This window comes from Streptomyces sp. NBC_01306, assembly GCF_026340465.1.
Classification (GTDB): domain Bacteria; phylum Actinomycetota; class Actinomycetes; order Streptomycetales; family Streptomycetaceae; genus Streptomyces.
On record NZ_JAPEPC010000001.1, the window covers coordinates 7,098,788 to 7,156,163 of the forward strand.

Sequence of the window (57,376 nt, forward strand, 5' to 3'; positions counted from 1 at the left end):
CTCGCCCGGTGGTTCCCGGTCTGGGGTGCGCCCGGAATGGCATGAGCCAGTTGTAGGACGACCGGCTGACTCCATTCCGGAGGTGAGCCGGTCGTCCTACAACTGGCTCACCCTGTCGGCTCATGGCTGGGGGAGACCGGAGACCCCGTAGTCCCAACCCAGGGGGCCTGGCGTGGCCTGATTCCTGCATCTGCCCTGAGCGGGGGACCGCAGGCCCGCCATAATCGACCCATGGGAAAGAGCTACGAGCGGATAGACGGCAGGCTGCGTGACTTCATCGAGGCGCAGCACATCTTCTTCACCGCGACGGCGCCGCTGGACGGCGATGGCACCGTCAATCTTTCACCCAAGGGCCTGACAGGATCGTTCGCGGTGCTCGACGAAGTCACCGTGGCCTATCTCGATTTCGCCGGCAGCAATGCCGAGACGATTGCCCATCTGCGCGAGAACGGCCGCATCACCTTGATGTGGTGCGCCTTCGATGGCCCGCCCAACATCGTGCGTGTGCACGGCCGCGGAGAGCCTGTCTTCCGCGACGATCCACGGTGGCGCGAGCTGCTGGGGTACTTCCCGGACATCGACCCGACCCGGCACGGCCTGCGCGCGATCATCGTCGTGACCGCGGAGAAGATCCGCGACACCTGCGGGTACGCCGTCCCGTTCCTGACCTATGACGAGGACCGGCCGCTGCACGCGTCGCGCTTCGCACGTGAAACCGATGAGTCGCTCGACGCGTACTTCCATAAGAAGGAGCACATCGCGACCAGTATCGACGGCCTGCCGGGGTTGCCGTTGCCGCTGCCGGCGCTGTCGCGTGCCGACTAACACGGCGCGTACCGAATAGCATCCAGCCGCTGGAGCGGATGCCGCCGGTCCGGACCGCGCCTGTCAGCGGCGCCACCAGTGGCCCTTCGGCCTGCGGTGGTCAGGCGGACCGGCCGGCCGGTCCGCCGCCGGGGGCGGGGGAGCGGGAGCACCCGGGATGTCCGACGGAAGATCCGGCTCGCCCACGCCGCCCGCGTCGGTGCCTGTGCCTGTGCCCGCGCCTGCACTCGCAGCCGTCCCGGTGCTCGTACCTCTGCCGGTCTCGGTCTCGGTCCTGGTCGGTGGGCGGAGGCCCTCCGTCGAGTAGCTCGTGGTCGCAATGGCCTCGACGAGCTGCTCCTCGGTGAAGTCCTCCGAGCCTCCGATGTGGGGGACGAACCCCACCAGCATCCCGTCGCTGAGCACCTGCGCGTCGAGCCCCGCCGCCCCGTCCGTGTCCCAGAGCGCCTCGATGTTCCAGTCGATGACGACGCGGACCCCGAACTGGTAGACACCCACCTCGGCGACATGCGCCATCACCCCGCGGGCGCGCAGCGCGGTCACCAGCCGTTCGGCGCGTTCGGAGTTCATTGGTGGCACGACCTCCCTGGGCTGTAGTCCCGGGAACCGGGAGCAGCCTCAACAGGCAGACAAATCGGATAAATCATTACCTCGATTCCACTGTATTCCCCGCACGACGGCAACGGCAGCGCCGCGGACCTGGGCCTGGACCTGGACACAGGCCCGGACACGGATGTGGACCCGGACTCGGACGGATACGGGCTGGGACACGGACTCAGATGTGGAAGGGCACCGTCGTCACCACGATCTTCGGCAGGGGCCGCAGCGCACGCCGCAGTCGCCCGCCGAGCGGGCTGTGGAGCAGGCGGTGCCGCCAGTGGCGTACGACGATCTCCGGCAGGATCACCGTGATGGTCAGGTCCGGGCGCTGATGGTGCAGCGACTCGATGTAGCCGATGAGCGGAGCGACGGTCGCGCGGTACGGCGAGATGACGATCCGCAGCGGAAGGTGGTCGCCCCACAGGAGCCAGGCCTCGCGGAACCGTTCGGCGTCCTCGTCACCGGCGCTGACGTGCAGCGCGAGAACCGGCTGCTGCAGGGAGGCGGCATAGGCGAGCGCGCGCATGCTCGCCTGGTGCAGGGAGTCGAGCAGGACGACGGAGAGATGGCTGATCGACTCCGGTGAGTCCTCGGACTCCCGGTCCTCCTGCGCGGCCCCGGACGCCGGCTCCGTCGCACCCGGTGGGCTGAGGGGCCGTACGGCGGGCAGCGAACTCCCGGAGCGCGGCGTGATCGTCCGGCTGGGGACCTCGATCGTCTGCGGGTGCAGCCGCAGCGCCTCGCCCACCCTGTCGTAGTGGCGGCGGATCCGCGTGGTCACCAGCAGGAACAGCGCCACGGTGACCAGCGCCAGCCAGGCGCCCTCGGTGAACTTGGTGATTCCGGCCGTGATGAAGACGACGGCGGACAGCAGCGCGCCGGTGGCGTTGAAGCACAGGCTCTTGCGCCAGTGCCGGCTGCGGGCGCGCCACCAGTGCACCACCATGCCGCTCTGGGAGAGCGTGAAGGCGAGGAAGACCCCGACGGCGTACAGCGGAATCAGCGAATCGGTCTTGCCGTCGAAGGCCACATAGACCACCGCGGCGGCCACGGAGAGCAGGATGACTCCGTTGCTGAAGGCCAGCCGGTCGCCGAGCCGCAGGAAGACCCGGGGCGCGTGATGGTCGCGCGCGAGGAGGAAAAGCACCCGGGGGAAGTCGTTGTACGCGGTGTTCGCGGCGAGAAGGAGCACCAGCGCGGTCGCCACCTGGGTGAAGACGTACATACCGCCGGACCCGAAACTGCGGTGGGCCAGCTGAGAGAGCACGGTCTCCCCGGACTCCGGAACGACGCCCTCCAGATGGACCATGGCGACCGTCCCCGCGAAGAGGGCGACCAGCAGGCCGATCATCCAGGAGAGCGTGGTGCGTGCGTTGCGCCAGGGGACCGGCTGGAAGGCCGGTACGGCGTTGGAGATCGCCTCGATACCGGTCATGGCCGTCGAACCCGATGCGAAGGCCCGCATCACGAGCAGCAGGCCGACCCCCTCGACCGCGTGCTGCGGGGGGGTCGGCACCGGGGCGAAACCCCGGCCTGCCGCGTGGTACAGACCGAATGCGACCAGCGCGGCGATGGCGATGATGAAGGCGTACGTCGGCGCGGCGAAGAGCGCACCCGCCTGCCGGACACCGCGCAGGTTCCCGGCGAGCAGCAGGGCGACCACCAGGACACCGATCGGTACGGCATCGCCCGCGAGCCCCGGCAGCGCCGAGGTCACAGCGGCCACACCGGACGAGATGGAGACGGCGACGGTCAGGATGTAGTCGGTCATCAGACCGGCCGCCGCCACCAGTCCGGGCAGCCGGCCGAGATTGTCCGTGGCGACGATGTACGAACCGCCGCCCTGCGGATACGCGCGGATCGTCTGGCGGTACGAGACCCCGACGGCCAGCATCAGGAAGACGATCGCCAGCGCCACCGGAACCGAGTACCGGAGCCCCGGCGCGCCGGCCAGCACCAGCACCGCCAGCATCGCCTCCGGGCCGTACGCCACCGATGACAGCGCGTCCGCCGACAGCACCGGCAGCGCCACCAGCTTGCGCATCCGCTCGCGCGCGACCGCCGAACTCCGCAGCGGCGCACCCAGCACCGCGCGCCGGATCCGGGCGCGTGTCCTGCCCGTATCGCCGGCCCCCTCCCAGCCGACCTCGACCTCGCGGGCGCCCGAACCGGCCGGTCGGCCGACAAGGGGAGCCACCGGCACGAAGCGGCCGAAGCGGGCCGGCACGATCTGCGCGGGCTCCGGGAAACTGCCCACATCGGGATCGACGGGCAGAGCATGGCGCCAGGCCGCGGGCTCCGCGGACACCCGCCCCCACTCGTGCCCGACCAGCCGCAGCAGGGTCGACTGTTCCTCGCTGAGCTCGGGGACGGACACCGGCGAACTCGACGGGCTGTCCTGCTCCTGGTGGTCCGGCCGGGGCTCCCGGCGCCGCGCTCCGCTCACAGTGGCCCGCCCCCACCGCCCGCCGGGCAGGAACGCATCCGCCCAGCCCGGTCCGTGCCGCACCCGCCGATGCGCCCGGGGGCGGCGTACGCGGGCGGCCCGGGGGAGCGGACCGGCTGCGGGGCTGCGGCGGAGGGGGCCGAGGGCAGCGCGGCGGTGGTGATGGTCATCGGTTTGTCGCTCACCGCGATCAGATAGAACCGGGCGCCGTTGCGGGGCAGCCTGCGGAAACCGCCCGGCGGGCTGACGACATACGAGGCGGAGGCGTGCGGGGCGATGGTGGCCGGGCCCGAGCGGATGGTCCACCAGCCGGACGCCCCCTGACCGGTACGGCTGGCGAAGTGCGGCGAGATCGCTCGCCCCGTCGTGTTCACCGCGTGCACGAGCACCGATGTGATGCCCCGGTGCGGCCGGTCGGTGAGCCGTGGTGTCACGCTCATACGCAGCGGCGGAGAGCTCGCCGCTGCCACCGTCAGGCAGAGCATGGACGGTACGACCAGCACGGTGACCACCACGGCCTTGGCCCGGAGCGAGCACACGCGTGGGATTCGCGGCTGCCAGGCGGTCGCGAGCGCGGAGGCCGGGACGGTGGCGGCGGCCGCCAGCCACAGCGGGGTCATCAGCAGGAAGTAGCCGTCCTGGGAACGCGTGGCGAGGTAGAAGGACAGCCAGGGCAGCACGGTGAGGGCGGGACCCAGCCGCCGTACGAAGAGCAGGGTGGCGCCGAGCAGCCCCAGGAGCAGCAGCAGACTCGCGTAGGAGTAGAAGTCCAGGCGGCTGCTGCCGTTGGTGAAGTAGTAGGAGATGCCCATGGCGCCCTGGCCGTGCAGGATCGCGCCCTGCGTGATGGGCAGCAGCGATCCCTCCAGCCAGCCGTGGAAGTTGTCAACGGCGAAGTAGGCGTTCAGCACGGCCCAGGTGAGGACGGCCGTACCGGCGTAACGGGCGACCACACGGAGTGCGGCCCGCCCGCCCAGTTCGCCGCGGCGCACGGCGTGGATGCCGATCAGCAGGAACGGCAGGATGAACCACGCCAGTTGCTGTCCGGCGCAGGCCGCACCGAGGCAGATCGCCCGGAACACTCCGTACCGTCCCAGGTGTCCGCCCGCGCCGGTGTCGGGCCAGCGGACGACGACCGGGACGAGGAAGGCCAGCGCCACGACGGCCGGATAGCCCGAGCTCGCATAGCCGGGCAGCAGGCCGAAGCCCAGGCAGACAGCGGTGACCGCCGGACGCCACGGCGCGGGGAGCAGGGCCCAGAGGGTGACTGTGCCGACGAGCAGCGCCGCCGTGGTCACCAGGGTCGCCGCGGCCGTGGAGTGCACCACGGAGTGGACGGGAGCGGCGATCAGCGCGGTCAGCGGCGGATAGGCGTAGGTGTAGTCGGCGCCGCCCGACATGGTTTTGGTGACCCCGACCTTCGGCGTGCCGAAGAGCCACGGCCATGGCTGGCCGTAGACCGGCCGGCCGTGCAGGATCGCGTTCGCGGCCTGAGCGGTCAGCACACCCTCGTCCGAACCGGCGTGATTCAGCCAGTAGTGGCAGAGCACCAGGGCGATCGCCAGACCCAGTACCGCCAGGTCCACCTTCGCCAGGGCACGGCGCCCGCGTACGGCGAGGGCGAGGACGCCGCACGTCAGGATCCCCGCGTAACAGACCGTCACGATCGCCGCGACGACGGGGTGTGAGGTGGTGGCCTGGGTCCAGAGGGTGCGGGTGCCGATGAACAGGCTGGTGATCGCGACGACGGTCAGCCCGCGGTGCCACTGCGGGGGCGCCGCGTCCGGCAGCCGTTGCGCCCGCGGCACCCGGACAGGACGGCCCACCGGCCGGCGCGTTCCGGTGGCCGGGCCGGGGGTGGGCAGGCCGTCGTCCATGGCAGTTTCCTTCATGGTGAACCCGGACCGGAAAGCAGCGGCAGTTGTCGCGCGGACGTGGGTACCTCGTCGGCGTCCGCCGTGTGGCCTTGTCGTTCGAAGGCTAGAACGGGAGCCGGCGCCACGAGCTGTGACGTCTGGTGGCCGGCACTGATTCCGGGGCGCAAAGTCCAGGTGGGAGGGGGGGAAAGCCGTCCAGCACCGCATTGCGCCGAACGGCTGTCCTCGGGTGCCAGGACCCGAACTGCCCAGTTGTTATGACTGCTTGATAAGCCTATTGTTATTACTTCGGCCGGCATGACGTGGGCCGGCATGACGTGGACCGGCAGGAGCCGGAACGACAACGGGGGTGATGGCGTGACCGGGACCATGGGTGACAGCGCGGAACCGGCGGACGCCGCCGCGGCGGCGGCGTCCATACGGCTGGCGGTGGCCCGGATCGCCCGCCGGCTCCGGCAGGCCCACCGGGTCGGCGACGTGACACTCTCCGAGGCGTCCGTGCTCTCCCGGCTGAGCCGGGACGGCGCGGATTCCCCCGGATCGCTCGCCGAGCTGGAGCGGGTGCGCCCACAGGCGATGGCATCGACGCTGGGGGCACTGGAGGAGCGCGGACTGGTGAGCCGCGAGCCGGACAGCCGTGACGGACGGCGCGCGGTGATAGCGGTGACCGACGCCGGCCGCAAGGTGCTGATCGATCGCAGGTCGGAGTCCGTCCAGCGGCTCACCGATGTCCTCGACGGGGAGTTCACGCCCGCCGAGCGGCAGCGGCTGCTCGCGGTCGTGCCGCTGCTCGACCGGCTCGCGGAGCGGCTGTAATGCCCGCGAGCCGGAGCGGCAGCCCGAGCCGCAGCCGGAGCGCCGAGGCGGCAGGGGAGCGCTACAAATGGATCGCGCTCTCCAACACCACGCTCGGCGTACTGATCGCGACCATGGACGCCTCGATCGTGATCATCTCGCTGCCCGCCATCTTCCGGGGTATCGGGCTCGACCCGCTCGCCCCGGGGAACATCGGCTATCTGCTCTGGATGATCCTCGGCTATCTGCTGGTCTCCGCGGTGCTGGTGGTCGCGCTCGGCAGGCTCGGCGACATGTTCGGCCGGGTCCGGATGTACAACATGGGCTTCGCGATCTTCGCGTGCGCCTCGCTCGCCCTCTCGCTCGATCCGCTGAAGGGCGGGCCGGGCGCCCTGTGGCTGATCGGATTCCGTGTCGTGCAGGCGGTCGGCGGCTCGATGCTGACCGCGAACTCGGCAGCCATCCTCACCGACGCGTTCCCCGCCCGGCAGCGCGGCATGGCCCTGGGTGTCAACCAGATCACCGCCCTGGCCGGGCAGTTCCTCGGCCTGCTGGCGGGCGGCCTGCTGGCCACCATCGACTGGCGCGCGGTGTTCTGGGTCAGTGTGCCCATCGGGGTGTTCGGCACGATCTGGTCGTACCGCAGCCTGCGTGAGACCGGGGCCCGCACGGCGGGCCGCATCGACTGGGCGGGCAACCTCACCTTCACGGGCGGCGCCGGCCTGCTGCTCGCCGCCATCACCTACGGAATCCAGCCCTACGGCGGCCATCCGACCGGCTGGACCAACCCCATGGTGCTGGGCGGGCTCGGCGCCGGAGTGCTGCTGCTCGTGGCCTTCTGCCTCATCGAGACCCGGGTCGCCGAACCGATGTTCCGGCTCGGCCTGTTCCGGGTGCGTGCCTTCGCCGCCGGGAACCTCGCCGCCCTGCTCACCGCCATCGCCCGTGGCGGGCTCCAGTTCATGCTGATCATCTGGCTGCAGGGCATCTGGCTTCCGCTGCACGGATACGAATTCGAAAGCACCCCGCTCTGGGCAGGCATCTTCATGCTGCCGCTGACCGTCGGATTCCTCATCGCGGGGCCGCTCTCCGGCTTCCTCTCCGACCGCTACGGCGCCCGGCTGTTCTCGACCACCGGACTCCTTCTCGTGGCCGGCGGATTCGTCGGCCTGCTGTTCCTGCCGGTGAACTTCTCGTACCCCGGATTCGCCGCTCTGCTGCTGCTCAGCGGCCTCGGCCAGGGGATGTTCTCCGCCCCGAACACCTCGGCGATCATGGGCAGTGTGCCGCCGGAGCAGCGCGGAGTCGCGTCGGGGATGCGCTCCACGTTCCAGAACTCGGGCACCGCCCTGTCGATCGGCCTCTCGTTCTCCCTGATGATCTCCGGCCTCGCGGGGACACTGCCGCACGCGCTGAGCAGCGGTCTGCAGGGGCAGGGCGTCCCCGCGGGGACGGCACAGCAGGTGGCCGGACTGCCACCGGTGAGCACGCTGTTCGCCACCTTCCTCGGCAAGAACCCGATCAGCCACCTCCTTGAACCCAGCGGGGTGCTGGACAAGCTGCCCACGCACAACGTCATGACGCTGACCGGCAAGGAGTTCTTCCCCGAACTCGTCTCCGGCCCGTTCCACCACGGGCTCGTCACCGTCTTCGGCGTCGCCACCGTGATGGCGCTGGTGGCCGCGCTCGCCTCGCTGCTGCGCGGCCGTCACTACAAGGCCGGACCGGGTGGCCGGCCCGCAGGCGCCGGGAGCCCGGCCGGCTCCGGCGCGGCCGACCACACCGTGCGCACCTCCGGCGGAGCCCCTGACGCCCCGAAGCATGAATCCCCCGGGTCCCCGGAACCCGGCAACACCGCGAAAGGTAAAGAGACATGACGAACAGCGCACTCCTGGTGATGGATGTCCAGCAGGGCATCGTCGAGCGGCTCGGCCAGGACCCCGGGTATCTGCCACGGCTGGGCCGGGCGATCGATGCCGCGCGTGCGGCAGACATGCCGGTGATCTACGTGGTCATCGGATTCCGTACCGGACATCCCGAAATCAGCCCGCGCAACAAGACGTTCAGCGCGCTCGCGGGCGCGGGCGGTCCCGCCTTCGCCGAGGGTGATCCCGCCGCCCGGATCCACCCCGGTGCGGCGCCCCGGGACGGCGACGTCGTGGTCACCAAGAAGCGGGTCAGCGCTTTCGCCGGGAGCGACCTCGACATGGTGCTCAGGGCCCGCGGGACGGACAACCTCGTCCTCACCGGGATCGCCACCAGCGGCGTCGTGCTCTCGACCCTGAGGCAGGCCGCGGACCTGGACTTCGGTCTGACCGTGCTGGAGGACTGCTGCCTCGACGGAGATCCGGAGGTGCACCGGGTACTGACCGAAAAGGTGTTCCCCCGTCAGGCGGACGTGGTCGGCACGGACAAGTGGGTCGCGGACCTCGGTCAGTGAGCCGCCCCCGGCGCGACAGCGGCTGAAGAGGTGGTTCGGCGGCCGGATCGCGCCTCCTCAGCCGCTGTCGCGCCGGGTGTCCGACGACGGCCATCCGCGCCGCTGCTCCGCGGGCGCGAGCTGGTCGACCACGTCGGCCAGTTCCTCGCAGGCCCGCTCGATCCGGCGGCGGACGTTGTTGTGCTCGGTGACGATCGCGGCGAGCAGCAGGCCGGTCAGCGCCACTGACCCGTTGAGCGCGGTGAGGTCGATCATCGCTTCGAACAGCGTGAGGCCGGTGAAGGACCCCGCGCGCCCGGTGGCCGCGACGACCGCCAGCACGGCCACCAGGAGCGCACAGGGCGCGCTGCCCGCCAGCTCGAAACGGAGTGCCGCCCAGATCAGCAGCGGGAAGACCAGGAAGAGCAGGGCGTAGTGGCTCCCGGTCGCCACCGGGACCACCACGGCGGCGGTCACCACCAGCGCACCGCCCTCCACCCATCGGTCCGTACGCCGGGGCATCCGGGCCCGCCGCAGGAGCAGCAGCATCGGGGTCACCATCAGCACACCCATCGCGTCCCCGGCCCACCACGCGAACCAGACCGGCCAGAAACCGCTCTTGGGGAGTTTGTCGTCAAGGAGCAGCATGGTGCTGCCCATGGTCGCGCTGATGAGCATGGAGCCGAGCGCCCCGAGGAAGATCAGGGCGATGCCGTCCCGCAGCCGGGACAGGTCCATCCGGAAGTCCGCCCGGCGGAGCATCAGCAGGGCGCACACGGGGGCGAGCGTGTTGCCCGCGATGATGCCGATGTCGGCGAGGTCGATCGAGGGGCCGGTGGACGCGACGGCGAGCAGGGCACCGACCGCGATGCCGGGCCAGACCCGCAGGCCCCAGTAGAGCAGGCAGCCCAGCGCGACGCCCGTCGGTGGCCACAGCGGTGTGACCACCGCGCCGTGGACGGTCACCTGCCGCAGCAGTCCGATCCGGCCGGACACGTAGTACGCGATGGCGACACCGAGAATCCGCAGGGCGGTTACCGTCGCGCCTCTGGCTGTCTCACTGCGGATCACGGCGCCTATCAGACACCGTGTCCCGAGCCCCGGCCGGGCAAGACACGCCTGGCCCGGCTGTCACGCGGTCCTGCCGGGTCCGCTGTCGTGGCACAGCACGAGCACGGCGGCGTCGTCCTGGTGTCCCGTGAGCGCGGCGGCCTTGATGATCTCGTCAGCCAGTACGTCGGCGTCGGCACCCGCATGGGCGCCCGCCCGGTGCATGACGGCCTCAAGGCCCTTCTCGATAGGGAAGGACGGTCCCTCGATCACCCCGTCGGTGATCAGTACGAACGCACCCACCTCGGTCAGCCGCCGCCGGGTGACCGGATAGTGCTCCTTCTCCTGGACGCCCAGCGGCAGGCCCCCTTCGTCATCGATGATGCCCGTGCGCCCGTCCGCCGAGGCCCAGACCGCCGGGACATGTCCGGCGCGGGCACTGTCGATCTCCCAGGTGACGGGGTCGAAGCGCAGGAAGGTGCAGGTCGCGAAGAGCGTGGAGTTCACCGAGAGCAGCAGGTCGTTGGTCCGGCCGATGATCTCGCCGGGGTCTGCCGCGGTCCTGGCGATGGCCCGCATTCCGATCCGGATCTGGCCCATGAAGGCGGCTGCCTCGACGTCGTGTCCCTGTACGTCGCCGATGGCGAACCCGAGCGAACCGTCCGGGAGCGGAAACCCGTCGTACCAGTCGCCCCCGATGTCCAGCCCGCTGCGGGCAGGGGTGTAGCGGGCCGTGGTACGGAGGCCGGGCAGGCCGGGGAGGCTGGCCGGGAGCATCTCGCGCTGCAGTGCCTCGGCCAGTTCGACGCGCGCCTGATGGAGCTCCACTTCCCGCCGGGCCCGGGCAGTGAGCTGGTGGAGCGTGGTGAGGAGCTCGTCGGCGCTTGCGGAACGAGGAGGACGACGCCGGTTCATGAGCGGCTCCGCGGTGCGTTTGTTCCCGGACCGCGACCGGGGCCCGTGGTCGCGGATCAGGCCGTGTACCGGCCCGTCGGGCCTCTCCTCTCCGACGGTCACGGTTCGTGGGTCCGGAGACCGTTATCTGCATTTTATTTCCGAAGCCGGGATCCCGCAGCCTCCGGCGGCGGAGCGTAGCTGCCGATCAGGTCCATGCCAATGATGAGGGCTTACCCGGGCACGTCGTGGAGCGCGACGCGACGGTGCGTGAATTTCTTCTGTACTGATCTTCATTCGCACTTTCGAGTGCCCGGAGGCGGGGGCGAGTGGGACATTGATCGTCATATCGAACGCAATGAAACGGCCGGATGTGTGCCAGGAGGGGCTCAACGGATGAGCCGACGGGGTCACCGCGCGTTCGGCCGTGTAGCGTCTCACCCAGCTGTCGTGGTTCCGAAGTACCTCTCGCCCGTGCGTACATGCACGGGCGGGTCTGCTGTTCGGCGTCTCCGAGGACCAGGGCGATCACCTCACGGCTCCCGCGAAGTGCGGGAGCCGACTTCGAGTCCCCTTGGAGGGCAATCATGGCCAGTGGCACCGTTAAGTGGTTCAACGCGGAAAAGGGTTTCGGCTTCATTGAGCAGGATGGTGGGGGCCCGGACGTCTTCGCCCACTACTCCAACATCAACGCTCAGGGCTTCCGCGAGCTGCAGGAGGGCCAGAAGGTGAACTTCGACATCACGCAGGGCCAGAAGGGCCCGCAGGCGGAGAACATCGTCCCCGCCTGATCCGGCGGTGTGCCCGCCTCCGGCCTGTGCCGGAGGCGGGCACTGTCGTTTCCGGATCTTCACGGTGTGTTCGCCCCTGACGGGGCCGTCACACCGGGGCGTGCGCCGGTGCGCACTGGGCCGTACGGGCGTGTTCCGAAGGCGTGCTCCCCTGTTTGTGTGGATGATCTCCTGGGCAGCGAATGAACCCCGGCTGTCCCGGAGCCGCCGCACGCAGGAGGAATCTGATGAGCAGCGCCGGAGGCCCCGCCATCGGCACCATCACCACCGAGGTGCCCGCGCGGCTCGACCGGCTGCCCTGGTCCCGCTGGCACTGGATGATCGTGATCGGGCTCGGAACGGTCTGGATCCTCGACGGTCTCGAAGTCACCGTCGTGGGCAACATCGCCAGCCGGCTCTCGGAGAGCGGCAGCGGACTGTCCATCAGCGACTCCCAGGTCACCGGGCTCGGAGCCGCACTCTATGTGGCGGGTGCCTGCTCGGGTGCGCTGGTCTTCGGCTGGCTCACCGACCGCTTCGGCCGCAAGAAGCTCTTCCTCATCACCCTCGCCGTCTATCTGGCGGCGACCGCGATGACCGCGCTCTCCTTCTCGGCCTGGTGGTTCTTCCTCTTCCGGTTCCTCACCGGCTTCGGCATCGGCGGCGAGTACGCCGCCATCAACTCGGCCATCGACGAACTGATTCCCAGCAAGTACCGCGGCCGGGTCGACCTGATCATCAACGGCAGCTACTGGCTCGGCGCGATGGCCGGCGCCCTGCTCTCGGTGCTGGCCCTCGACACCGGCATCTTCCCCGAGAACATCGGCTGGCGCCTCACGTTCGCGCTCGGCGTCGTACTCGGTCTGGTGATCCTCCTGGTGCGCAGGCACGTACCGGAGAGTCCGCGCTGGATGTTCATCCACGGACAGTCCGACGGCGCGAACGCGATCGTCGACGGCGTCGAGAAGGAGATCGAGAAGGAGACGGGCGCGCCACTGCCGGAAGCGGGCCGGGCCATCACCATCGAGCAGCGCAGAAGCATCAGTTTCGTCGAGATCGGCCGGACGCTCTTCCGCGCCTACCCCAAGCGCGCGACGCTCGGTTTCTCGCTCTTCATCGGCCAGGCGTTCCTGTACAACGCCATCACCTTCGGGTTCAGCTCCATCCTGGTGAAGTTCTTCGGCGTCTCCAGCGGTACGACGGGGTACTTCTTCGCGGTCATCGCGTTCGGGAACTTCCTCGGCCCGCTGCTGCTCGGCAGGCTCTTCGACACCGTCGGGCGCAAGAAGATGATCTCGGGTACGTACATCCTCTCGGGGCTGCTGCTGTTCGTGACCGCCTGGCTCTTCGACCAGGGGTGGCTCAACGCGGCGACGATGACGGTGTGCTGGTGCGTGGTGCTGTTCTTCGCGTCGGCCGGGGCCAGTTCGGCCTACCTGACAGTGAGCGAGATCTTCCCGATGGAGACCCGGGCTCTGGCGATCGCCCTGTTCTACGCGCTCGGCACGGCGGCAGGCGGTATTTCCGGGCCGCTCGTCTTCTCCGGTCTCACATCGAGCGGTGTGGTCTCGGACGCCGTCATCGCGTTCTGTATCGGTGCCGCGCTGATGGTCGCCGCCGGGGTGGTGGCCCTGTTCTTCGCGGTGGACGCGGAGGGCAGGTCACTGGAGGACATCGCGCGCCCGCTCTCCCAACGGGGCCCGGCCACAAGCGGACCGGCCGCGCCGTCGGGCACCCCCGCCGTATGAACGCGAGGAAGGCACCGGACATGAGCGGCGACGAACCTCTGGAAAGGTACCGCGGCAAGCGGGACTTCGGGACGACGTCGGAGCCTCGCGGCGGGACGCCGGGGCAGGGTGACGCACCCTGCTTCGTGGTGCAGATCCACGACGCGCGCCGGATGCACTTCGACTTCAGGCTCGAAGTGGACGGCGTACTCAAGTCCTGGGCCGTGCCGAAGGGGCCGTCCGCCGAGCCGAAGGACAAGCGGCTCGCCGTACCCACCGAGGACCACCCGCTGGAGTACCGGGAGTTCGAGGGGGTCATCCCGAAGGGCGAGTACGGCGGCGGCACCGTCATCGTCTGGGACGAGGGCACCTACCGGCCGCTCAGCCACGACCGCCGGGGCCACACCGTTCCGTTCGCGGAGTCCATCGAGCGCGGGCACGCGACCTTCTGGCTGGACGGGACCAAGCTGCACGGCGAGTACGCGCTGACGCGTTTCCACGGAGGCGGTGACAGCACCGACCCCGAGGCCTGGCTGCTCATCAAGGCGAGGGAGAAGACCGGCACGGCGCGGGACAGGACCGGCGGGCGGCCCCGGACGGCGGCCCCGGAGAGCCACGGCCCGACGGATCCCCGCCGGGCGCGCTCGGTCCGTACCGGAAGAACGCTCCAGCAGGTCGCCGAGAGCGCGGAGGACGACGACAGCGGGAAGTCCTGAGCGCAAGCCCCGTACGGGGTGCGCTGAAGGCCTTGGACCAGGCCGGGGCCACGGGCCCGCTGCCGTCGTCGGCGTACCGCGCGGTCAGTGCGGAAGGCTGCCGGGAGCAGTGGCCCAGGTGGTGTCGGGGCGGTCCGACAGCCGGTAGGCCAGGCTCCCGCCCGAGGTGACGAGATGCGCGTCCGTCCAGGAACGGTCACTGCCACGGCCGTTGACCGAGAGCCCGCTGACATACGGATGAGACGCGTCCGCCGCCGGCGCGTCGAGGGTGATGTCGCCCCGGCCCGCACGGCTGACGACCGCCTTCGGGAACAGCGGTGCGCCCACCAGCATCACGGCGCTGCCCGGCGTCTGCGGATACAGACCCAGCGCGGAGAACACGTACCAGGCGGACATGGTGCCCAGGTCGTCGTTGCCCGGAAGTCCGGCCGGACCCGTGCCGTACACGGTGTCGAGGATCTGCCGGACGGTGGCCTGCGTCTTCCAGGGCTGTCCGAGCGCGTTGTAGAGCCACGGGGCGTGGATGCCGGGCTCGTTGGTCGGGTCGTAGCGCAGCGCGTCGCCGCCCTTGACCGACCATGCGCCGTCCGCCGTGTGGAAGAAGCCGTCGAGCCGCTCGGCCGCGGCCGGCCGGCCGCCCATCGCGGCGGCCAGTCCCTGGACGTCCTGCGGCACCATCCAGCTGTAGGTCGCACTGGTGCCCTGGGCGAACCCGAGGTCGCTGCCCGCGCTGAACGGCGTCACCCATGAACCGTCCGCGTTGCGTGCCTGGATGTAGCCGGCGTCCGCGGTGGCCTGCGGGTTGAAGACGTTGCGCCACCACGCACCGCGTGCGGTGAACCGGGCGGCCTCGTCCGTCCGGCCGAGCAGCTTCGCCCACTTCGCCAGTGCCGAGTCCGCGACCGCGTCCTCCAGCGTCTCGGCGGCGCCGCCCCAGCAGTGGCAGACGTCCTGGGGCGCATAGTGCGAGACCAGATACTGGGCGAGGTTGGGGCGCTGGCCCGTGCACTGTCCGGGGCACCCGGCGTCCGACAGGTCGTCCGGCCGGGGAACGGTGGCCTGGCGCACCAGGGAGTCGAAGGCGCCCCGGTAGTCGAAGTTCCGTACGCCCATGGGGTAGAAGGTCGCCAGGGTCGCCGCGGTCGGGTCGCCGGTCATCACATGGGTGGCCCCGCTGATGTGCACCCAGCGGTCCCACACACCGTCGTTCTGCCGGGAGAAGTTGTACAGCGACTGCGCGAAGTCACCGGCCACCTCGGGTTTGAGGACGGCGAGCAACTGTATCTGCGCGCGGTACTGGTCCCAGCCGGAGAAGTTGCTGTACTGCGCCCGCTGGCCCCGTTCGATCCGGTGCGGGGCGCCGTCCATGCCGGGGTAGCGGCCGTCGGTGTCGCTGATCAGGTTCGGCTGCATCAGCGAGTGGTAGAGCGCCGTGTAGAACGTGGTGCGCTGCGCGGTGCTGCCGCCGCCGGTCCGTACCGCACGCAGCTCGCGGTCCCAGGCGCGGCTGGTGCTCCGCGCCACGTCCGCGACGCTCGCACGGGGCGCGATCTCCTCACGCAGGTTGGTCTCGGCGCCCCCGAGGCTGACGTACGAGATCCCGAGACGCATCCTGACATCGTTGTCGGACGAGGTGTCGAAGCCGACCCAGCCGCCCGAACCGCGGCCCGCGCGGTCCGCTCCCGTCGCGTAGCCCTCGCCGCCCGAACCGGAGACGGACCCCGGCGAGAGCGTCCCGTCCCGCCAGGTCCCGTGCGTGGAGAAGGCCCGGTCGAAGGAGGCGCTGAAGTACAGCTTGTAATAGCTCTTGCGGTTGTTGGTGCCGCCGTTGGCGCGGCGGCCGCAGAAGGCGCCGGTGAGCACCCAGCCGGTCACCTTGCGGTGGGCGGTGTCGATGTCGACGTGGGCGTCCTCGCTGCCGTTGAGCGAGTTGGAGACGCGGAAGAGCAGACTGGCGGGTTTCCCTGCCGGGAAGGCGAAGTCGGCCACGCCGGCCCGCGGGCTGACGGCGAGGTCCGCCGACGCGCCGGAGTCGAGCCCCACCCGGTAGCGGCCGGGAGTGGCGCTCTCGTTCTCGTGCTTGAAGCCGGAGGCGTAGACCGCGTCCTTCGTGTCGGCCGAGGGGGAGGACGTGACGTCACCGACGAACGGCATGATCGGTACGTCGCCCGCGGCGCCCGGAGCGCAGCCGGCGCCGTTGACATGGGTGAGGCTCAGCCCCCGCATCCGCGTCGTGTTGTAGTCGTAGCCGTTGGCGGCCGCGGTGTCGGTCTGGTCGCCCTTGGTGCTGGTCGGGGACCAGCCGATCATTCCGTACGGGGCGGTGGCTCCGGGATAGGTGTTGCCGCCGTTGGCCGAGCCGATCAGCGGGTCGACGTAGGCGGTCGGCCGCTGCACCATCGGCGCGGCCCCGGCCGGCGGCGCGAGCAGGGCCGCTGCCAGGGCGGTTGCGACTCCCACGGCTGCGGCCGACGCGCGGGTCCGGCGGGAGGGGGGCGGTCTGAAAAGCATCGAACGGGCCTTCCTTCGGCGGGTGGGTGGACGGTGCCCGTGCGCCGGCCGGTCCTCCTGCCGCCACGCGGGGGCGTCGCGATCATAAGTCGCCCGAGCGGTACGGGACATGACACGGACGGCCCGTTCGGTGAACGGCGGGTGAAGGGGCCCGGACGGGTTGTGCGCCGCGGTGCGTGTCGAACACTCTGCCGGGACCGGAGACCCGCGAAGGTGGAGGGCAGGCAGGCAGACAGGCAAGACCGTTCCGGCACGGCCGGCCGGCGCGGTCCCACTCGTACGGCCGAGGAGCAGCGGATGAAGACCGCAGAGGTGCTGGCAGACGCGTTCGACCGTATCCAGGAGTCCGTGCACGAGGCCGTCGACGGCCTCCCGGCCGAGGATCTCGGCGTGCAGCTGGACAGCGGGGCGAACTCGATCGCCTGGCTGGTCTGGCATCTGGCCCGGGTGCAGGACGACCATGTGGCCGACGCGGCCGGTCTTGAGCAGGTGTGGCTGGCGCAGGACTGGGCCGCCCGCTTCGGGCTGCCCTTCGCCGACACCGAGACCGGATACGGCCAGAGCGCCGGGCAGGTCGCCCAGGTGCGGGCTGACGCCGCCCTGCTGACCGGGTACTACGACGCGGTCCACGAGCAGACCGTGGGCTTCGTCAGGGGACTCGACGACGCCGCACTCGACCGGGTGGTGGACGAGGCGTGGTCGCCGCCGGTCACGCTCGGGGTCCGGCTCATCAGCGTCATCGGCGACGACCTGCAGCACGTGGGCCAGGCCGCCTTCGTCAGGGGAGTCCTGGAACGCCGGTAACGCGCCCCGGCAGCCCCGTGCGTCCGGGCCGTCCCGCTCCGGGAGCCCGGACGCACGGCCCGGACAGCAGCCCTGATGCGGGGCCCACCGCGAAAAGTTAAGCTTTGGGCACCTCAGCCCTCCTCCGGAGCGACCGTATGGCAGGACGAGATCTTCCCCTGATCGGGCCGGGCGAGCGGCTGGCCCTCAACCGCATGGGCAGTTTCGACTGGGACCTGCGCAGCGGGACGCTGGAGTTCGACGGGCCCGGTCTCGCGGTGTTCGATCTGCGCCCCGGCGAGTTCGACGGCCGCCCCGAGTCCCTGGGCATCCGCATCCCGCCCGAGGAGGGCAACAGGCTCGACGCGGCGCTGACGCAGGCCATCCGGACCGGCCGTTCCTCGTACGGGGTGTACTTCCAGCTGCGGCGCCGCAACGGGGTCCGGCAGTGGACCCACACCCGCGGCCGGATCCTGCGGGACGAACAGGAAACCCCGTACCGCGTCATCGGGATCGTGCGCAACGCGACGACCGAACTGACCGAATTCGTCACCGTCAGCCCCGTCGAAGCGGGCCGCCGACGGGTGACCGCCATGGTCCAGGGCACCACCGACGCGCTCTCCCGGGCGGTCACCGTCGACGATGTGACGGCAGTCCTGACCGGCGACAACGGGCTAGAACGCTTCGGAGCCGACGGGCTCGTCCTCGGCCTGGTCGCGGGCGGGGCACTGGAACTCGTCGCGATCTCCGGGGACACGATGCACGTCCTGGACGACCTGAGGCGCCACCGGCTCGACGACTCGCTGCCGCTGGCCGACGCGATCCTGTCCCAGCAGCCGCGGTTCGTCACCTCGCTGGCCGATCTTTCGGAGGAGTACCCCCGGCTGCGTCCGTACACCGAGGGGATGGGGCTCGACGCGGCGGCCTTCCTGCCGCTGATCGCGCAGGCACGCTCCATCGGCTGTCTGGCGCTCTTCTACCGGGGGCGCAGCCGCTTCTCGTCGGAGGACCGCAACCTCTGCCTGGGCCTTGCGGGCATCGTCGCCCAGTCCCTGCAGCGCGCCGTTCTCTTCGACCAGGAAAGGGAGTTCGCCACCGGGCTCCAGTCCGCCATGCTGCCCCGGCGCATCCCCGAGTTCCCGTCCGCCGAGATCGCCGTGCGCTACCACTCGGCGTGGAGCGGCCGGGAGGTCGGCGGCGACTGGTACGACGTCGTCGCCCTGCCGCGCGGCAGGGTGGGCATCGTGGTCGGTGACGTCCAGGGCCACGACACACACGCGTCGGCCATCATGGGCCAGCTCCGTATCGCACTGCGCGCGTACGCGGGGGAGGGGCACGCCCCGGGCACCGTGCTGGCGCGCGCCTCCCGCTTCCTCGCCGAGTTGGACACCGACCGCTTCGCCACCTGCACCTACGCCCAGGTCGATCTGGCGTCGGGTGCGATCAGGGCGGTCCGCGCGGGGCATCTCGGACCACTGATCCGCCACACCGACGGGCGGGTCGGCTGGCCGAACGTACGCGGCGGCCTCCCGCTCGGCCTGGGCACGGAGTTCGGGCAGGAGGAGTACCCCGAGACCCGGCTCGACCTGGTGCCCGGTGAGACCCTCCTGCTCTGCACCGACGGCCTGGTCGAGGAGCCGGGTACCGACATCGGTGTCGGGATGGACGCGCTCGCCGACGCGGTGCGTCAGGGTCCCGAGGGGGCGGAGGCGCTCGCCGACGACGTGGCCACCCGGCTCTGGGAGCGCTGGGGCACCAGTGACGACGTCGCCCTGCTGGTACTGCGCAGGGCGCCCGACCCGGGGACCCCGCAGGCACCCCGTATCCACCAGTACATCCACCAGGCCGACCCGGAAGGGCTCGCCGAGGCCCGCGCCGTCCTGCGCGGCGCGCTGGAGGCCTGGGGGCTCGAAGAGCTCGTCGACGACGTGGAGCTCGCCGCGGGGGAACTCCTGGTGAACGTGCTGCTGCACACGGAGGGCGGCGCCGTCCTGACCCTCGAAGTGCTGCCCGAGCCGGTGCGGCGGATCCGGCTCTGGGTCAAGGACCGGTCCAGCGCCTGGCCGCGCCGCCGCACCCCGGGGGAAGCGGCGACCTCGGGGCGCGGCCTGATGATGATCGACGCGGTGTCGGCCCGCTGGGGTGTCGAACCGCGCGGGGACGGCAAGGCCGTCTGGTGCGAGTTCGAGCCGTCCGGCAACGGCACCTGAGTAAGTAACTTCCGTACTCGTCGGGGGTGTTGAGGGCGCGGATTACCGGATGAGGCTTTCGACCTCATCGGAGAAGAGCTGGTCCACGTCGAAGTCCATGCCGTCGAAGTGGCCCGCGACCTCCAGGCCGACCAGCCCGTGCAGCCGGGTCCAGGCCCGCAGCGCCCGGTGCTCCGCCGTTTCCGCCGGGTCCAGACCCTCGCAGGCGGACACCGTGGTCCGCATCATTCCGGCCGCGATGGTCCTGGTCTCCTCGGGCGCGCTGTATCCGGGGACCGGGGTCCCGTAGATCAGCAGATAGCGCTCCGGATGCTCCTTCGCCCAGCCGCGCCAGGCATGTGCCAGCCCGCGCAGCCGCGCTCCCCGCACGCTCTGCGCGCCCTCTCCCGGAGTGGCCCCACCGCTAGCGCCCCCGGCGGCCCGGGTCAGTGCGGCGGCGAGGCCGGTGTACGCGTCGGCGATCAGCGCGGTCAGGAGTTCGTCGCGGCTGGCGAAGTAGCGGTAGAGCGCGGGGCCCGTCATGCCCATCGCCTTGGCGATCGCGTTCACCGAGATGCCGGCCGGCCCTGTCCTGGCCAGCTGCTCCAGGGCGATGTCCTTGGCCTCCCGCCTGGTCTGCTCCCGCAGACGTGCGCGCCGGTCGGGCGGCGTGGAGGGCGTGGTCTCTTCGCTCATACGGAGTCCTTTCGTGCCGCGCCTGTGGCAGTGAACCGCGCTTGACAATCAATCGTAACAGCTTCACTCTTCAGTTAGAGGTTATAACTAACAAGTGAAGTGATAACGAAAGGCAGTGGAGTGATGACGAACGCCGAGAACCCCAGCTTCCTCAGGAACGCCACGGTCACCGAGGTCGTCCTGCCGGGTGCCGTCGAGCCGGAGGGTCTGGAGGTGCGGACCCGGCCGGCGCCCGCCCCCGGGCCCGGTGAGGTGCTGCTGGAGATGGAGGCCACCGGCGTCTCGTTCGCCGAGCAGCAGATGCGCCGCGGCAAGTACTACGACCAGCCGGCGTACCCCTTCGTGCCGGGCTACGACGTGGTGGGCACCGTCGTGGAGGCGGGGCCGGGCGTGGACTCCGGTCTGGTGGGCAACCGGTTCGCCGCGCTGCTCAAGACCGGGGGCTGGGCGGACCGTCTGCTGGTCCGCGCCGCTGATCTGGTCCCGGTGCCCGCCGGTGTCGATCCGGCCGAGGCCGAGACCCTCGTCGTCAACGGGATCACCGCCTGGCAGATGCTGCACCGCGCCGCCCGGGTCCGCGCCGGGCAGACCGTCCTGGTGCACGGTGCGAACGGCGGGGTGGGCTCCACGCTCGTACAGCTGGCCCTGCTCGCCGGGGCGCAGGTCATCGGTACGGCTTCGCCCCGCCACCATGAGGCCCTGCGCGCCCGGGGTGTCGTCCCCGTCGACTACCGGGCGCCCGGTCTGGCGGACCGGCTGCGGGCCGCCGCCCCGCACGGCGTGGACGCCGTCTTCGACCATGTCGGCGGTGACGGCGTCGTCGACTCGTTCCGGCTGCTGGCGCCGGGCGGCACCCTCGTGTCGTACGGCACCGCGGCCACCCGGGACACGCCGGGATCCTCCAGGCTGCCGGTGCTCCAGCTGATCGGGCGGCTGGCCCTCTGGAATCTGCTGCCCAACCGCCGCCGTGCCACCTTCTACAACATCTGGGCGGGGAAGCGGCGCGCCGCGGAGTTCCGGGCGCGCACCCGGTCCGATCTGATCCAGGTACTGGATCTGCTCGCCGACGGCTCGCTCACCGCCCCGGTCGCAGCCCGCATCCCGCTGGACCGCGCGGCCGAAGCCCTGCGGCTGGCCGAGTCGGGAACGGTCACGGGAAAGGTCGTCCTGACCCCGGTTCCGTAGCCGATGGGCCCGGGGGCCGCGGGAGCGGTACGCCCGCGATGGTCCGGGGCCGCGGATATCCGGCGGCCCCCGAACCCTCGCGGCTCCACCGTGCTACGGGACGTAGTTGAAGGTGTCCGGGTCTGGGCCGGTGCGCTCACCGCGATCCAGGCCGGTGATGGCGGCCATGTCGGCCTCGGTGAGCTCGAAGTCGAAGAGTGCGAAGTTCTCCTCGACGCGCGAGCGCGTGACGGACTTCGGGAACACGATGTCGTTCCGCTGAATGTGCCAGCGCAGCGTGACCTGGGCCGGGGTGCGGCCGAGCCGGCGGGCGATCCCGGTGATCGTCGGGTCGTCCAGGACCTTGCCCTGGGCGATCGGCGACCACGCCTCGGTGGCGATCCGGTGCCCGGCGCCGAACGCGCGCACCTCGTCCTGCGCCAGATAGGGGTGGACCTCGATCTGGTTCACGGCCGGCACGATCTCGGTCTCCTGGAGGAGTCGCCGCAGATGGTGCGGCTGGAAGTTGGAGACCCCGATCGCCTTCGCGCGGCCCGAGCGGTAGATCTCCTCCATGGCCGTCCACGTCTCGACGAAATCGCCGACGCCGGGCAGCGGCCAGTGGATCAGGAACAGGTCCAGATAGTCGAAACGCAGCTCGCTGAGTGTCCGGTCGAAGGCCTTGAGCGCGTCGTCGTGGGCGTGGAAGCCGTTGTTCAGCTTGCTGGTGACGAAGACGTCCTCGCGGGCCAGACCGGAGTCGCGTACCGCCTGCCCGACCTCCTTCTCGTTGCCGTACATCTCGGCGGTGTCGATGTGCCGGTAACCGGTCTCCAGAGCGGCCAGCGTCGCCGCGACGGTGTCGGCCGGCTCGATCTGGAACACACCGAAGCCCAGCTGGGGGATCTGGACGCCGTTGTTCAGGCTGATGGTGGGAACCGCGTTCACAATCATTCCTTGCCTCGTCCGGATGATGCCTCGGTCAGGGGGCGGCCCGCGCCGCACCCTGGAACCAGGGTGCAACGGTGCGGGCCCCCTGTCGCATCGGCTGCCCGGCACAGCCGCCCCCATGCGGGGGCGGCGGCGAAGACAGGACGGTCATCGCCATTCCAAAAGAATGGAACACGTTCTACTGTGCCCCTCGATCCGACGCCGCACCGAGGAGGGGCCGTGCACCTCGAATACACCCCCGAACAACAGCAGTTGCGTACCGAGCTGCGCGCGTACTTCGCCGACCTGGTACCCGACAACGCCTACGCGCGGTACGCGGACCCGGCGGCGCAGAAGCGCTTCTACCGGGAGACCGTCCGCCGTCTGGGCGGTGACGGCTGGCTGGGTGTCGGCTGGCCGAAGGAGTACGGCGGACGCGGGCTCTCCCCGATGGAGCAGTTCATCTTCTTCGACGAGGCGGCGCAGGCCGGTGTGCCGCTGCCGCTGATGGCGCTCAACACGGTCGGCCCGACGATCATGCAGTTCGGCACCGATGAGCAGAAGTCGTACTTCCTGCCGAAGATCCTCAAGGGCGAGATCGACTTCGCGATCGGCTACAGCGAGCCCGACGCCGGCACCGACCTCGCCGCGCTGAAGACCCGCGCCGTGCGCGAGGGCGACGAGACCACCGGCCATTACACGGTGAACGGCCAGAAGATCTGGACGACCAACGGGGACACCGCCGACTGGGTGTGGCTCGCCGTCCGCACCGATCCGGCGGCCCCCGCGCACAAGGGCATCACCATGCTGCTGGTGCCGACGGACGACCCCGGCTACTCCTGCACCCTCATCAACACCCTGGCCTCCCACGACACCACCGCCAGCTACTACGAGAACGTCAGGGTCCCCGCCTCCCGCCGGGTCGGTGAGGAGAACAAGGGCTGGCGGCTGATCACCAACCAGCTCAACCACGAGCGGGTCACCCTCGCAGCCCACGGCACCATGGCCATCCGGGCCCTGCACAACGTCCAGCGGTGGGCCGCGGAGACGGAGATCGACGGCGGGCGCCGGGTCATCGACCTCGGCTGGGTGCGCGGCCGGCTGGCCCGCACCCACACCCGGCTCGACGCGATGAAGCTGCTGAACTGGCAGATGGTCAACGCCGTACAGAACGGCACGCTCACCCCGCAGGACGCGTCCGCGGTCAAGGTGTACGGGTCGGAGGCCCGCAGGGACGCCTACGCCTGGCTGATGGAGGTCATCGGCGCGGCGGGCCCCCTCAAGGAGGGCTCGGCCGGCGCGGTGCTCCACGGCGAACTGGAGCGCGGCTACCGCTCGGCCGTCATCTTCACCTTCGGCGGCGGCAACAACGAGATCCAGCGGGAGATCATCTCCTGGATCGGACTGGGGATGCCGCGGGTGCGGCGGTAGCCCCGCCGTTTCACCTGGGTACGGCGGCTGGTGGGGCGAAAGGGCGAAGGTGGCGGTGATGCTCGCCAATGGCGGCGAGGCCATCGCGGATCCGGCCGTACTGCGGGACCAGGCAGAGGCGTTCGCCCCCGTCGCTTCGACACCGACGGCCTGGCGGCTGCTCGCCGACGTTGACGAATTCACCGCGCTCGCAGCCTTCCTGCTCGCCCAGCCGTGATCAGTTTTGCTGTGAACGACCCAGTTCGGACAGATCGGTGTAGAGGCGGTTCAGCGCGTACGCGCCCAGGCCGAGGCCCTGGTCGATTCGGCGTCGTGCGGCTGGGTTCCGGTAGTGGGGTTCCAGCAGCAGGAAGAAGTCCTCTGCGTGTTGTTCGTCGATTTCGGAGTGGAGGCCGTAGTGCATCAGGTCGGCTTGAGCGACCCAACCCCGGTTCACAGCCGCGTTGCCCGTGATGGCCGATACCGAGGCGAATGCGTACTCGATCGCGCCCATGCAGCCAATTCCTACCTGCGGATCCTCCCACGTACACACCGCACTGAGAACGCTGTTGTACGCGTGGACGGCCGGCATCATCGTCAGGCCGTTCAGCCGTACGGTGTCGCTGCCGATGCTGGCCAGAAATCCGCGGAAGGTCTCGTGATGGAATTCCTGAGGGCGGAATCCGCCGTGTTCTTCCACGACATTGCCCAGGATGCCGACGCGATCCGCGGGGTGCTCGATCCGGGACACCAGCGCAGCCATCGGACGGGCGAAGTAGGTGACGGCGAAACCTAGTTGCTCCTGGCTTGCGCGGAAGTTCTCCAACGACATGCTTCCGTCTACCAGCGTTCGGAAGTACGCATTGTTCAGGACACCGGTCTCGGCCACGATGCGCTTGGCGTGCGCTGTCACCAGCGGGGCCTTGGTTGTCCGCGGATGGGTGGTCACGGTCGGTTCTCCTGGCGTGTTGTTCGTGAGCGCGGCTCGATGCGGGACCGGCGGAGCCCCTCTGATCGCCGGTGCCGAGAGGAATCAGCACCCGACGGCGAGGGGCTCTGGACGAGAGGACCCTGTCCAGTTCTGCCGGCTCAGGAACGCAGGGGCCCCAGGAGGCGGTGGCCTCGGTCGTTCGGATCAGTACTGCTGTGGAACACGCGAATGGCCGCTCTCAGCTCGTCAGTTGAGATGGAGCCGGAGCTGTCGGTGTCGATGTCGGCGAACGACACGTCGATGTCTTCGTCGCTCAGCGCGAAAGAGGACTGAAACAGGCGCTTGAACTCGGACTTGTCGAGTTCGCCGTCTCCGTCGACGTCGGCGGTGGCCACGAAGACCTTGGCGGACGGCGTGACAATCCGCGCGTAATCATCCGGCCTGTCCTCCAGGCTGACAAATCCGGCCAGGAATTCTTCGCGTGATACGACGCCGTCCCCGTCTGTGTCCATAGGGACAAACAGTCTCTTCCAGTACTCCAGCAGGGATTTCTGCAGCGCGCTGGCGGGGGCGGTTCCTGGCGTGAGTTTGAATTCCTGCGTCGTGCGGCCCACCCAGGCGTACACGTCGGATTCGCCGACCCACCCGTCGCGCTCGTGATGGAACACGTTGTAGTAGTGCTGGGCCTTGCTGTGGATAATGGATTCTTCCGCCATGCGAAGACCTCTAATTTCCTTGTGCGGTGGGCGAATCGAGTACCCACTGCGACCCGGTCCACGAGCAATGACTCGTGAACTCAGGGTGGCAGCGTTTCCCTTCCCGGGCGCCGGCACCAAAGCTTCACCACTCATTCGAGTGAGTAATTCGACCTGGCAGTTTCAGCCCGGTTCAAGGGCGTGGCGCCGGCGCGACCGCGATCCGGCGGTGGATGTCCTCAAGCAGATTCCGCATCGCTGTGCGGAAGGTTTCAGTCCGGTGGGCCCGCTGTCTCGTGGTTTCTGTGTCTTCTGCTGTGCGCGGAGGGGCGAGCCCTTCTCGGCCGGGTGGTGGCGTACGCCAGTGACGCGGACTGCCCCCATGCGGTGGGCAGTCGAGCAGCCGAGCAGCCGGTTCAGTCGGACGCCGGGCCGAACGGCGCTGCCGAGGCCGCGAGGGCCCGGCGCCCGGCTGAAGAGTTCAACCGACGGTGAGCGAGACCGGCAGTTCCTCAGGCCTGGGCAGCCGCAGCGGCGATAATCCAGTTCCTGAACTCGACGGCGTAGTGCCGGAGATGGTGGTCCAGGACCTCGTCCGGGCAGGTGACGGGGAAGTAGACCGTCAGGTTCGCCGTGAAGCCGTCGGGGGTGTCCCCGAACTGGATCAGCGCCCGGCCGACGACGGTGCCGTCCTCCAGGAAGAGGTTCGAGGACATCTTGCGCGGGAACTCGGACTCCGGGAGGAGCTCGGCGGCGTCCGCGGCCCAGGCCATCGCGTCCGTTCCCCAGCCGCCCATGTAGAAGGAGCAGACGTGGGGGCCGATGTTCTCCACCACGCGCGCCCCGATGGCATCGGTGCCCATCGCGTAGTGCTCGGGGTGCGCGGCGAGGAGTACGCGCTCGTCGTCGCCCGCGAAGGCCCCGTCCATCCAGGCCAGGAACTCGCCCGAGGTGAGGCCCTGCGCGGCGAGCACCGTCGTGCCTGCCTTGAAGTTGCCGTCCGATGCGCGGGCGCTCTCGCGCAGGAAGGCATTGCCTTCCTCGATGTCCGCCGCCAGGAGGTCGAGCAGGCCCTGGCGTCCCAGCCGCGTCCGGAAGCGGTCCAGGGCACGGCGGGCGTAGAACAGCTCGAAGTCGTCGATGCTCCCGGCTCCGGTGGGCCCCGACTTGAGCGTCACGGTCACAGGCGGGGACGTCTGGGTGTCAGTCATGTGCACCTCTCATAGAATGCGAATGTAAGTTCACGTTCGCATTTGAAGAGTACTCAGAGGGACGCCCCACTTGTCAAGGACACCTGTCGAGACTGCCGCCGATACCATGAGGGACGTGACTGATGAGCCGGGCCGCCCAGCGCCCTACAGGGAGCCCCGGCAGGCGCGCAGTGCCGCGACGCTGGCGCGCGTGCTGCGGGCGGCCGAGGAGATCGCCTCGTCGGCCGGCCTGGAAGAGATGACGATCACCGGCGTCGCGGAACGCGCCGGGGTCTCGGTGGGCACGATCTACCGCCGCTTCGAGGACAAGGAACAGCTGATCACCGCCCTGGCCGAGCGGATGCTGGAACGCCGTGAGCAGTACATGGCCGAGCGGCTGGACGCGGCCGAGCCTTCGCTCTCCGGCGTCATGGACGCCTACGCGCACGCACTGCTGGAGTCCTTCGCCGACAGCAACAGTCTCTTTCCCGAGCTGCTGCGGGTGCGGGGGGTCAAGTCCCTGGACCGTGGCGCCCGCACCATCACCGAAATCCACCGCCTCCTGCTCGAAGCCGCGGCCCCCTACGTAGGCCAGATCCGGCGCTCGCATCCGGAGGCGGCGCTGGACACCGCGGCCCGCGCCATCCTCGGCGCCTGCTTCCACAACTCCGTACGCCCCGACCCCGCCACCGGCGAGACGGCGCTACGCCGGTACGCGGACGAACTCAGCGACATGGCACTCGCGTACCTGCTGACCCCCGACCGCCGCCGCGCCGCCTCCGCCTGAGCAGCTCTCACCCGGGCGGGGCGAGCGGAGATTCCACGGGAGGGAGGTCTCGATCGTGTTCAGCCCATCGGGCGCGCCTTGCGAAGCCGGTCGGCTCCTGTTTCGGATGGATCCGGAACTCCTCGATGGCGGGGCTGAGGGAACTGAGGGAACTGATGCCGGTGGGTCAGCTCAGCGGACGGCAGAGCAGTACGTCGGGGACCCCGCCGTGGTTCCGCTGCCAGGTGAAGGCGACGCCTGCGATGTACTCCTTGTCGGTGCACTGGCCCTTGTAGTAGCCGGGAGCCCAGTCGCTCTCGACCGAGCCGCCCGTGGCCGGGCGGTTGTCGCCCTGGTCGAACCAGACATTGCGGCCGGTCAGTGGCAGTGGTGCGGCGGACGGCGCGCAGAGCAGGCCGGCCATGGAGTTGCCGTTGACGCTGTAGCCGACGGCGAAGGTGTTGTCGGGGCACTGGAGTTTGTTGTAGCCCGAGGCCCAGTCGCCGTGGGTGACGTAGCGGTCGTCATGGACGGCCACCCAGTCACCGGTGCCCTTGGCGGGCTGGTTCGCGTCGGTGCACAGGCCGCGCTTGTCGCTGCGGCCGAGGCCGGTCAGGCGCTGACTGTCGGGACAGTCGCCCTTGCGGTAGCCGGGGCTCCAGTCGCCCTGGGCGAGCATGTGGGACGAGACGTTATGGTCCCGGAAGTCGAGGTCGAGCATGTTCCAGTGGGCGACTTGTGCGACCGGACCTGAGACGCCGCGGGCATTGACCAGCTTGTTCCAGTCGGCGGACCGCCAGTCGCCGGGGTCGCTGAGGCTCTGCCGTTTGCCGGCGGCGTCGTAGGAGATCAGGGCCCAGTTGTCCTGCGGCGTGCCGTTGGCGTCGGTCCATCCGACCATCGGCCAGATCGCGAAGTCGGTGTCGTTCTGGACCAGGATGTCGGTGAAGTTGTCGAACCAGGTCTTCTCCTTGGCATCATCCGACCCTCGGCCGGCCGCACCGAACTCGCTGATCCATACGGGGGCAGTGAAGTGCTGGCCGGACTGGGTGACGAACAGTGCTTCGTCGTGCACCAGTTGCTTCAGCTGGTCGAGCGGGAAGTCCTCGTACGGCCAGTCGTTGGTATGCCCAGGTCCGCTGTCGGCACCCGTGTAGTTCGGCCCGGTGTAGCCGTAGAAGTGCGCGGCGTAGACCAGCTTCCCCGAGGAGATCAGGGTGTTGGAGAGGTTGCGGACCGGGGTCAGCATCGGCCTGCCGTAGTTCAGCCCGTTCAGCGGGATGCCCTGCCAGTTGATGCCCTCCATGATGATCAGCATGTCGGGGTCGGCTCCCAGGATGCGGGTGCCCGCCAGCTCGAAGGCCGCGTACGCGTCGTGATCGTCGCCCTGGCCCCAGTTGGGGTTGTCCCAGGTGTCGCGGCGGATCTCGTTGCGCAGGTCGGCGCCGACGACACGCTTGTTCGCCTTGTAGCGGTTCACCAGGAAGAGCCAGTCGTCCTGCCACTGCTGGGCGGTCTGGCCGCTGTTCCAGCGCTCGTTGCCGTCCAGGCCGCAGCAGAAACGGTAGGTGGTTGTGTGGTTGTTGAGGATGACAGCGAACCCCTCGGCGGTCAGCGCCGCCACCACCGCGTCGTACACCTCCAGCGGGGTCTTGCCCTTCAGTTGCGGGTTGGCCGCGACCGCGGAGTCCGGTACGACCGTGGAGTCGTGCATCATCGCGTTGGCGAACGGCAGCCGGATGCTGTTCAGGCCGAGCTCGTGGAAGTCGTCCGTGATCTGTTTCAGCGGCGCGCGGTCCAGGCCCAACGGGATGTTGTTCGACATCTGGTTCGCCTGGTGGTTCGCGGGGTCGTTGACGTCGCCGCTGCCCTCGTAGGTGCCCTGGGCACCGGACCAGTTGCCGGACTTCAGCTTGAAGCGGTTGCCGTTGGCATCGACGATGTACCGTCCGCGGGTACTCAGCGGCCCCGTCCAGGAGGCTGCCAACTGCGGTCCGGTCAGGGGAGTGGTGGTGGCGCTGGGGGGCGCCGCGACGGAACCGGAGGTTCCCGCGAGAACGAGGGTGACCGCGGCTGCAGTGGCAGGCAGGATTCGGGAGAAGAACTTCCTGACGGCGGGAGCCGGCCCAGTGGATCTCAAGATTGTCCCCTCCAGGGGCGAGGTGGGTGTGGGGGGTGGATCTCCAGGTGGTGCGGCCCGGACGGGTTCTCCACGGTGACGGCCGGGCTGGTTGTCCCAGCGAGGCTGCCGGTCAGCGGCAGGGCTACGACGGCGGCTTCGGCCGGTGCGGTGACCAGTGGTCGCGAGTGGTTTGGAAACACGGCGGCAACTTACCGGGAAGTAATAACTTCGTCCAGAGCTAATCTTCGTGTTCGGCCGGTCCTGCGTTCCGGCCCAACTTCCGTCAATTCAAACGTTGTTCGGCGTAACGGTTGCCCGTCGGCGCGGACGGCAGCCGCGGCATCTGCACTGCGCCGGGGACGACGCCGGCATCGACCACCTTCCGTCCGACGAAACCACCCGTCCGACTGATGTGGCCGCACCTTCATCGACCTTCGGGCTCCAGGGAGGACTGTCGCGGATTGCGCCATGGTCGATGCGCCACCTGGACGAGAAGCTGTCGACCGAGGACATCCCGGCCCACACCTTCGACCGGGGCGAGAAGCTCTCACCCGGCGAGATCGTCGACGTCGAGATCGACCTGCTCCCGGTCGGGCTCACCTTCCACCCCGGTGAACAGCTCCGCCTCGTCATCAGCGGCCGGTCGCTCCTGGGCACGATGATCCCAGGGCGTCGCCCTTCTACGGCCTGACAGTGGACCGGGCGGAGTTGGTCGCCCGGTGTGCCCGGCTCGGCGCGTCGGCGCTGACGCACATCGGCATGAGCGTGACCAGGCGACGCCGACGGCGTGGCGCATGTCGGCTCACCGACCTCACGGAGCGGTGCGGGTGTTGCCGGGACGCGTCGTCCGCCGGCTGTCCTCCTCAAGCCGGCGGGAGACCGCACGGGCCGTAGCCCGCACCGCCGGGCCGTAGCCCGCCTCCGCGAAGCCCGTACTGGGCGCCACGACCGACAACGCCGCCACCACCTCACCACCGTCCCGCACCGGCGCAGCCACGGTGTTCAAAGGCCAGGGATGGCTCTGTCGGCCGAAGACGTGGTCACCGCGCCGTACCTCCGCGAGCACACGGCGCAGGTCGGCCGGGGTGCAGATGTCGTCATGGCCCTGTCGGGGGCGGCCCTGTTCCGGCTCGTAGGTGGCGATGGCGTGGTCCTGGACGGTTGTCGGAGCGAAGGCGAGCAGCACCAGTCCGACGCCGGTGGTCGTGAGCGGAAGGCGTCCTCCCACCCGGTAGTGCACGGGACTGGCGTCGAGCGCCGAAAGCCGCTCGACGAGCAGGGCCTCGTGCTGCTCGCGCACAGCGAGCAGCACATGCTGTCGCGTGACGTGGAAGAGATCTTCCATGAACGGCATGGCCACGGACCGCAGCCCGTGACCACGCGGTGCCAGTGACGCGGTCTCCAGCAACCGCAGCCCCACGACGTAGCGGCCGTCGTCGAGTCGCTCCAGTGCACCGGCATGGACCAGCGACCGGGCGAGCCGCAGAGCGCTGCTACGGGGGATCCCGCTTCGCTGCGCGAGTTCGCCGAGGGTCTGCGCACGATGGTCACTGTCGAACGCGCCGAGCAGGGCGAACGCCCGATCGATGACCGGTTGCCCCTCAGCGGGCTTCCCACCGCGCCGTGGCCGGGCGCCGTCACCAGAACTCGGTGTTTCATTCATCGGCATCACCCATGCCATTTTACGGCGCCGTTCCTACGCTCGTTCAGGTCTCGACCCGCAAGCCAGGGAGCCCACATGACCCAGACCGGCCTCATCGACGTCCACGCCCACTTCGTCACCGACAGCTACGTAGCCGCGGCCCGGTCCGCCGGCATCGAGCACCCCGACGGGATGCCCGGCTGGCCCTCGTGGAGCGTCGAACAGCATCTCGGCCTGATGGATCGCTCGGGAATCGAGAAGTCCTACCTGTCGATCTCCTCTCCGGGGGTGCACTTCGGGGACGACGACGCGGCCCGCGCCCTCGCGCGCCAGGTCAACGAGTTCGGCGCAGGCGTCCGCAGCGAGTGTCCTCAGCGGTTCGGCCACTTCGCCTCCCTGCCCCTGCCCGACGTCGAGGGCTCGCTCGCCGAAGCGGCCCACGCCCTTGGCGTGCTCGGCGCGGACGGGGTGGCCGTGGAGACCAACCACCACGGGATCTACCTGGGCGACCCCCGGTTCGAACCGCTGTGGGAGGACCTCGATCGCCGAGGCGCCCTCGTCTTCGTCCACCCCACGTCACCGCCGCACGCCGAGGAGCTTTCCCTGGGCCGGCCGCGGCCGATGCTGGAGTTCCTCTTCGACACCGCCCGCACCGCGAGCGATCTGCTCCTGCGCGGCGTCCTCACTCGCTATCCGCGGATTCGCTGGGTGTTGACCCATGGCGGGGGAGCGCTGCCGCTGCTCGCCGACCGGATGGATATGTTCAGCGCGGTGGTGGGGGGCGGCCCCAAGGACGCGCCCAGTGCCCTGGAGCAGTTCGGCCGCCTCTGGTACGACATGGCCGGGACGCCCTTCCCACGCCAGATCCCGGCCCTGGAAGCCGCGTTCGGCACCGAGCAGCTCCTGTACGGCAGTGACTACTGCTGGACACCCGTGGGAGGGGCGCTCGCCCAAGTCGCGTCCGTCGACGCGGCGGCGCAGCCGTCCGACACCGACACCTGGCGGGACCTCACCACCCGCAACGCGCACCGGCTGTTCGACGCGTGACGGCCACCCGAAGGGCGAAGCCCGAAGGCCGAAGCCGGGATGACAACAAGGAGAGAAATGAGCAGGTATGTCGAGCCGTCGTCGATCAACGGGCGAGTGGTGGTACAGGACGTCACCGTGATCGACCCGCTGGACGGGCACCGCACCACCGGTCAGGACGTGATGGTCGAAGGAGGCCGGATCACGTCGGTGACGTCGACCGGCGCACCCACCTCGGGCGCGCACGTGGTGGAGGGGCGGGGCCGGTTCGTCGTCCCGGCGTTCATGGATATGCACATGCATGCCCTGAACACCCCCGAGGACGTCGACGGCACGTATGCGCTGATGCTGGCCAACGGCGTCGTCGGTTTCCGGCAGATGTCGGGAAACCGGGGGCTGCTGAAGTCCCGGAGTCAGGGCACGCTGCCGCAGCCGACCGGCGCCCCCGCGCTCAAGTCGACCGCCGGTGACCTGCTGACGCCGCTCAACGCGAGCACCGCCGATGGTGCGGTGCAGGCCGTGCGGGAACAGCACCGGGACGGTGCCGACTTCGTCAAGGCGGGCATGACGACCAGGGCGACCTTCCTGGCGGCTCTGGAGGAGGCGAACCGCCTGGGTATCCGCCTGGGCGGTCACCTGCCCGCCGACCTCGACCCCCGGGAGGCCGCACGCGGCGGGGTGTGGTCGATCGAGCACCTTGGCCCCGGTGTCACCGTGTTCGCCGCGGCCTCCTCCAAGGAGGGTGAGGTCCGCGCGAGCAACGCGACCCGTAAGCTCCCTCCGATCCCGAAGATCAAGATCCCCGGTGCCGACAAGCTGGCGATGAAGCTGATCAAGGGAATGGTGACGAACCCCGCGACCGGTACGTCCGAACTGGAAGCGCACGCCTACAACCTCGCCGACGGCTCCTACGACCAGCAGAAGGCGGAGGAACTGGCCGTCTTGTTCGTCGAACACACCACCTGGCAGTGCCCGACCCTGATCCGGGTCCACACCCAGCAGTTCGCCGACTCACCCGAACACAGCCAGGACCCGAGGCGCCGCTACATGGCCCCCGAGGAACTGCGTACCTGGGACAAGTCGGCGAAGAAGTTCGCCAAGCTCCCCGACCTCACCCGCAACGCCCTGCACAACCACTGGTCGGCGCAGCTGAGGATGACCAAGACCTTCGCCGACGCCGGAGTCCCGATGGTCGCGGGAACCGACGCGTGCGGGGCCGCGGGAGTCATCCCGGGCTTCGCTCTCCACGACGAGTTCGACTACCTCGCCGAGGCCGGACTCGACCCACTGACCATTCTTCGGACGACGACCACGGAGCCGGCCCGATTCCTGGGCGAGGAAGGCCGGTTCGGTCGTGTGGTGACCGGTATGCCTGCCGACTTGGTGCTGCTGGACGAGGACCCGCTGGAGGACCACACCGCTCTCCGTGAGATCGCGGGAGTGATGAGGGACGGGTCCTGGTGGTCCCGCGCCGAACTCGACGCCATTCTGGAACGCATCGCCGCCAGGCCAGGCGCCCACTGATCGCAGCAGGCCCCCTGCTCCCCACCACCGGGGCTTCGGCGATGACGACCCGGGGCACACCGGTTCTACGTACGCCGACAGCTCCCCGTACCGTCCACCGCGGACCTGGGTGAACACGGTCGCGGTACGGGTCGCGCCCGCCTGCCGCACGCAGCCGGATGGTCCTATTCGTCGTGCTGCGAAGGCCCGGCCGTGCCGGTCGCGTGGCGGCGGAAGGCCTCCGCGGCCTCGTCCTCCCGGCCGTTGACGAGGATGTCGAGCAGGCGGGCGTGTTCGTCGACGAGCTTGTCGCGGCTGCCGGTGTAGAACGGGTTGGACACCACGCGCAGGGTCCAGAGACTGGGCTCCATCACCTCCCACAACCGCGGCAGCAGGTGGTTTCCGCTGGCCTGGCAGACGAGGCGGTGGAAAGCCATGTCGCTGTCGCGGAAGCTGCTCGGGTCGTCGTGCAGGGCTGCCCGCCGCATGTCGTCGATCACCGAGTTCAGCTGGTCGACGTAGCCCTCGGCGCGGCGCTCGGCGGCGGCTCGGGCGGCGAACTCCTCCAGCAGACCGCGCAGTTCTCGTGCCTGCTCAGCCTGCTCGATCGAGATACTGGCGACCCGGCTGCCCAGCCGCGGCACATGAGTGACCAGGCTCTCGTGCACCAGCCGCTTGACGGCCTCGCGCACCGGAGCCTGGCTGATGCCCAGGCGTTTGGCGATGTCGGATTCGACGATCCGCTGATCCGGCGCCATCTCGCCGCTCAGGATGGCCGAGCGCAGCAGCCGGTACACGCGGTCGGACAGCAGCCCGCCGGACGTCATGCCCTTGTTCTGTTCGAGCAGATCGTTCAGACCAGTCATCAGTGCTCCCTCTGCCGGATCATTGTCATCCTGTCGCCGGCGGACGTGTCCGCCGGCTCAAGTCCGTAGGCCCTGACGGCCGTTCCGCCCAGGACCGCGGCGGCTTCGTCGGGTTTCAACCCGTCCAGCACCCGGGCCGTGGCCCCGGCCACGTCCTCGTACGGCGACCACTGGGTGCTGACCGGCCAGTCGGACCCGAACATCAGCCGGCGCGGCCCGAACACGTCGAGCAGTACCCGGGCCACGGCGTCCGGGCGCACTCCGCCCGGTTCGGCGGTGGCCCTGCCGAGTCCGGACAACTTGCACACCACGTTGGGCAGCCGGCCCAGTGGCGTCAGCTGCGCCGCCCATTCGCCGAGGCCCTCGCGCCGCACGTCGACGGCCGAGATGGCGGCGTGGTCGACGACGAACCGCACCTGCGGCAGGTCCCTGGCCGCTGCCTGTGCCTCGCGCAGGGTCCCGTGCCCCAGCAGCAGGTCCATCGTCAGGCCCCGCTCACCGAGGGCCGCGAGCGAGCGCCGCACCTGGGGCAGTCCGAGGCGGGCGCCCTCGCCCGCCCCGACCGGGTCGCGGACCCCGACCAGTGCCGAACTCCCGTCCTCCGCACGGAGTGCGTCGATCGTGTCCACAGCGGCCGGATCGGCGAGATCCGCGTGGACGACGACGCCCGCGAGCCGCGCGGACCGCGCCGCCAGGCCCAACAGCCAACGGGCCTCGTCCACCGTCCGCCCGGCCTGCACGACAACAGCCGTCACCGATCCGGCGGCCGCGGTGAGGTCGTCGAGAAGGAAGGGGCGATGCAGGTCGCCCGCGGACCGCAGCCACGCGTGGTCGTGCAGGCCGGGGTCCCACAGGTGGACGTGTGCGTCGATGACGGTCACGGCGTGGGCACCTCCTGCGGGAGCAGCCCCGCCGCGCGCAGCTCCGCCCACAGGCCGGCGGGAACGGTGGTCTGCGCCATGGCGAGGTTCTCCCGCACTTCATCGGCCGTCCTGGCTCCGACGACCAGAGCGGACACGGCAGGATGCCCCCACGCGAACCGCAGGGCCGCCGCCTTCATCGGCACCCCGTGACGGGCACAGATCTCCGCGATGGCCAGCGCGGCGGCAACCTGGTGCGGCTCGGCTGTCCGGTAGTCGTACCTCGCACCGGGCCGCGGATCGGCCAGCAGGCCGGAGTTGTACACCCCGCCCAGCACGACCCCGACACCGCGGGCCTCGCACGCAGGGAGCAGGCCCGTCAGAGCTTCTTGGTCGAGGAGAGTGTACCGACCGGCCAGCAGCACGCAGTCCACGTCGGCCCGCGCGACGATCCGTTCCAGCATGGCGCTCTGGTTCATGCCCGCGCCCACCGCCGACACCACGCCCTGCTCCCGCAGTTCGACCAGGGCGCGGAAGGCCCCCGCGAGGGCCTCCTGCTCATGGTGGTCGGGGTCGTGCACATGCGCGATGTCCACCCGGTCCAGGCCGAGCCGGGTCAGGCTCTCCTCCAGGCACCGCATGGTGCCGTCATAGGAGAAGTCCGGCTCGGCGCCGTCGTCGGTGAGCAGGTATCCGACTTTGGTCGCGACGACGACCTCGGACCTGGGCACCCCGGCCAGCGCCTGGCCGAGGCGCTGTTCGGACACGCCGTTGCCGTACCGCGGGGCGGTGTCGAACAGGCGCGTCCCGCCCGCCAGCGCGGCACGCACCGTGCCGGCGGCGTCCTGCTCCGGAACCGGTTCGTACAGGTTGCCCAGGGGTGCGCAGCCGAGGCCGAGCCTGCCGACCGTGAGTCCGGTGCGGCCCAGCACACCCGGGCCCGAGACATGGTTCATCGCTGGGACGACCGCTTCTGGTCGCGCCACTGCTCGTACTCCGCGCGCGACTCCGACGTCAGCGGGTAGTAGTGGCCGAGCCGGGCGCCCTGGTCCAGACGCATCCGGCTGAACACCTCCCACTCCTGGTGGTCCTGGGCGGTGGTGACCACCTCCGGCGCGGTCGCCTGCGGGACGACTACGGCGCCGTCGTCATCGGCGACCACGATGTCGCCGGGCAGGCACAGCACTCCGCCGGCGGCAACCGGCACGTCGTACGCCCAGGGGAACAGCTCCGACTGGGAGGCGTAGTGCGGGGTGGTGCCGGTGCACCAGATCGGCACGCCGAGCTCGCGTACCCGCGGCGCGTCCCGGATCCGGCCGTCGACGACGATCCCGGCGCCGCCCTTGCGCTTGAAGTAGCGGACGAGCATGTCGCCGACGCAGCCGCTGAACGCCGACCCGTACGCCTGGATGACGAGGACGTCGCCGGGCTGCACCGCCTCCAGCACCGCCCACAGGGCGGTCTGGCGTTCGACGGCCTCCTGGGCCAGGCCGCTCGCTATGTCCTCGCGCTGCGGCATGAACTGGAGCGTCAACGCCGACCCGGCGATCTTCTGCCCGGTCGCGAGGGGCTGCGGCCCCTCCATCCACGTGCGCCTGATGCCCAGGCCGTGGAGCTTCGCGCAGGCGGTGGCGCTGCTCACCTGGCCCATCTGGTCCACCAGCTCCGCATCGGCACGCCGGTATGTGTCGCCGCGCACCGGAAGGGAGAACACCGGCTGGGCCTGCTCATCGCTCATCATTCTACTTCTCCTGGTATCGGTCGAACGTCGGGTGGCTCGGGGTGAACTGACGGCGCCTCACCTGCATGGTCAGACCGAGCCGGGTCCCCGGCGGCAGGGTCACCAGCAGGTGGCTGTCGCGCACGTCCGTGCGCCGGGTACTGGTCGTGAACTCGTCGGCCCGGTAGGCGCGGTTCGGGCCGGGGTAGCCGCTGTCGAGCCGGTCCACCACGACATGGTCGATGCCGTCCTCGGCGAACGCGCCGGCCTGCACGACCACACGCCGCTCGCGCGTATGGCTCAGGTTGACCAACTGGACGCCGACCCGGGTCTCGTCGAGCTCCTCGACGAGGGCGGCGACGTCGGCCGGCAGGCCGGGACGGCCCCGGTCGGCGTCCCAGTAGCGCACCCGGGCCTGCTGGAGCCCCCCGTTGTAGGGGGTGGCGGGAGCGCCCGTGGTCAGCTGCACCAGAATCTCGGTCACCACGGGATTGAGCCGCTGCCACCAGTGGATGTCATCGGTGCGGGCGGTGGTCGCATCCTCGCGGACGAGTGCCATCCTGCGGGCGACCTGCCCCAGCGCCATGCCGAGGGCCCGGGCCGGGTAGTCGGGGTTGCGACCGTCGAGGTAGGCGAGCCACGGCGCCTCGTGTCCGGCCTCCTCCTTGTCGCGAAAGGCGTGCACGGTCGTCCAGTCGTAGCCGCAGTCCCGCTCCACGCGGTCCAGCCGCTGCCGGTCCTGCGGATCGCCGGAGCACCACCAGATCCAGGCCGGGAAGGCGATCTGCAGCGGCTGGTGGTCGAACCAGCCGTGCAGGCCGTACCGGTAGGGCACCAGTTGCAGGTCGCTGCCGGCATCGGGCCCGAGGCGCTGGAGCCAGGTCATGGCCATGCTGGAGTCACCGTCACGGACCGGCCCGCGCGTCGCCTCGTCCAGCACCCGGTCCAGCGGGGCGCGGGCCAGGTCGAACCACGCGTTGTCGCCGGTGACCAGAGCGGCGTTCATGGCAGCGACGACCGCGACCGCGCCGACGCTGTGCAGACCGTGCGGCCAGGTCCAGCCGTACGGGCCGCCGTACCAGCGGCCGTCGTGCAGCTCACCGACCTCGCCGGAGGGCCCCACGTTGTCGGGGATGACGCCGCCCGCGGCGGCGGCCCGGTCCCGCCAGGCCTGCACGTAGTCGACGAGCCAGTCGCGGTACCGGTCCTCGCCCGTGTACAGCCACGCGTTGGCGATCAGCGAGGTGGACGCGAGATTCACCGCGACATCGCCGTCGCCGAGCCGCCGGTTCATCGCCTCGCCCATACGCCGCGCGTTACCGGGGTCGGCCAGATCGTCCCAGGTGTCGATCCCGGGAAGGTCCTCCAGGGGCAGGCCGTACGGCTTCATGTTGGTCAGCTCCGCGCCGAACCCCTGCGCCCATGCGTCATCCACGCCACGGCGCGGCCCGCCGGCCCCGGTGTGCGGAGCCCGGATGATCCGCTGCGAGCCGTCGACGTTCCCGACGGGCGAGGTGGGCAGGTAGAGGTCGGCGAAGCGCAGCGCCCGCCGGCGGAACGCGTCGTCGGACGGGTCGGCCGCGCAGATCCCGTAGAACATCAGCAGCGACTCGCCCTGGTGGAACCAGTCGTACCCGCGCTCGTACTCGTCGACCAGGAACCCGGCTTCGGAAAGCTGCCGGGTGATGCCGTTCCAGTGTTTCTTGCTGGCGTCGAGCAGGTCGTCCGCCCCGCCGAGCTGGTACAGCATCGGCCAGTTGAAGAACGGTTCGTAGAAGTCGTCCGCTCCGTCACGGCCTTCCAGGACCCCGTCGAAGCGCAGCCCGCCGTCGGAGTGACAGTACCGGTCCTCGAAAACCCGCCATGCCTCGTCCAGTACCGAGAACAACTGCCTTTGCAGTACGGCCCAGGCGGGCGGTTCACCGGCCGGCACGGACGCCGTCACGCTCACCATGTGCTTGCCCACGGTCACCCCTTCGTCGCGCCGGCGGTGAGGCCACCGACGATCTTGCGCTGCATGATCACGAAGAAGACCAGTACCGGTGCGATCGCCAGCAGCAGCGTCGGATAGACCACGGACAGGTCGGTGGTGTGGAGGCCGATCGCGGAGTACACCCCGGTCATGACGGTATACAGGCCCGATGTCGGGCCCAGTACGATCTGCGGGTTCACGAAGTCCGTCCAGACCCCGATGGTGTGCAGGACGATCGCGGTGACCACGACCGGCCGCATCAGCGGGAAGATCACTTGCCAGAAGGTGCGCAGCCGGCCCGCGCCGTCGATCTGCGCCGCCTCGTCGAGCTCCCGGGGGATGGACTTGATGTAGCCCACGAACAGGAACATCGACAGCGGCAGGGTCAGCGTCGCCTCGTACAGGACGAATCCGGGGATCGTGCCCATCAGGCCCGTGAAGCGCAGTACGTAGATCACCGGGATGACCAGGACCTGCCCGGGGATGAACAGCCCGGCCAGGAACACCAGCAGCATCCCCTTGTGCCACCGGCGGGTACCCCGCGCGATGACGTAGGCGGCCGGACCGGCCAGTGCCAGGGACAGCACGTTGACCAGGACCACGAACATCACCGTCACACCGAACGACTTGACGATGTTGTAGTCCGGTGACGACAGTGCCGCTCGGAGATAGTCCGTGGACAGCAACCCCGGGGCGGCGGAGAACGGCCGTTGACGGATCGCCGACTCCGGTTTGAACGCGTTGACGATCACGAGGTACAGCGGCGCCAGCATGACCAGGGCGAAGAGGCCCAGCATGACCGAGCCGACGCGGCTGCCTGCAGTGCGGTTCACTGTTCCACCGCCTTCTCGCTGCGCTGGCGCAGCGCCACGATCACGACGGCGAGCACCGTGATGACGATCATGAGGACGATGCTCTGGGCCGAGGCGTAGCCGATCTTCCCGTTCAGGAACGACTCCGAAAGCACCAGGTACGCGTACGTCTGCGTGTGGCCGGCCGGACCCCCGTCGGTCATCGCCAGCACCAGGTCGTAGACCCGCAGCAGTTGGACGAGTACGAGGACCACGTTGATCGTCACGGTGGGTGCCAGCATCGGCAGCACGACCTGGCGGAACGTCTGCCAGCGTGAGGCGCCGTCGATCCGCGCCGCTTCCAGGAGCGACTCCGGGATCGTCTGCAGCCCGGCGAGGTAGAGAACCACGTTCACGCCGAACGTCGACCAGACCACCACGAAGACGACCGCTGCGAGCGCCCACTGCGGATCGGACAGGAACGGGATCTTCGAGCGGTGTGCCGCGGTGAGGAGGGTGTTGACCGCTCCTTCGCTGCTGAGTATGGCCGACCACAGGAAGCCGATGATGACCGCGCCGAGCACATGCGGGTAGAAGAACAGGCCCCGCAGTACCGCTTTGGCGCGCCCCTCGCCGTTGAGCATGACCGCGAGGCCCAGGCCGAGGACATTGCAGGCCAGGGTGCCGACCACCGCGATGACGAGCGTGACGTACGCCGCGTTCGCCACGCCCGGATCGTGGAACAGCTGAACGTAGTTGTCCAGGCCGAGGGACTTGTAACTGTCGGAGAAGCCGTCCCAGTCGGTGAGGCTGAGCCGTCCGGCGACCACGACGGGGATGAGGATGAAGGCCACGACCGCAGCCAGTGCGGGGCCGACCATGAAGATGCTGGGCAGGCTGCGGGCGGCGCGTACGCGCAGCGGGCGCGGGGGAGTGTGGTGAGTGCGACGGGGGCGCTCTTGGACCGGCGGGTTGTCCGGTGGTCCAGGAGCGGTGAGCGTCACGTTACTTGGGCGCATTCGCGGCCCACCACTTGTCCATGGCCCGCGCCACCTGATCGGCTGTGGTTCCCAGATACATGCTCTGGACCTGGGTGTTGAACTCATCGGGGAAGCCCGCAGGGGATGAGTTGTCGCCCAGTCCCGGGCCGATCGCGACGGTCTTGCCGCCGGCCTTGTCGAGGAGCTTCGCGATGTCGTTGGTCAGCGGGGTGGTCTTGTAGCTGTATCCGGTACGGAAGTTGCCCTCCGCGCTCAGCGCCTTCGTGATCGCCTTCTTGTCGCTGACCAGGTACTTCACCAGGTCTATTGCCGCGTCCGCATGCCTGGAGCTCTTGAGCACCGAGTACGGCATGGCCGGGTTGGCGGCCTGCGGCGGCGTGGAGCCGTCGAACGTGGGGACCGGGAACACGCCCGTGTCGAAGCCCGGCTTCGCTCCGGCGAGCGAGGCCGTCAGCCAGTTGCCCATCACCATCGTCGCCGACTTGCCGGCCGTGAAGTTGTTGATCATGTCCTGGTACTTGATGCCGTTGGCGTCCTTGGGAACCAGGCCGTCCTTGATCCAGGACTGGTAGACGTCCAGGTACTTGGCGTAGTTGCTGCCGGCGAAGGTCACGGAGCCCTTGTTCCGCTTCGCGTACCACTGCGGCTCGGTGTTCATCACGTTCGGGTTGGCCATCATCAGGGCCTGCGCGCCGGTGGTCCACTCACCGCCGGTCTGCATCGGCGTGTATCCGGCGCCCTTCAGCTTGCGCAGCGCGGCGGTGAACTCGTCGAAGGTCTTGGGCGTCCCGGTGACACCGGCCTTGGCGAAGGCGGCCTTGTTGTAGAAGACCAGCGACTGGAGCTGGACGCCGGTACCGGCCATCCACACCTTGCCGTCGAGCTTGGACGCCTCCGCGAACGGTGCGTCCTTCACCCACTGTGCGTCGGGCAGCGGCGCCATCTGCGCGGCGAGAGCCGTGTTCTGCCCGCCGGCGAGGACGTCGGGCGGGCTGCCCGCGGCCAGTTGCTGCTTCAGCGTGTCCTCGATGCCCCTGCCGGTGGGCGCCTCGATCGTGACCTTCACCCCGGGGTGGCCGGCGACGTACCCCGCCACCAGGTCCTTGTAGAACTGCTTGGTCAGCACCGGAGTGATGTTGACCAGCATGCGGATGTTCCTGTCGCCGCCTGCGGAGTCCGTGCCGGTCGAGCAGCCCGTGAGCAGTGCGGCGGATACGGCGATGGCACCCAGCTTGAACAGATGCCGGCGAGAACCCGAAACCATCGAACCCTCCATCGATCGCTAATCGCTTATCGCTTATCGATAGCGACCTCACCATCGGGGACCTGTCGGCCGGTGGTCAAGGGTCGGCAACGGCAGCGTTACCGGTTCGCAACCTGTGAGGCGCATGAACTCGGTTTCTTGCGGCGGGATTTGAAGGATCCCTTGACACTCGCCACTGCCGACCCACTACTTATCGCTCAGCGATTATCGATAGCCGGAGCATCCCGCAACGAAGGCTCGGCCGGAGGCGCTGTTCGCCCCGGACCGAGGGCCCGGTTCCAGTAGGTACCTACGAAAGGGCACTACATGTCCAGATTCTCGCGACGTGATCTCTTCAAGGCCGCCGGTGCCGTCGGGGCCGGTGCGTCGGCAGCCCTCATCGCCGGACCGGCCTACGCCGGTACCGGTGACCGGCGGGACCGGGCCGAGGAGCAGAAGACCTTCTTCGTGGCAACGGACGGGAAGGACTCGAACCGGGGCACGAAGGCCGCGCCGTTCGCGACGCTGGAGAAGGCGCGCGACGTGATCCGGACCTGGCGGCGGGCCGCGCCGGGCCGTGCCGCTCAACCGGTGACCGTCTTCCTCCGGGGCGGCACGTACCGGCGGACGCGGAGCTTCACCCTCGAAGCGCAGGACTCCGGTGCGCCGGGCCGCCCGGTCACCTACGCCGCCTACCACGGCGAACAGGTCCGGCTCGTGGGTGGCGTGGACCTGCCCGCTACCGGTTTCGGGCCGGTCGGCGACCAGGCGATACGGGACCGCCTCCCGGCCGGGTCGCGCGACACCGTCCGCGAGTTCGACCTGAAGGCGCTCGGGATCACCGACTACGGCCAGATCGTCCAGACCGGATACGGCCTGCCGCGCGCGGTCACCCCGCCCGAACTGTTCTTCAACAGCGAGGCGATGACCCTCGCCCGTTACCCGAACACCGAGTTCCTCGCCGTCGGTCAGGTCATCGACCCGGGCGGGAACCCCCGCAGTGTCCTCGGCGACCCCGACAAGATGGCCGCCGAATTCGCCAAGGGGGCCACGTTCACGTACACCGACCCCCGGCCGTCGACCTGGGCCGACACCAGCGACGTGTGGATGCAGGGCTACTGGTTCTACGAGTGGGCCGACGGCAACCTTCAGATCAAGGCGATCGACCCGGCGGCGCAGACCATCTCCACCAGGACCGCCAGCATGTACACCGTCGGGGCGGGCCGGCGTTACTACTACTACAACGTGCTGGAGGAGCTCGACTCGCCGGGCGAGTGGTACCTCGACCGGGCCACCGGGAAGCTGTATCTGTACCCGCCGGGCGACCTGTCCGGCGCGTCGGTGCAACTGTCGCTGCTCGCCGACCCGATGGCCGTCCTCAATGGCTGCTCGCACGTCACGTTCTCGGACCTTGTGTTCGAGGGGTCGCGAGGCGACGGCATCGTCATCACGGACGGCACGTCCAACACGGTCGCGGACTGCACCCTGCGGCTCCTGGGCGGTCGCGCGGTCACGATCGGCGACTCAAGCGTCTCGGCCGGCCCGCACGGCGGATCGGGGAACGAGGTCCGCGGCTGCCACATCCAGGCCACCGGCCAGGGTGGCATCGCCCTCGCCGGCGGCGACCGGGCCACCCTCACCCCGGCGCGCAACCGGGCGGTCGGCAACGAGATCCACGACTACAGCCGCCTCCAGCTGACGTACAGCCCCGCGGTCGAACTCGCCGGTGTCGGGAACCACGTCGCCAACAACCACATCTACGATGCGCCGCACGTCGCCATCGTCTTCCGGGGCAACGACCACGTGATCGAGTACAACGAGATCAACGATGTGGTGAAGGAGACCAACGACGCCGGCGCCATCTACGCGGGACGGGAGTGGACCGGACGCGGCACGGTCATCCGCTACAACTTCCTGCACGACATCGTGGGAAGCGGCGGATCCCTCTTCGCCTCGGGCATCTACCTCGACGACTGCTTCTGCGGAACGACGGCGTTCGGCAACATCTTCTACAAGGTCGACACCGCCTTCCAGATCGGCGGCGGCCGGGACAATGTCATCAGCAACAACATCATCCTGTCGTCCGTCCATTCGGTGACGCTCGACGAACGAGGGCTCAACTGGGCGGCGGGGGACGTGGCACCCGGCGGCGCGTGGGGGATGTACGACCTGCTGGCCGCCGTTCCCTACCAGAAGGAGCCGTGGCGCTCGCGCTATCCGCACCTCGTGAACATCGCCGACGACCAGCCGGCCTACCCGAAGTACGACGTCGTCGAGTACAACGCGCTCTGCGGTGTCGCCGCGCTGGACATCGCCCCGTCCGCGCGCACGTACGGAACGGTCGACCGCAATCTGTCGCTCACCGCCGACCCCGGCGTCGTGACGGTCGTGGACGGGAAGCCGACCCTGGGCAACGACGACCTGATCGCCGCTCAACTCCCGGGCTACCAGCCGATACCCATGAGCCGGATCGGTCTCTCGTGACCCGCCCGGCCGAGAGCTGCGGGGCAGGGGACCGGCCTGGTCAAGCCAGCATATAAATTAGTAATTAATCTTGACGGTGGCCCGCTCGCCCCGTCACTCTGTACCAGCCGAACGAGGGCCCGGCCGCCTGGGTCAGGAGGCCGGGCCCTCGTTCCGTGGGCGCGCGTGCGGAATCGCCGACAGCTTCACCACCCGAGGAGCCGACAGACCCATGAACGGAAACACCCGCTTCGCCGACAAGGTGGCAGTGGTCACCGGAGCCGCGTCGGGCATCGGCGCGGCCACCGCCGAACGGCTCGCCGCCGAAGGCGCCGCGGTGATCCTCGCCGACATCGCCGAGGACGCGGGCGAGCGTGTCGCCGGGGGCATCCGGGCGGCGGGCAGCCGGGCCCTCTTCGTCCGCACGGACGTCGCGGACGAGGGCGACTGGGGGCGGATTGTCTCCGCGGCGCACACGTTCGGCGCCGTCGACATCCTGGTGAGCAACGCCTTCACGGTCGACGTCACCCCCGCGCACGAGATGACCGTCACCTCGTGGGAGCGCCAGCTCGCGGTGAACCTCACCGGAGCGTTCCTCGGCTTCCGTGCGGTCCTTCCCGACCTGCGTGAACGCCGCGGCGCCGTGGTGCTCACCTCCTCGGTCCACGCCCACAAGGGCATCCCCGGGCATCCCGCGTACGCGGCGTCCAAGGGCGCCCTGCTCTCTCTGTGCGGACAACTGGCCGTGGAGTACGGACCCGAGGTGCGAGTCAACGCCGTCCTGCCCGGCCCCATCCTCACCGGGGCATGGGACCGGGTCCCGGAGGATGACCGGAGGCAGAGCGTCGCCGAGACTGCCGCCAAGCGTTTCGGTACCCCCGGGGAGGCCGCGGCGGCGATCGCGTTTCTCGCCGCCGACGAGGCGTCCTACATCACGGGATCGAGCCTGCTGGTGGACGGCGGCTGGTCCGTCGTCAAGGCCTCGGCCTGACCCTCTCCGTAGCCGTAGCGCAGGACCTGACCGTCTCTGTACTCATCGTCAATCGCACACCAGGAAGGCACACAGACATGACGCCATACGCGCGCCGCGGAGTGCACGGCCAGACCGTGGAGACTCTCGCGCGCCGGGTGCTGAGCGGCGAGATCCCCGAAGGAGCGACCCTCGATCTCGTGGCGCTGCAGGCCGAGTTGGACGTCAGCCTGACCGCCTTGCGGGAGTCCCTGAAGGTCCTCGCCGCGAAGGGGATGGTCGACGCGCGTCAGAAACGCGGCACCTTCGTCAGAGCCCGCGCCGACTGGAACCTCCTCGACGCGGACGTGCTGCGCTGGCAGTTCGCGGGTGGCAGCGGCTCCGGCACCGACCTGGCACTGCTGCACAACCTCGGCGAGGTGCGCGGCATCATCGAGCCGGCCGCTGTCCGGCTGGCCGCCGCCCGACGCACCGATGCCGACCTGGACGCACTCGAAGCGGCCCTCGCCGCGATGGGTGAGAAGGCGGGCGGCGCGGCCCACGCGGTCGAGGCGGACCTCGCCTTCCACCGCGCGCTCCTCGCGGCCACCCACAACGAGTTGCTCGAACGCATGGAGATGGTCATCGAGTCGGGCCTCGCGCACCGCGACGAGATCGTGCACAGCTCGCCGCACGGCGAGGACCCCGTACCCAGCCACCGGGCTGTGCTCGACGCCGTACGCCACCAGGACCCGGCTGCCGCCGAACGCGCCATGCGGGACCTGCTCGACCAGGCCGTACGGGACCTCGACCGGGCCCACGGCACCCGGCCGGCCACCGACGAGGGGACCGCGAACCGGTGAAGATCACTCGTATCGAGACCTTCCTCGTACCGCCACGCTGGCTGTTCTGCCGGATCGAGACCGACGAGGGCATCGTCGGCTGGGGGGAGCCCGTCGTCGAGGGCCGGGCCGAGGTCGTACGCGCCGCCGTCGATGTCCTCGCCGAATACCTGATCGGCAAGGACCCGCTGCGCATCCAGGACCACTGGCAGGTGCTCAGCAAGGGCGGCTTCTACCGGGGCGGCCCGATTCTCTCCAGCGCCGTCGCCGGTATCGACCAGGCCCTCTGGGACATTGCGGGCAAGGCCTACGGCGCGCCCGTGCACGCGTTGCTCGGCGGTCCGGTCCGCGACGAGGTGCGGGTCTACGCCTGGGTCGGCGGCGACGAACCCGCCCAGCTCACCGAGGAGATCACCGCCCAGGTCGAGGCCGGCTTCACCGCCGTCAAGATGAACGCGGCGGGCCGCACCACACCCCTCGCCACCCCCGCGGAGACCGCCGCCGTCGTCGATCGGGTGAGCGCCGCCCGTGCGGTCCTCGGCCCCGGCCGTGATGTGGCCATCGACATGCACGGCAGATTCGGACCGGCCGGCGCCCGCCGGGTCCTGCACGCCATCGAGCCGCTGCACCCGCTGTTCGTGGAGGAACCGCTCCTTCCCGAACAGGGGCACCTGCTGCCCGCCCTCGTCGGCGCCACCTCCGTACCCATCGCCACCGGCGAACGGCTGTACGGGCGGGCCGACTTCCTGCCCGCCCTCACGGCCGGCATCGCGGTCGCCCAGCCGGACCCCTCGCACGCCGGAGGCATCTCCGAGGTCCACCGCATCGCCTCGCTCGCCGAGACCTACGGCGCGCAACTCGCCCCGCACTGCCCCCTCGGCCCGATCGCACTCGCCGCCAGTCTCCAGATCGCCTTCGCCACCCCGAACTTCCTCATCCAGGAGCAGAGCCGGGGCATCCACTACAACAAGGACGCCGACCTGCTCTCGTACGTCGTGGACACCGAACCCTTCCGCTTCGTCGGCGGACGGGCGCGGCGCACGGCCCTGCCGGGGCTCGGTGTCACGGTGGAGGAGAGCGCCGTACGCGCGGCCGACCGGTCCGGGCACGCCTGGCGCAATCCGGTGTGGCGGTACGACGACGGCGCCTTCGCCGAGTGGTGAGCACGATGCCCACCATCAGAATCGAGACCGACCCGGCCTGCGGCGGGAGGTGGACGTCGCTGCGGGCGGCCGGCCGCGAATGGCTCTGGCACCGTGACGAGCCGCGCCGCCCGGGCGCCATCCCGGGCGACGCCTTCGCCGACGCCGGTGGCCTGGAGGAATGCGTACCGACCGTACGCGGCACACCCGACCACGGCGATGCCTGGACCCGGCCCTGGCAGCGGGCCGGTGGCACCGAGTCCGTCGACTGCCCGGACTTCCGGCTCAGCCGCCGGATTCGCGGCGACGGGGACCGCGCGGTGGCCGACTACCGGCTCACGGCAGAACCCGGCTACCGCTTCCTGTGGGCCGCGCACGCGCTGTTCGATCTCTCGGAGGAGGCGCACATCGGGATCAGGGGCGGCACGCCGACCCGCTTCTATCCCGACAGCGGCGCCCGGTGGACCCCTTGTTCCTGGCCGTCGCAGCCGGGGCGGACGGCAGGGCTCGACCGTCTCGGGCCGGATGACGGGACGGCGGTCGGCGCCGTCGTGGACACCCCACAGGTGTGCGTCCGCGACGGCGCGGCCACGTTGCGCATGGCCGTCGAGGCCGAAGGCCAGCCGGTGTCCGTGGCGGTGTGGCGCAACCTCGGCGGCTTCCCCGAGCGGGAGCCGTACCGGTCCGTGGGCGTCGAGCCCATGCTCGGTCGGGTGTTCGACCTGGCGGCCGCGCGGGACGGGGACGCCGCGTGCGTTCCGCGCAGCGGCGAGGTCCGCTGGCGTCTCACCCTGGCTGCGCAGGCACCGGAGCCGTGGACACAACCAGCGCCACAGACGGAGCCGGAATCCGAATCCGGCACGGCGCCGGAAGACACCGACAGGAGGGGAACTCACCCGTGGATCTGCTGACCGCGCTGCGCACCCACCGGATCGTCGCCATCGTGCGCGGCGCCGACGCGGACGCCGCGCTCAGAACCGTACTGACCCTGGCGGAGGAGCACCTCCCGCTCATCGAGGTCTCTCTCAGCGGCAAGGACGCACTCGACGTCATCCGCCGGGCCCGCGCCGCGCTGGGTCCAGGTGCGCCGCTCGGTGCGGGCACCGTGCTCACCGCCGAGGACGCACACGCGGTGCGGGACGCGGGAGCCGGCTTCGTCGTCACCCCTGCCGTCTGCGAGGCCGTCACCGAGGCCGGGCGCCTCGGGCTGCCCGTCCTGGCAGGGGTGATGACCCCCACCGACATCGTCGCCGCGCGGCGGCTCGGTGCGGACGCGTTCAAGATCTTTCCCGCTGCGCAGGCCGGTGGCCCCGGATATCTGAGGGCACTGCGGGGCCCGTTCCCGGACGCGCCGTTCGTGCCGGTCGGAGGGGTGGACGCCGGCGCGGCCGGGAGCTATCTCGCGCACGGGGCCACCGCCGTGGGTGTCGGCTCGCCGCTGATCGGCGACGCGGCCGACGGCGGCAGCACCGCAGCACTGCGCGAGCGGGCGCGCGCCTTCCGCGACGCCGTACGCGCCGCCGCCTCCGCGGACACCGTCCGATGACCGCCGGCACCCCGGCCGTCTGCTGGCAGGACCGGCTCGGGCTCGGTGAAGGAATACGCGCGGTCGACGGCGGCATCGTCCTCGTCGACATCCTCACCGGGCGGCTGCTGGCCGGACCAACGGACCGCTCAGCTCCGCTGACGCAACTCGCCCGGCTGCCCGTGCCCCTGGGCGCGGTCGCCCCCGTACACGCTCGCCCCGGAACCTGGATCGCGGCCGCCGGAACCGGCATCTGTCTGATCACCGCGCACGGGCGGACCGAGTGGCTCGCGCGCCCCGAGGACGGGGCCGCCACGGCCATGCGGATGAACGACGCGACCGCCGATCCGTACGGCAGGTTCTGGGCGGGCAGCATGGCCTGCGACGCCGAGGACGGCGCGGGCTCCCTCTACCGTGTCGATCACGACGGCACGGTGATCCGGGTGCTGGACGGCCTCACCGTGCCCAACGGCCCGGCATTCTCCGCGGACGGCACCGTGATGTACCTCGCCGACAGCGCCAAGGGCATCATCCGCCGGTACCCGGTCGATCCGGACACCGGACTGCCGGGTACGCCGGACACTTTCGCCGTCTTCGACCGCGGCAGCCCCGACGGTATGACGGTGGACGCCGAAGGCGCCCTGTGGACTGCGGTCTGGGGCACCGGCACCGTCCACCGCTACCGCGCCGACGGCACCTTGGACCGGCAGATCCGCATTCCGGCGACGCAGCCCGCCGGGCTGTGCCTCGACGGGGACAGTCTGTACGTCACCAGCGCGCGGCACGGTCTCGCCGCACCCGGACCGCTGGACGGCGCGGTCTTCGCCACCCGGGTCGGCGTCCGGGGCCTGCCCACGTGTGCCTACCACCCCGGGAGAACCGAGTGACGTCGATGCACAGCTCCCACGGAACCGGCCGGCGGCCGGTGACCGGGCCGGTGACCTGTATCGGTGAGACCATGGCCGCGCTGATCCCCGAACCCGCCGCCCCGCTGGACGGCGCCGGTCTGCTCGGGATCCGGATCGCGGGCGCCGAGTCCAACGTGGCGATGTACCTCGCCGACCACGGGGTGCCCAGCCGTTGGGTCTCCGCGCTCGGTGACGACCCGTTCGGACACCGGATCCGCGCAGAGGTGGCGGCGGCCGGTGTCGACATCAGCGGCGTACGCACCGACCCGCACCGCCCGACCGGACTCCTCGTCAAGGACCCCGGCACCGAGGGCACCCGCGTCCACTACTACCGCCGCGGCTCCGCCGCCTCGGCCCTGACCCCGGACCTCCTGGACGACGACGCCGTGCGCTCCGCAGGCCTCGTCCACCTCAGCGGCATCACCCCGGCGCTCTCGGCGGGCTGCCGGGACCTGGTCCTCGCGCTGCTCCGGCCCGACATCGCTGAACGCCCGTGCCCCGTGAGCTTCGACGTCAACCACCGGGCCGCTCTGTGGGCGGACGGTGCGGCGCCCGCCGTGCTGCTCGGGCTCGCCCGAAGGGCGGACATCACGTTCGTGGGCCTCGACGAGGCGCAGGCGCTGTGGGGAGACGAACTGGCCGACGCCTTCGCCGTACGGGAGTTGCTGCCACAGCCGCCCGTCCTCGTCGTCAAGGACGGTGCCCGGGCCGCCACCGCCTTCGACGGCCCCCGGGTTCACACGGTGCCCGCGCCCCCGGTCGAAGTCATCGAACCGGTGGGCGCCGGCGACGCGTTCGCTGCCGGGTTCCTCGCCGGGCTGCTGCGCGGCGAAGAACCCGTACGGGCGCTGCGGCTGGGGCATCTGACGGCGGGCGCCGCACTGCGGGTGACCGGCGACCACGGCCCCCTGCCGGACCGCGCCCGCCTCGCCGAGCTGCTCGACGCGGCGCCGGCGGAGTGGGCAGAAGGTGGGTGACCCGGCGATCCGGCCGCTGAGCTGGACGCACAGGCCACAAGTCGCGTGTGCGTGCCATGTTAATCTGACGGATCATCGCACAACCGACCGCCTGACCAGCGGAGAGTTGCCAACTGACGGATTCTGCCAGCTGGTTGAGGCGCTGAGGGGAACCTATGAACAACGGTAAGAAGAAACTGACCGCTGCTGCTCTTTCAGCAGTGCTTTCGTTGTCGGTGCTCGGCCTGGCCTGGCAGGCGGCGGCTGAGTCTCCTGGGAGCACCAGCAAGACCGTGGCAACCCAATGGCCCGGGGCGCAGGGCTCTTCGGTGTCTCATGGGGCCAACGGAATGACCCCGGCCACTCAGTGGCCCGGGGCGCAGGGCTCCTCCGTCGAGGCCTAGGCCATTTCTTCGGGATCGCTTTGCTGTTGACCCGACCCTCCCGGCCGGGCCGGGCAGCGAGGGGAGCGCATCGCTCTCCCGCGGCGTTCGTCCGGGAGGGAACCCGCACGCTCAGCACGGAGTGGCGCGCTGCGAACCGGGGCATCCCGTACGTGGGGGACATGTGACCCAGGAGGTCCGGCCCGGAACCGGTCCGGGAACGGAGACGGCCGGTCGGTAGCAACCAGCGAGCTGCCGGCAGGACAACGAGCGGCGGCGGAGCGGCATGAGCGACAGACCGCGTACGGCGGACCGACCGGACCCCGGCCTCTTCGGCCCCGGATCGGTGACCTGGCAGGCACACGCGGACCCGGTCATGTGGATCGCCGGTGTCCGCGCCCTCTACCTCCAGGCGCTGCACCCCCGCGCGGTCCGCGGTGTCATCCAGAATTCGGACTTCCGCCGGGACGCCTGGGGGCGGCTGCTGCGCACCGCGAGCTTCGTCGGCACCATCACCTACGGCACGACCGAGGCCGCCGAGCAGGCGGGCGCCCGGGTCCGCCGGATCCACAGCTTCCTCGGTGCCACCGATCCCGTGACCGCGGAGCGGTACGGCGTCGGTGAGCCGGCGCTCCTGCTCTGGGTGCACTGCGCCGAGATCGACTCGTACCTCGGCGTCCTGCGCCGCTCCGGCGTCCCCATCGGCGACGCGCAGGCCGACCGCTACATCGACGAGAACCGCGAGAGCGCCCGGCTGGTCGGGCTCGACCCGGCGGAGGTGCCCGCGGACCGGGCCGCACTCGCCGCGTACTTCGAGTCGGTACGCCCCGAACTCGCCGCCACCGCGGAGTCCCGCGAGGTCGACGCGTTCCTGCGCAGGCCCCCCGTTCCCGCCGTTCTCGCTCCGGCGCGCGCGGCGCTCTGGCGGCAGGTGGCCGCTCTCGCGTACGCCTCACTGCCTCCGTACGCCCATGAGCTCTACGGGAGACCGGCACCCGGCCCGGAGACCGTGAACCGTCGGCTCACCGCCACCGGCAACGCCCTGCGCTGCATCCCCGACCGGCTGCGCTGGCAGCTGCCACCTGGCCATATTCTGAAGGCAATGGCGCGCTTGGGCCCGGGCAGCCGTCCGGCACCGTACAAACTCCGGACACCGGACGCCATACTGGACGGGCCGGGGACGGTGCAGCGAGGCGACGGGGGCGACAGCACGAGATGGCGGACACCAGGCTGATCCACGGCCGGTACCGGCTGCTCGAAGCGATCGGGCGCGGGGGCATGGGCGAGGTGTGGCGGGCGCGTGACGAGTCCCTGGGCCGCCATGTCGCCGTCAAGTGCCTCAAGCCGCTGGGACCCCAGCACGACCAGTCCTTCACCCGGGTGCTGCGCGAGCGCTTCCGCCGCGAGGCGCGGGTCGCGGCCTCCCTCCAGCATCGCGGGGTCACCGTCGTCCACGACTTCGGTGAGTACGAGGGCGTCCTGTACCTCGTCATGGAGCTGCTCGACGGCCAGAACCTCAGCCAGCTCCTCGTCGCGAACGAGCAGCGGCCGCTGCCGGTGCCCGACGTCGTCGACATCGCCCGGCAGGTCGCCTCCGCCCTCGCGTACACCCATGAACAGGGCATCGTCCACCGGGACCTGAAGCCCGCCAACATCATGCGGCTCACCGACGGCACGGTGAAGATCTGCGACTTCGGCATCGCCCGCCTGGGCCACGACATCGGCTTCACCTCCCGGCTCACCGGTACCGGCATCGCCATGGGCACCCCGCACTACATGTCACCCGAGCAGATCGGCGGCGGTGAGATCGACCACCGCAGCGATCTCTACTCACTGGGGTGCGTGCTGTACGAAATCGCCACCGGGGCACCGCCGTTCGACCTCGACGACGCCTGGGCGGTGCTCGTCGGACACCGGGACACCGTGCCCGAACCACCGCGCAGCCACCGGTCCGAACTGCCGGAGTTCTTCGACCGGGCCGTCCTCGACCTGCTCGCCAAGACCCCGGACGAGCGCCCCGCGGACGCCAGGGAGTTCGGCCTGCTGCTCGGCCCGGAGACACCGGCGGCAGGGCTGGCCGCGACGGCCGTGCCGGGGCCTGCGGTCCAGCTGCCCCCGCGGCTGCCCCCGCTGCCGCCCTGGACCCGGTCCATGACCACCGGCCACAAGGCCACCGGGACCTGGACGGTCACCTCCACCCCCACCGACCGGGCGACGGCGCTCACCGGTGAGTGGACGACCGCCGGACCTCCGCGCGGAGCCGCCGCCGTCCCTGTGGCCTCCACCGGGCAGCGGCCCACCCCGCCGCCGGACCTGGTCGCCGCGCTCGCCGGCCGCCACAACGCCGGGCTGAGCCTGAGCCGGCTGGGCCGCTGGGCGGAGGCGGGGGAGGTGCACCGGGCCGTGGCGGCCGAGCGTGAGTACGTCCTCGGCCCCGGCCATCCGGACACCCTGGCCAGCCGTTACGAGGTGGGCTTCACACTGAGCCGTACCGGGCGGGCGGCCGACGCGCTGCGCGAGTTCACCCGGGTCGCCGACGGCCGGGAGCGGGCCCTGGGCGCCGACCATCCCGAGACCCTCGCCGCCCGGCAGGAGACCGCGTACGTACTGGGTCAGCTCGGCCGCCACTTCGAGGCGCACCAGGTGTACGCGTCGGTGCTCGCCGCCCGGGAGCGCACCGTCGGTCCTGACCACCCGGACACGCTGCGCTGCCGGCACAACCTCGCCTTCAACCTGAGCAGGCTGGGGCGGCTGGAGGACTCGCACCGGATGGCGTGCGAGGTCGCCGCTGCGCGTGCCGCCGTGCTCGGCGCCGCGCACCCGGACACCCTGGTGACCCGGTACGAAGTCGCCTACGCGCTGGGACAGCTGGGGCGCTGGCCGGAGGCGCTGGAGATCTACCGGGAGGTGGCCGCCGCCCGTGAACAGGCGCTGGGCGCCGATCACCCCGACACCCTCGCCACCCGTTACGAGGTGGCCATCAGCCTGGGCCGGCTGGGCCGCAGCGCGGAAGCCCTCGAACGGTTCGGCGCGCTGGTCGGCGACCGCACCCGGGTCCAGGGGCCTGCCGACCCGGAGACCCTGCGGGCCCGCCACGGCCTGGGGGTGAACCTCGGCCGGCTCGGCCGGTGGGACGAGGCGCTCGCCGAGGCGCGCGAGGTCTGCGCACTGCGCGAACAGGCGCTGGGCGGCGACCACCCGGACACCCTGGTCAGCCGCCGCGAAATCGCTGTCGGGCTGGGCTGGCTGGGCCGCTGGGCGGACGCGCTCACCGTCTACCGGGCGGTCGCCGCGGCCCGGGAGCGGGTGCTCGGCCTCGACCACCCGGACGCGCTGGCCAGCCGCAACGACGAGGCACACTGCCTGGAGCAGCTGGGCTGCGGGGACGAGGCCGCGGAGCTGTACCGCCAGGTCGCCGCGCGCCGGCAGCAGCGGAGCGCGCCGGGGCTGTGAGCCGCCGCTGTGCGGGGCAGCAGGTATCAGTCCGGGGGGTATCAAACGAACGGGGCCCTGTCCGGCCCGCGACGGTCTCACGGCCTTACGGTCCGCGAAGACCACGAAGAACCGCGAAGAACTTTCGACGATCGCGTGGACCGTGAAGAGCCGGACAGGACCCGGGTGTCAGGACCCGATCGGGTTGACGTACGTCGCCGGGTGGGTGGCGCCGTCCTGCTTGGTGACAGCGCCACCGAACGGCCACTTCAGCGCGAACTGGGTCTTCTCGTTGGGCGGGGTGATCCGCACCAGACCGGGCTGGAAGCTGCCCGAGCCCTTCTCCGTGGTCGCGCCGAGCGTGATGCTGAAGTCGGTGGTGTCCCCGGGCGACAGCGAGACGGTGGTGGTCGGCTTCGAGGAGCGCGCCAGCGACCAGGTGCCGTCGGACGCCTGGTCGCCGACCATGTCGACGCCGGCGAAGCCGGTCAGCGTGCAGGTGCTCTTGCCGATGTTGGTGAACGCCACCGAGGCCTGCGTCTGGTTGTCGGACTTCATGTCGGGCACGGCGTCGCCGCCCGTGGCGAAGGCCGCCTTCAGATCGGCGGTGTGGCAGCGCGATCCCGCTGAGCTGCCCGCCGCCGCTCCCTTGCCGCCACCGGTGGAGGAGCTCTCCGTCGCGTTCGTACCGCTGTTGGACGCAGTGCCGCTGGAGTCCTTGCCGGAGGCCGAGCTGCTGGAGCTGTCCGAACCGGCCGTCCCCTGGCCCGACGTGGCGCTCTCGGACGAGGTGGCCGATGAGGAATCCCCCGATGCCTTGTCGTCGGACGACGACGAACAGGCGGCGGCGCCGAGGCTGAGCGCGGTGACAGCGAGAAGGGCTGCCATCCGGCGGGGGAGTCGGTTCAGCTGTGTGGTCATGAGTGTGGGGCCCCTGGAATCGTGCGTACGTGATCTACGCGTGAGTAAGCGATCTGTAAGTGATCTCCGAACCGATATCACGTCGCGGGCATCAGATCGGTTGCAGAGGAGGCGGGAATCCCTGTATGTGACATGAATCTCTGTGTGATTTCTGTACGATCTCCGCGGGCCGGATGAACCGGTCGTGCGCCGAGACCTCCTGACCGGGTGTCACCGGCCGCGTCAGTCCGCGGAACGCACCCAGCCGGTCGCCTCGATCCGGGCCGCGTCCGACGCCCGGGTCTCGTCGAAGACCGTACGGCGGCCGTCCCCGACCATGATGCCGGTGACGTACGCCCCGCGGCCCACGTACAGCTGATCGGTCGTGTAACGCCAGCGCAGCCGCACCGCCTTGCCGCGCCACGCTGTCAGATCCGCCTCCAGCCGGTGCCAGACGCGGCCCGACCAGCCGTCCACCGAGCCCGCCGGACGGTTCTCGGGTCGCTGCCCCTCGGCGGTGGTGGAGAAGGGCACCGGCTGCCAGGCCGCACCGGTGTCCGCCGACGCCTCCAGGAACAGGAAGTCGGCGTGCGGTTCGCTGTCCCACCACACCGAGGCGCCGAGCCGTGCCCGCCCGGACGCCGGGACGACGGCGGGCAGGGTCAGGGTGGCCGTCGTCGCACTCGCCATGCCGGAGAACCAGGCCGTACGCCCGTGCGCGGGACGCACCGGCACCGCCCGCGCCAGGCTGTTGCCCGCCTGGACCCGGGGGGCGCTCCCCGTACGCCAGTTGCGCACCGGGTGGACCGAGTTGCCCAGCATGATCAGGAAGGAGTCGGTTGACGGGTCGAGCACCAGGCTGGTTCCGGTGAACCCGGTGTGGCCCGCGGTGCGTGGGGTGGCCATCGCGCCCATGTACCAGTGCTGGTAGAGCTCGAAGCCCAGACCGTGATTGTCGCCCGGGAACGCGGTGTTGAAGTCGGTGAACAGCAGACCGACGGAGTCGGGACGCAGGATGCGGGCGGGTCCGTACGCGCCGCCGTTCAGCAGGGTGCGGGCGAGCACCGCCAAGTCCCAGGCGCAGGAGAAGACTCCGGCGTGACCGGCGACCCCGCCGAAACTGTAGGCGTTCTCGTCGTGCACCTCTCCCCAGACCAGCCCGCGGTCGAGGCCCGACCAGGGCCGCCTGGCGTCCTCGGTGGCCGCGATCCGCGGCTTCCAGGCGGCGGGCGGGTTGTATCGCGTGCGGTGCATCCCGAGCGGTGCGGTGATCCCCTCACGGACCAGCACGTCGAGCGTGCGCCCGGTGATCCGCTCCAGGACCAGCTGCAACGAGATGAGGTTGAGGTCGGAGTAGAGATACGCGGTACCGGGGGTGTTGATCGGCGCCTCGTTCCACAGCATCCGCAGTCTCCCCTCCCGCGTCGGCTCCTTGTACAGCGCCAGCGTCGCGCGGAATCCGGAGGTGTGCGTGAGGAGCTGGCGTACCGTCATGTCCCCCTTGCCGGCCGCGCCGAACTCGGGGAGGTACGAGGCGACCTTCGCGGTCAGCTCCAGCGTGCCCCGTTCGATCTGCTGCACCGCCACGAGGGATGTGAAGAGCTTGGAGACGGAAGCCAGGTCGTAGAGGGTGTCCCGGTCCGCCGCGATCTGCTGGTCCGCGGGGAACTCGACGCCGGTGTCGGACTTCTCGTCGTACGCCGAGTAACGCACCGCGTGTCCGATGGGCTCGTGCAGCGCTACCGT

50 protein-coding genes (2 of these 50 cut by a window edge) are annotated in these 57,376 nt (G+C 70.3%); 27 read left to right on the plus strand and 23 right to left on the minus strand.

Annotated features, from left to right (window positions below):
- Positions 1-45, plus strand: partial view of a hypothetical protein gene (locus tag OG385_RS31490; protein ID WP_266859931.1) — the 3' end only. The gene continues 543 nt to the left of window position 1, outside the view; 45 of the gene's 588 nt are visible here — the last part of the coding sequence; its start codon lies off the left edge, out of view; the stop codon is at positions 43-45.
- A 186-nt stretch (positions 46-231) separates the two neighbouring features.
- Entirely contained in the window at positions 232-825 is a 594-nt protein-coding gene (locus OG385_RS31495) for a pyridoxamine 5'-phosphate oxidase family protein (RefSeq protein ID WP_266859933.1), read from the plus strand.
- Positions 826-888: 63 nt separating this feature from the next.
- Here OG385_RS31495 and OG385_RS31500 read toward each other — a convergent pair whose 3' ends face one another.
- The 3 genes from OG385_RS31500 to OG385_RS31510 all read right to left on the minus strand — a co-directional run bounded on the left by OG385_RS31500 (position 889) and on the right by OG385_RS31510 (position 5,748).
- On the minus strand, positions 889-1,395 hold the full coding sequence (locus tag OG385_RS31500) for a hypothetical protein (protein ID WP_266859934.1): 507 nt from the start codon (positions 1,393-1,395) through the stop codon (positions 889-891).
- 205 nt (positions 1,396-1,600) lie between these two features.
- The gene (locus OG385_RS31505; protein WP_266861287.1) at positions 1,601-3,469 is read right to left on the minus strand and encodes an APC family permease; all 1,869 of its coding nucleotides are present in this window, start codon (positions 3,467-3,469) and stop codon (positions 1,601-1,603) included.
- Between the two features lie 398 nt (positions 3,470-3,867).
- Positions 3,868-5,748 carry a hypothetical protein gene (locus OG385_RS31510; protein WP_266859935.1) on the minus strand — a complete coding sequence of 627 codons (1,881 nt, stop codon included), beginning with the start codon at positions 5,746-5,748 and terminating at the stop codon, positions 3,868-3,870.
- Between the two features lie 357 nt (positions 5,749-6,105).
- Between OG385_RS31510 and OG385_RS31515 the strand changes: the two genes are divergently transcribed.
- Genes OG385_RS31515 through OG385_RS31525 form a run of 3 tightly spaced genes read left to right on the plus strand, consistent with a single transcriptional unit; the run spans position 6,106 to position 8,983 of the window.
- The gene (locus OG385_RS31515) at positions 6,106-6,564 is read left to right on the plus strand and encodes a MarR family winged helix-turn-helix transcriptional regulator (protein WP_266859937.1); all 459 of its coding nucleotides are present in this window, start codon (positions 6,106-6,108) and stop codon (positions 6,562-6,564) included.
- On the plus strand, positions 6,564-8,420 hold the full coding sequence (locus OG385_RS31520) for an MFS transporter (RefSeq protein ID WP_266859939.1): 1,857 nt from the start codon (positions 6,564-6,566) through the stop codon (positions 8,418-8,420). Before OG385_RS31515 ends, OG385_RS31520 begins: the two co-directional genes overlap by 1 nt.
- Complete coding sequence (locus tag OG385_RS31525) at positions 8,417-8,983, plus strand: cysteine hydrolase family protein (protein ID WP_266859941.1); 567 nt, start codon at positions 8,417-8,419, stop codon at positions 8,981-8,983. Before OG385_RS31520 ends, OG385_RS31525 begins: the two co-directional genes overlap by 4 nt.
- Positions 8,984-9,040: 57 nt before the next feature.
- Here OG385_RS31525 and OG385_RS31530 read toward each other — a convergent pair whose 3' ends face one another.
- Both OG385_RS31530 and OG385_RS31535 read right to left on the minus strand, forming a co-directional pair.
- On the minus strand, positions 9,041-10,033 hold the full coding sequence (locus tag OG385_RS31530; RefSeq protein WP_266859943.1) for an MASE1 domain-containing protein: 993 nt from the start codon (positions 10,031-10,033) through the stop codon (positions 9,041-9,043).
- Between the two features lie 60 nt (positions 10,034-10,093).
- Entirely contained in the window at positions 10,094-10,927 is an 834-nt protein-coding gene (locus OG385_RS31535; protein ID WP_266859945.1) for a PP2C family protein-serine/threonine phosphatase, read from the minus strand.
- Positions 10,928-11,493: 566 nt separating this feature from the next.
- On the opposite strand from OG385_RS31535, the gene OG385_RS31540 reads away from it, so the two are divergent.
- From OG385_RS31540 to OG385_RS31550, 3 genes are all read left to right on the plus strand, one after another.
- Entirely contained in the window at positions 11,494-11,697 is a 204-nt protein-coding gene (locus tag OG385_RS31540) for a cold-shock protein (protein WP_164262258.1), read from the plus strand.
- A 227-nt stretch (positions 11,698-11,924) separates the two neighbouring features.
- The gene (locus tag OG385_RS31545) at positions 11,925-13,424 is read left to right on the plus strand and encodes an MFS transporter (protein WP_266859948.1); all 1,500 of its coding nucleotides are present in this window, start codon (positions 11,925-11,927) and stop codon (positions 13,422-13,424) included.
- A gap of 20 nt (positions 13,425-13,444) precedes the next feature.
- Positions 13,445-14,119: a DNA polymerase ligase N-terminal domain-containing protein gene (locus tag OG385_RS31550; protein WP_266861289.1), complete on the plus strand. Its 675-nt coding sequence runs from the start codon at positions 13,445-13,447 to the stop codon at positions 14,117-14,119.
- Between the two features lie 84 nt (positions 14,120-14,203).
- Here the strand turns inward: OG385_RS31550 and OG385_RS31555 are convergent, their stop codons facing one another.
- Positions 14,204-16,630, minus strand: a complete 2,427-nt coding sequence (locus tag OG385_RS31555; protein WP_266859950.1) for a GH92 family glycosyl hydrolase — start codon at positions 16,628-16,630, stop codon at positions 14,204-14,206.
- A 297-nt stretch (positions 16,631-16,927) separates the two neighbouring features.
- Between OG385_RS31555 and OG385_RS31560 the strand changes: the two genes are divergently transcribed.
- Together OG385_RS31560 and OG385_RS31565 are read left to right on the plus strand one after the other, a co-directional pair.
- The gene (locus OG385_RS31560) at positions 16,928-17,434 is read left to right on the plus strand and encodes a DinB family protein (protein WP_266859951.1); all 507 of its coding nucleotides are present in this window, start codon (positions 16,928-16,930) and stop codon (positions 17,432-17,434) included.
- Between the two features lie 137 nt (positions 17,435-17,571).
- Positions 17,572-19,623, plus strand: coding sequence for a SpoIIE family protein phosphatase (locus OG385_RS31565; RefSeq protein ID WP_266859953.1), 2,052 nt, complete (start codon positions 17,572-17,574; stop codon positions 19,621-19,623).
- Positions 19,624-19,665: 42 nt separating this feature from the next.
- Here OG385_RS31565 and OG385_RS31570 read toward each other — a convergent pair whose 3' ends face one another.
- The gene (locus OG385_RS31570; protein ID WP_266859955.1) at positions 19,666-20,298 is read right to left on the minus strand and encodes a TetR/AcrR family transcriptional regulator; all 633 of its coding nucleotides are present in this window, start codon (positions 20,296-20,298) and stop codon (positions 19,666-19,668) included.
- 123 nt (positions 20,299-20,421) lie between these two features.
- Between OG385_RS31570 and OG385_RS31575 the strand changes: the two genes are divergently transcribed.
- Complete coding sequence (locus OG385_RS31575; RefSeq protein WP_266859956.1) at positions 20,422-21,483, plus strand: medium chain dehydrogenase/reductase family protein; 1,062 nt, start codon at positions 20,422-20,424, stop codon at positions 21,481-21,483.
- A gap of 93 nt (positions 21,484-21,576) precedes the next feature.
- Here the strand turns inward: OG385_RS31575 and OG385_RS31580 are convergent, their stop codons facing one another.
- Positions 21,577-22,410 carry an aldo/keto reductase gene (locus OG385_RS31580; protein WP_266859958.1) on the minus strand — a complete coding sequence of 278 codons (834 nt, stop codon included), beginning with the start codon at positions 22,408-22,410 and terminating at the stop codon, positions 21,577-21,579.
- A 222-nt stretch (positions 22,411-22,632) separates the two neighbouring features.
- Here OG385_RS31580 and OG385_RS31585 point away from each other — a divergent pair, with 222 nt between their 5' ends.
- On the plus strand, positions 22,633-23,823 hold the full coding sequence (locus tag OG385_RS31585) for an acyl-CoA dehydrogenase family protein (protein ID WP_266859960.1): 1,191 nt from the start codon (positions 22,633-22,635) through the stop codon (positions 23,821-23,823).
- Between the two features lie 58 nt (positions 23,824-23,881).
- Positions 23,882-24,040: a hypothetical protein gene (locus tag OG385_RS31590; protein ID WP_266861332.1), complete on the plus strand. Its 159-nt coding sequence runs from the start codon at positions 23,882-23,884 to the stop codon at positions 24,038-24,040.
- On the opposite strand, the gene OG385_RS31595 is transcribed toward OG385_RS31590, so the two are convergent.
- The 3 genes from OG385_RS31595 to OG385_RS31605 form a co-directional block, all read right to left on the minus strand.
- Positions 24,041-24,751, minus strand: coding sequence for a TenA family transcriptional regulator (locus OG385_RS31595; protein WP_266859962.1), 711 nt, complete (start codon positions 24,749-24,751; stop codon positions 24,041-24,043).
- Positions 24,752-24,891: 140 nt separating this feature from the next.
- Positions 24,892-25,449: an EF-hand domain-containing protein gene (locus tag OG385_RS31600; RefSeq protein ID WP_266859964.1), complete on the minus strand. Its 558-nt coding sequence runs from the start codon at positions 25,447-25,449 to the stop codon at positions 24,892-24,894.
- 491 nt (positions 25,450-25,940) lie between these two features.
- Positions 25,941-26,639: a hypothetical protein gene (locus OG385_RS31605; RefSeq protein WP_266859966.1), complete on the minus strand. Its 699-nt coding sequence runs from the start codon at positions 26,637-26,639 to the stop codon at positions 25,941-25,943.
- Between the two features lie 106 nt (positions 26,640-26,745).
- Between OG385_RS31605 and OG385_RS31610 the strand changes: the two genes are divergently transcribed.
- Positions 26,746-27,405, plus strand: a complete 660-nt coding sequence (locus tag OG385_RS31610; RefSeq protein WP_266859968.1) for a TetR/AcrR family transcriptional regulator — start codon at positions 26,746-26,748, stop codon at positions 27,403-27,405.
- A gap of 166 nt (positions 27,406-27,571) precedes the next feature.
- Here the strand turns inward: OG385_RS31610 and OG385_RS31615 are convergent, their stop codons facing one another.
- On the minus strand, positions 27,572-29,524 hold the full coding sequence (locus tag OG385_RS31615; RefSeq protein ID WP_266859970.1) for a glycoside hydrolase family 5 protein: 1,953 nt from the start codon (positions 29,522-29,524) through the stop codon (positions 27,572-27,574).
- Between the two features lie 457 nt (positions 29,525-29,981).
- Here OG385_RS31615 and OG385_RS31620 point away from each other — a divergent pair, with 457 nt between their 5' ends.
- Positions 29,982-30,197, plus strand: a complete 216-nt coding sequence (locus OG385_RS31620; protein WP_266859972.1) for a CocE/NonD family hydrolase C-terminal non-catalytic domain-containing protein — start codon at positions 29,982-29,984, stop codon at positions 30,195-30,197.
- A 120-nt stretch (positions 30,198-30,317) separates the two neighbouring features.
- Here the strand turns inward: OG385_RS31620 and OG385_RS31625 are convergent, their stop codons facing one another.
- Positions 30,318-31,175, minus strand: coding sequence for an IclR family transcriptional regulator (locus tag OG385_RS31625; protein ID WP_266859973.1), 858 nt, complete (start codon positions 31,173-31,175; stop codon positions 30,318-30,320).
- Positions 31,176-31,244: 69 nt separating this feature from the next.
- On the opposite strand from OG385_RS31625, the gene OG385_RS31630 reads away from it, so the two are divergent.
- Together OG385_RS31630 and OG385_RS31635 are read left to right on the plus strand one after the other, a co-directional pair.
- The gene (locus tag OG385_RS31630) at positions 31,245-32,195 is read left to right on the plus strand and encodes an amidohydrolase family protein (protein ID WP_266859975.1); all 951 of its coding nucleotides are present in this window, start codon (positions 31,245-31,247) and stop codon (positions 32,193-32,195) included.
- A gap of 57 nt (positions 32,196-32,252) precedes the next feature.
- Entirely contained in the window at positions 32,253-33,698 is a 1,446-nt protein-coding gene (locus OG385_RS31635) for an amidohydrolase family protein (RefSeq protein ID WP_266859977.1), read from the plus strand.
- Positions 33,699-33,862: 164 nt separating this feature from the next.
- Here OG385_RS31635 and OG385_RS31640 read toward each other — a convergent pair whose 3' ends face one another.
- The 8 genes from OG385_RS31640 to OG385_RS31675 are packed head-to-tail and all read right to left on the minus strand — an operon-like array spanning position 33,863 to position 42,151.
- Positions 33,863-34,543, minus strand: a complete 681-nt coding sequence (locus OG385_RS31640) for a GntR family transcriptional regulator (protein ID WP_266859979.1) — start codon at positions 34,541-34,543, stop codon at positions 33,863-33,865.
- Positions 34,543-35,424, minus strand: coding sequence for an amidohydrolase (locus OG385_RS31645; RefSeq protein ID WP_266859980.1), 882 nt, complete (start codon positions 35,422-35,424; stop codon positions 34,543-34,545). The genes OG385_RS31640 and OG385_RS31645 overlap by 1 nt, the downstream gene beginning before the upstream one ends.
- Positions 35,421-36,359, minus strand: a complete 939-nt coding sequence (locus OG385_RS31650; RefSeq protein WP_266859982.1) for an aldo/keto reductase — start codon at positions 36,357-36,359, stop codon at positions 35,421-35,423. Before OG385_RS31650 ends, OG385_RS31645 begins: the two co-directional genes overlap by 4 nt.
- Complete coding sequence (locus tag OG385_RS31655; protein WP_266859984.1) at positions 36,356-37,141, minus strand: ribonuclease activity regulator RraA; 786 nt, start codon at positions 37,139-37,141, stop codon at positions 36,356-36,358. The genes OG385_RS31650 and OG385_RS31655 overlap by 4 nt, the downstream gene beginning before the upstream one ends.
- Positions 37,142-37,145: 4 nt before the next feature.
- Positions 37,146-39,089 (minus strand): hypothetical protein, encoded by a 1,944-nt coding sequence (locus OG385_RS31660; protein WP_266859986.1) that lies wholly within the window; start codon positions 39,087-39,089, stop codon positions 37,146-37,148.
- Between the two features lie 2 nt (positions 39,090-39,091).
- Positions 39,092-39,928 (minus strand): carbohydrate ABC transporter permease, encoded by an 837-nt coding sequence (locus OG385_RS31665; RefSeq protein WP_266859988.1) that lies wholly within the window; start codon positions 39,926-39,928, stop codon positions 39,092-39,094.
- Entirely contained in the window at positions 39,925-40,905 is a 981-nt protein-coding gene (locus tag OG385_RS31670; protein ID WP_266859989.1) for a carbohydrate ABC transporter permease, read from the minus strand. Before OG385_RS31670 ends, OG385_RS31665 begins: the two co-directional genes overlap by 4 nt.
- Positions 40,892-42,151 (minus strand): ABC transporter substrate-binding protein, encoded by a 1,260-nt coding sequence (locus tag OG385_RS31675; protein ID WP_266859990.1) that lies wholly within the window; start codon positions 42,149-42,151, stop codon positions 40,892-40,894. Before OG385_RS31675 ends, OG385_RS31670 begins: the two co-directional genes overlap by 14 nt.
- Positions 42,152-42,457: 306 nt before the next feature.
- Here OG385_RS31675 and OG385_RS31680 point away from each other — a divergent pair, with 306 nt between their 5' ends.
- From OG385_RS31680 to OG385_RS31725, 10 genes are all read left to right on the plus strand, one after another.
- Positions 42,458-44,614 (plus strand): right-handed parallel beta-helix repeat-containing protein, encoded by a 2,157-nt coding sequence (locus OG385_RS31680; protein ID WP_266859991.1) that lies wholly within the window; start codon positions 42,458-42,460, stop codon positions 44,612-44,614.
- Between the two features lie 211 nt (positions 44,615-44,825).
- Positions 44,826-45,584, plus strand: coding sequence for an SDR family NAD(P)-dependent oxidoreductase (locus OG385_RS31685; protein ID WP_266859993.1), 759 nt, complete (start codon positions 44,826-44,828; stop codon positions 45,582-45,584).
- 77 nt (positions 45,585-45,661) lie between these two features.
- On the plus strand, positions 45,662-46,405 hold the full coding sequence (locus OG385_RS31690) for a FadR/GntR family transcriptional regulator (protein ID WP_266859995.1): 744 nt from the start codon (positions 45,662-45,664) through the stop codon (positions 46,403-46,405).
- Positions 46,402-47,547 carry a galactonate dehydratase gene (gene dgoD / locus OG385_RS31695; protein WP_266859997.1) on the plus strand — a complete coding sequence of 382 codons (1,146 nt, stop codon included), beginning with the start codon at positions 46,402-46,404 and terminating at the stop codon, positions 47,545-47,547. Before OG385_RS31690 ends, dgoD begins: the two co-directional genes overlap by 4 nt.
- Positions 47,548-47,552: 5 nt before the next feature.
- The gene (locus OG385_RS31700; protein WP_266859999.1) at positions 47,553-48,437 is read left to right on the plus strand and encodes a hypothetical protein; all 885 of its coding nucleotides are present in this window, start codon (positions 47,553-47,555) and stop codon (positions 48,435-48,437) included.
- Positions 48,425-49,072 (plus strand): bifunctional 4-hydroxy-2-oxoglutarate aldolase/2-dehydro-3-deoxy-phosphogluconate aldolase, encoded by a 648-nt coding sequence (locus OG385_RS31705; RefSeq protein WP_266860001.1) that lies wholly within the window; start codon positions 48,425-48,427, stop codon positions 49,070-49,072. Before OG385_RS31700 ends, OG385_RS31705 begins: the two co-directional genes overlap by 13 nt.
- A complete protein-coding gene (locus OG385_RS31710; protein ID WP_266860003.1) occupies positions 49,069-49,938 on the plus strand; it encodes an SMP-30/gluconolactonase/LRE family protein in 870 nt (289 codons plus the stop codon). The genes OG385_RS31705 and OG385_RS31710 overlap by 4 nt, the downstream gene beginning before the upstream one ends.
- A gap of 5 nt (positions 49,939-49,943) precedes the next feature.
- On the plus strand, positions 49,944-50,936 hold the full coding sequence (locus tag OG385_RS31715; RefSeq protein ID WP_266861291.1) for a sugar kinase: 993 nt from the start codon (positions 49,944-49,946) through the stop codon (positions 50,934-50,936).
- 648 nt (positions 50,937-51,584) lie between these two features.
- Positions 51,585-52,532 (plus strand): oxygenase MpaB family protein, encoded by a 948-nt coding sequence (locus tag OG385_RS31720; protein WP_266860005.1) that lies wholly within the window; start codon positions 51,585-51,587, stop codon positions 52,530-52,532.
- The gene (locus OG385_RS31725) at positions 52,514-54,751 is read left to right on the plus strand and encodes a serine/threonine-protein kinase (protein WP_266860007.1); all 2,238 of its coding nucleotides are present in this window, start codon (positions 52,514-52,516) and stop codon (positions 54,749-54,751) included. The genes OG385_RS31720 and OG385_RS31725 overlap by 19 nt, the downstream gene beginning before the upstream one ends.
- A gap of 168 nt (positions 54,752-54,919) precedes the next feature.
- Here the strand turns inward: OG385_RS31725 and OG385_RS31730 are convergent, their stop codons facing one another.
- Positions 54,920-55,651 (minus strand): DUF4232 domain-containing protein, encoded by a 732-nt coding sequence (locus OG385_RS31730; RefSeq protein ID WP_266860009.1) that lies wholly within the window; start codon positions 55,649-55,651, stop codon positions 54,920-54,922.
- Between the two features lie 222 nt (positions 55,652-55,873).
- Positions 55,874-57,376, minus strand: partial view of a serine hydrolase gene (locus OG385_RS31735; RefSeq protein ID WP_266860011.1) — the 3' portion only. Its footprint extends 372 nt past the window's final position; the window shows 1,503 of its 1,875 coding nt (coding positions 373-1,875); its start codon lies beyond the right edge, outside the window; it ends in the stop codon at positions 55,874-55,876.

Coding starts and splice junctions, on each gene's coding strand:
- OG385_RS31575 (WP_266859956.1), top strand. CDS start 20,422: ATGACGAACGCCGAGAACCCCAGCTTCCTCAGGAACGCCACGGTCACC.
- OG385_RS31720 (WP_266860005.1), top strand. CDS start 51,585: ATGAGCGACAGACCGCGTACGGCGGACCGACCGGACCCCGGCCTCTTC.
- OG385_RS31640 (WP_266859979.1), bottom strand. CDS start 34,543: ATGACTGGTCTGAACGATCTGCTCGAACAGAACAAGGGCATGACGTCC.
- OG385_RS31500 (WP_266859934.1), bottom strand. CDS start 1,395: ATGAACTCCGAACGCGCCGAACGGCTGGTGACCGCGCTGCGCGCCCGC.
- OG385_RS31610 (WP_266859968.1), top strand. CDS start 26,746: ATGAGGGACGTGACTGATGAGCCGGGCCGCCCAGCGCCCTACAGGGAG.
- OG385_RS31545 (WP_266859948.1), top strand. CDS start 11,925: ATGAGCAGCGCCGGAGGCCCCGCCATCGGCACCATCACCACCGAGGTG.
- OG385_RS31505 (WP_266861287.1), bottom strand. CDS start 3,469: ATGCGCAAGCTGGTGGCGCTGCCGGTGCTGTCGGCGGACGCGCTGTCA.
- OG385_RS31570 (WP_266859955.1), bottom strand. CDS start 20,298: ATGAGCGAAGAGACCACGCCCTCCACGCCGCCCGACCGGCGCGCACGT.
- OG385_RS31605 (WP_266859966.1), bottom strand. CDS start 26,639: ATGACTGACACCCAGACGTCCCCGCCTGTGACCGTGACGCTCAAGTCG.
- OG385_RS31725 (WP_266860007.1), top strand. CDS start 52,514: ATGGCGGACACCAGGCTGATCCACGGCCGGTACCGGCTGCTCGAAGCG.
- OG385_RS31520 (WP_266859939.1), top strand. CDS start 6,564: ATGCCCGCGAGCCGGAGCGGCAGCCCGAGCCGCAGCCGGAGCGCCGAG.
- OG385_RS31690 (WP_266859995.1), top strand. CDS start 45,662: ATGACGCCATACGCGCGCCGCGGAGTGCACGGCCAGACCGTGGAGACT.
- OG385_RS31630 (WP_266859975.1), top strand. CDS start 31,245: ATGACCCAGACCGGCCTCATCGACGTCCACGCCCACTTCGTCACCGAC.
- OG385_RS31590 (WP_266861332.1), top strand. CDS start 23,882: ATGCTCGCCAATGGCGGCGAGGCCATCGCGGATCCGGCCGTACTGCGG.
- OG385_RS31625 (WP_266859973.1), bottom strand. CDS start 31,175: ATGCCGATGAATGAAACACCGAGTTCTGGTGACGGCGCCCGGCCACGG.
- OG385_RS31565 (WP_266859953.1), top strand. CDS start 17,572: ATGGCAGGACGAGATCTTCCCCTGATCGGGCCGGGCGAGCGGCTGGCC.
- OG385_RS31635 (WP_266859977.1), top strand. CDS start 32,253: ATGAGCAGGTATGTCGAGCCGTCGTCGATCAACGGGCGAGTGGTGGTA.
- OG385_RS31555 (WP_266859950.1), bottom strand. CDS start 16,630: ATGCTTTTCAGACCGCCCCCCTCCCGCCGGACCCGCGCGTCGGCCGCA.
- OG385_RS31680 (WP_266859991.1), top strand. CDS start 42,458: ATGTCCAGATTCTCGCGACGTGATCTCTTCAAGGCCGCCGGTGCCGTC.
- OG385_RS31560 (WP_266859951.1), top strand. CDS start 16,928: ATGAAGACCGCAGAGGTGCTGGCAGACGCGTTCGACCGTATCCAGGAG.
- OG385_RS31675 (WP_266859990.1), bottom strand. CDS start 42,151: ATGGTTTCGGGTTCTCGCCGGCATCTGTTCAAGCTGGGTGCCATCGCC.
- OG385_RS31495 (WP_266859933.1), top strand. CDS start 232: ATGGGAAAGAGCTACGAGCGGATAGACGGCAGGCTGCGTGACTTCATC.
- OG385_RS31715 (WP_266861291.1), top strand. CDS start 49,944: ATGCACAGCTCCCACGGAACCGGCCGGCGGCCGGTGACCGGGCCGGTG.
- OG385_RS31700 (WP_266859999.1), top strand. CDS start 47,553: ATGCCCACCATCAGAATCGAGACCGACCCGGCCTGCGGCGGGAGGTGG.
- OG385_RS31600 (WP_266859964.1), bottom strand. CDS start 25,449: ATGGCGGAAGAATCCATTATCCACAGCAAGGCCCAGCACTACTACAAC.
- OG385_RS31525 (WP_266859941.1), top strand. CDS start 8,417: ATGACGAACAGCGCACTCCTGGTGATGGATGTCCAGCAGGGCATCGTC.
- OG385_RS31730 (WP_266860009.1), bottom strand. CDS start 55,651: ATGACCACACAGCTGAACCGACTCCCCCGCCGGATGGCAGCCCTTCTC.
- OG385_RS31535 (WP_266859945.1), bottom strand. CDS start 10,927: ATGAACCGGCGTCGTCCTCCTCGTTCCGCAAGCGCCGACGAGCTCCTC.
- OG385_RS31620 (WP_266859972.1), top strand. CDS start 29,982: ATGCGCCACCTGGACGAGAAGCTGTCGACCGAGGACATCCCGGCCCAC.
- OG385_RS31540 (WP_164262258.1), top strand. CDS start 11,494: ATGGCCAGTGGCACCGTTAAGTGGTTCAACGCGGAAAAGGGTTTCGGC.
- OG385_RS31710 (WP_266860003.1), top strand. CDS start 49,069: ATGACCGCCGGCACCCCGGCCGTCTGCTGGCAGGACCGGCTCGGGCTC.
- OG385_RS31550 (WP_266861289.1), top strand. CDS start 13,445: ATGAGCGGCGACGAACCTCTGGAAAGGTACCGCGGCAAGCGGGACTTC.
- OG385_RS31685 (WP_266859993.1), top strand. CDS start 44,826: ATGAACGGAAACACCCGCTTCGCCGACAAGGTGGCAGTGGTCACCGGA.
- OG385_RS31650 (WP_266859982.1), bottom strand. CDS start 36,359: ATGAACCATGTCTCGGGCCCGGGTGTGCTGGGCCGCACCGGACTCACG.
- OG385_RS31670 (WP_266859989.1), bottom strand. CDS start 40,905: ATGCGCCCAAGTAACGTGACGCTCACCGCTCCTGGACCACCGGACAAC.
- OG385_RS31510 (WP_266859935.1), bottom strand. CDS start 5,748: ATGGACGACGGCCTGCCCACCCCCGGCCCGGCCACCGGAACGCGCCGG.
- OG385_RS31655 (WP_266859984.1), bottom strand. CDS start 37,141: ATGAGCGATGAGCAGGCCCAGCCGGTGTTCTCCCTTCCGGTGCGCGGC.